Origin of the sequence: Salinivibrio sp. AR647 (genome assembly GCF_001995415.1) — a bacterium.
GTDB classification, from domain to species: Bacteria; Pseudomonadota; Gammaproteobacteria; order Enterobacterales; family Vibrionaceae; genus Salinivibrio; species Salinivibrio costicola.
In genome coordinates, this window is record NZ_MUFE01000006.1 from 57672 (window position 1) to 115342 (window position 57671).

44 protein-coding genes, 1 tRNA gene and 2 pseudogenes (2 of these 47 cut by a window edge) are annotated in these 57671 nt (G+C 49.8%); 30 read left to right on the plus strand and 17 right to left on the minus strand.

Going from position 1 to position 57671, the window contains the following annotated elements:
• From BZG76_RS08965 to BZG76_RS08985, 5 genes and pseudogenes are all read left to right on the plus strand, one after another.
• Positions 1-791 (plus strand): annotated as a pseudogene (locus BZG76_RS08965) (multidrug transporter) (it extends 586 nt beyond the left edge of the window).
• Positions 792-989: 198 nt separating this feature from the next.
• Positions 990-1076: transfer RNA gene (locus tag BZG76_RS08970), tRNA-Leu, on the plus strand.
• 311 nt (positions 1077-1387) lie between these two features.
• Positions 1388-3337 carry a methyl-accepting chemotaxis protein gene (locus BZG76_RS08975; protein ID WP_198532326.1) on the plus strand — a complete coding sequence of 650 codons (1950 nt, stop codon included), beginning with the start codon at positions 1388-1390 and terminating at the stop codon, positions 3335-3337.
• 86 nt (positions 3338-3423) lie between these two features.
• Complete coding sequence (locus BZG76_RS08980; RefSeq protein WP_021023944.1) at positions 3424-4302, plus strand: LysR family transcriptional regulator; 879 nt, start codon at positions 3424-3426, stop codon at positions 4300-4302.
• A gap of 213 nt (positions 4303-4515) precedes the next feature.
• Positions 4516-5442 carry a YeiH family protein gene (locus tag BZG76_RS08985; RefSeq protein WP_077461055.1) on the plus strand — a complete coding sequence of 309 codons (927 nt, stop codon included), beginning with the start codon at positions 4516-4518 and terminating at the stop codon, positions 5440-5442.
• A 21-nt stretch (positions 5443-5463) separates the two neighbouring features.
• Here BZG76_RS08985 and BZG76_RS15365 read toward each other — a convergent pair whose 3' ends face one another.
• Positions 5464-5610 carry a hypothetical protein gene (locus tag BZG76_RS15365; protein WP_021023946.1) on the minus strand — a complete coding sequence of 49 codons (147 nt, stop codon included), beginning with the start codon at positions 5608-5610 and terminating at the stop codon, positions 5464-5466.
• Positions 5611-5880: 270 nt separating this feature from the next.
• Between BZG76_RS15365 and BZG76_RS08990 the strand changes: the two are divergent.
• Both BZG76_RS08990 and BZG76_RS08995 read left to right on the plus strand, forming a co-directional pair.
• Positions 5881-6513: pseudogene (locus tag BZG76_RS08990) on the plus strand (cation transporter); the annotation flags it as partial.
• A gap of 130 nt (positions 6514-6643) precedes the next feature.
• Positions 6644-7663: a S66 family peptidase gene (locus BZG76_RS08995; protein ID WP_077461057.1), complete on the plus strand. Its 1020-nt coding sequence runs from the start codon at positions 6644-6646 to the stop codon at positions 7661-7663.
• Positions 7664-7682: 19 nt separating this feature from the next.
• Here the strand turns inward: BZG76_RS08995 and ubiT are convergent, their stop codons facing one another.
• The gene (gene ubiT / locus BZG76_RS09000; RefSeq protein WP_158009969.1) at positions 7683-8189 is read right to left on the minus strand and encodes a ubiquinone anaerobic biosynthesis accessory factor UbiT; all 507 of its coding nucleotides are present in this window, start codon (positions 8187-8189) and stop codon (positions 7683-7685) included.
• A 219-nt stretch (positions 8190-8408) separates the two neighbouring features.
• On the opposite strand from ubiT, the gene ubiU reads away from it, so the two are divergent.
• From ubiU to yqfB, 7 genes are all read left to right on the plus strand, one after another.
• Complete coding sequence (ubiU, locus tag BZG76_RS09005; protein ID WP_069362581.1) at positions 8409-9404, plus strand: ubiquinone anaerobic biosynthesis protein UbiU; 996 nt, start codon at positions 8409-8411, stop codon at positions 9402-9404.
• Between the two features lie 9 nt (positions 9405-9413).
• Complete coding sequence (locus BZG76_RS09010) at positions 9414-10289, plus strand: U32 family peptidase (protein ID WP_077461059.1); 876 nt, start codon at positions 9414-9416, stop codon at positions 10287-10289.
• A gap of 47 nt (positions 10290-10336) precedes the next feature.
• The gene (locus BZG76_RS09015; protein WP_077461060.1) at positions 10337-11665 is read left to right on the plus strand and encodes an anaerobic C4-dicarboxylate transporter; all 1329 of its coding nucleotides are present in this window, start codon (positions 10337-10339) and stop codon (positions 11663-11665) included.
• A 174-nt stretch (positions 11666-11839) separates the two neighbouring features.
• Positions 11840-12238 carry a VOC family protein gene (locus BZG76_RS09020; RefSeq protein ID WP_021023952.1) on the plus strand — a complete coding sequence of 133 codons (399 nt, stop codon included), beginning with the start codon at positions 11840-11842 and terminating at the stop codon, positions 12236-12238.
• A gap of 194 nt (positions 12239-12432) precedes the next feature.
• Positions 12433-14616, plus strand: a complete 2184-nt coding sequence (katG, locus tag BZG76_RS09025) for a catalase/peroxidase HPI (protein ID WP_077461061.1) — start codon at positions 12433-12435, stop codon at positions 14614-14616.
• 174 nt (positions 14617-14790) lie between these two features.
• Complete coding sequence (gene dcuC, locus BZG76_RS09030) at positions 14791-16158, plus strand: anaerobic C4-dicarboxylate transporter DcuC (RefSeq protein WP_077461062.1); 1368 nt, start codon at positions 14791-14793, stop codon at positions 16156-16158.
• Between the two features lie 93 nt (positions 16159-16251).
• Positions 16252-16566, plus strand: coding sequence for a N(4)-acetylcytidine aminohydrolase (gene yqfB / locus BZG76_RS09035; protein ID WP_077461063.1), 315 nt, complete (start codon positions 16252-16254; stop codon positions 16564-16566).
• 79 nt (positions 16567-16645) lie between these two features.
• Here the strand turns inward: yqfB and BZG76_RS09040 are convergent, their stop codons facing one another.
• The 3 genes from BZG76_RS09040 to budA are packed head-to-tail and all read right to left on the minus strand — an operon-like array spanning position 16646 to position 19931.
• Positions 16646-17404 carry an SDR family NAD(P)-dependent oxidoreductase gene (locus BZG76_RS09040; RefSeq protein WP_077461064.1) on the minus strand — a complete coding sequence of 253 codons (759 nt, stop codon included), beginning with the start codon at positions 17402-17404 and terminating at the stop codon, positions 16646-16648.
• Between the two features lie 26 nt (positions 17405-17430).
• Positions 17431-19113, minus strand: a complete 1683-nt coding sequence (gene alsS, locus BZG76_RS09045; protein WP_077461065.1) for an acetolactate synthase AlsS — start codon at positions 19111-19113, stop codon at positions 17431-17433.
• A 41-nt stretch (positions 19114-19154) separates the two neighbouring features.
• Positions 19155-19931, minus strand: a complete 777-nt coding sequence (budA, locus tag BZG76_RS09050) for an acetolactate decarboxylase (protein ID WP_077461066.1) — start codon at positions 19929-19931, stop codon at positions 19155-19157.
• A 181-nt stretch (positions 19932-20112) separates the two neighbouring features.
• Here budA and BZG76_RS09055 point away from each other — a divergent pair, with 181 nt between their 5' ends.
• Positions 20113-21006, plus strand: coding sequence for a LysR family transcriptional regulator (locus BZG76_RS09055; RefSeq protein ID WP_077461067.1), 894 nt, complete (start codon positions 20113-20115; stop codon positions 21004-21006).
• A gap of 28 nt (positions 21007-21034) precedes the next feature.
• Here the strand turns inward: BZG76_RS09055 and BZG76_RS09060 are convergent, their stop codons facing one another.
• Together BZG76_RS09060 and BZG76_RS09065 are read right to left on the minus strand one after the other, a co-directional pair.
• Positions 21035-22090, minus strand: a complete 1056-nt coding sequence (locus tag BZG76_RS09060) for a hypothetical protein (protein WP_077461068.1) — start codon at positions 22088-22090, stop codon at positions 21035-21037.
• 122 nt (positions 22091-22212) lie between these two features.
• Entirely contained in the window at positions 22213-23262 is a 1050-nt protein-coding gene (locus tag BZG76_RS09065) for a hypothetical protein (RefSeq protein WP_077461069.1), read from the minus strand.
• 332 nt (positions 23263-23594) lie between these two features.
• Between BZG76_RS09065 and BZG76_RS09070 the strand changes: the two genes are divergently transcribed.
• On the plus strand, positions 23595-24377 hold the full coding sequence (locus tag BZG76_RS09070; protein WP_077461070.1) for a transcriptional regulator: 783 nt from the start codon (positions 23595-23597) through the stop codon (positions 24375-24377).
• A 339-nt stretch (positions 24378-24716) separates the two neighbouring features.
• Positions 24717-26207 carry an aerolysin family beta-barrel pore-forming toxin gene (locus BZG76_RS09075; RefSeq protein ID WP_077461071.1) on the plus strand — a complete coding sequence of 497 codons (1491 nt, stop codon included), beginning with the start codon at positions 24717-24719 and terminating at the stop codon, positions 26205-26207.
• Positions 26208-26282: 75 nt separating this feature from the next.
• Here the strand turns inward: BZG76_RS09075 and BZG76_RS09080 are convergent, their stop codons facing one another.
• From BZG76_RS09080 to BZG76_RS09095, 4 genes are all read right to left on the minus strand, one after another.
• A complete protein-coding gene (locus tag BZG76_RS09080) occupies positions 26283-26840 on the minus strand; it encodes a sugar O-acetyltransferase (protein ID WP_077461072.1) in 558 nt (185 codons plus the stop codon).
• A 105-nt stretch (positions 26841-26945) separates the two neighbouring features.
• Entirely contained in the window at positions 26946-29381 is a 2436-nt protein-coding gene (locus BZG76_RS09085; protein ID WP_077461073.1) for a M9 family metallopeptidase, read from the minus strand.
• 124 nt (positions 29382-29505) lie between these two features.
• Positions 29506-31305, minus strand: a complete 1800-nt coding sequence (locus BZG76_RS09090; protein ID WP_241824072.1) for a Na/Pi cotransporter family protein — start codon at positions 31303-31305, stop codon at positions 29506-29508.
• 198 nt (positions 31306-31503) lie between these two features.
• Entirely contained in the window at positions 31504-33510 is a 2007-nt protein-coding gene (locus tag BZG76_RS09095; protein ID WP_077461074.1) for a M4 family metallopeptidase, read from the minus strand.
• A 184-nt stretch (positions 33511-33694) separates the two neighbouring features.
• Between BZG76_RS09095 and BZG76_RS09100 the strand changes: the two genes are divergently transcribed.
• The 5 genes from BZG76_RS09100 to udp all read left to right on the plus strand — a co-directional run bounded on the left by BZG76_RS09100 (position 33695) and on the right by udp (position 40063).
• Positions 33695-34477 carry a DUF2927 domain-containing protein gene (locus BZG76_RS09100; protein WP_077461075.1) on the plus strand — a complete coding sequence of 261 codons (783 nt, stop codon included), beginning with the start codon at positions 33695-33697 and terminating at the stop codon, positions 34475-34477.
• Between the two features lie 137 nt (positions 34478-34614).
• A complete protein-coding gene (locus tag BZG76_RS09105; protein ID WP_025744667.1) occupies positions 34615-35031 on the plus strand; it encodes a CBS domain-containing protein in 417 nt (138 codons plus the stop codon).
• A 400-nt stretch (positions 35032-35431) separates the two neighbouring features.
• Positions 35432-36658, plus strand: coding sequence for a sodium/glutamate symporter (gene gltS, locus BZG76_RS09110; RefSeq protein ID WP_077461076.1), 1227 nt, complete (start codon positions 35432-35434; stop codon positions 36656-36658).
• Between the two features lie 156 nt (positions 36659-36814).
• A complete protein-coding gene (locus BZG76_RS09115) occupies positions 36815-39073 on the plus strand; it encodes a zinc/cadmium/mercury/lead-transporting ATPase (protein ID WP_077461077.1) in 2259 nt (752 codons plus the stop codon).
• A 228-nt stretch (positions 39074-39301) separates the two neighbouring features.
• Positions 39302-40063 (plus strand): uridine phosphorylase, encoded by a 762-nt coding sequence (gene udp / locus BZG76_RS09120; RefSeq protein ID WP_077461078.1) that lies wholly within the window; start codon positions 39302-39304, stop codon positions 40061-40063.
• A 118-nt stretch (positions 40064-40181) separates the two neighbouring features.
• On the opposite strand, the gene BZG76_RS09125 is transcribed toward udp, so the two are convergent.
• Positions 40182-41351, minus strand: a complete 1170-nt coding sequence (locus BZG76_RS09125) for a Card1-like endonuclease domain-containing protein (RefSeq protein ID WP_077461079.1) — start codon at positions 41349-41351, stop codon at positions 40182-40184.
• 236 nt (positions 41352-41587) lie between these two features.
• On the minus strand, positions 41588-43849 hold the full coding sequence (yccS, locus tag BZG76_RS09130) for a YccS family putative transporter (RefSeq protein WP_077461080.1): 2262 nt from the start codon (positions 43847-43849) through the stop codon (positions 41588-41590).
• Positions 43850-44092: 243 nt separating this feature from the next.
• Here yccS and helD point away from each other — a divergent pair, with 243 nt between their 5' ends.
• Positions 44093-46168 carry a DNA helicase IV gene (helD, locus tag BZG76_RS09135; RefSeq protein WP_077461081.1) on the plus strand — a complete coding sequence of 692 codons (2076 nt, stop codon included), beginning with the start codon at positions 44093-44095 and terminating at the stop codon, positions 46166-46168.
• A gap of 65 nt (positions 46169-46233) precedes the next feature.
• On the opposite strand, the gene BZG76_RS09140 is transcribed toward helD, so the two are convergent.
• Positions 46234-46689, minus strand: coding sequence for a methylglyoxal synthase (locus BZG76_RS09140; protein ID WP_025744664.1), 456 nt, complete (start codon positions 46687-46689; stop codon positions 46234-46236).
• Positions 46690-47003: 314 nt separating this feature from the next.
• Between BZG76_RS09140 and BZG76_RS09145 the strand changes: the two genes are divergently transcribed.
• Together BZG76_RS09145 and BZG76_RS09150 are read left to right on the plus strand one after the other, a co-directional pair.
• Entirely contained in the window at positions 47004-47489 is a 486-nt protein-coding gene (locus BZG76_RS09145) for a hypothetical protein (RefSeq protein ID WP_025744663.1), read from the plus strand.
• Between the two features lie 29 nt (positions 47490-47518).
• Positions 47519-48634 (plus strand): endonuclease/exonuclease/phosphatase family protein, encoded by a 1116-nt coding sequence (locus BZG76_RS09150; RefSeq protein WP_108743666.1) that lies wholly within the window; start codon positions 47519-47521, stop codon positions 48632-48634.
• Here BZG76_RS09150 and BZG76_RS09155 read toward each other — a convergent pair.
• Together BZG76_RS09155 and BZG76_RS09160 are read right to left on the minus strand one after the other, a co-directional pair.
• Positions 48631-49503 (minus strand): (2Fe-2S)-binding protein, encoded by an 873-nt coding sequence (locus BZG76_RS09155; RefSeq protein ID WP_077461082.1) that lies wholly within the window; start codon positions 49501-49503, stop codon positions 48631-48633. The two genes, BZG76_RS09150 and BZG76_RS09155, sit on opposite strands and share 4 nt — an antisense overlap.
• A 175-nt stretch (positions 49504-49678) precedes the next feature.
• The gene (locus BZG76_RS09160; protein ID WP_077461083.1) at positions 49679-50281 is read right to left on the minus strand and encodes a YitT family protein; all 603 of its coding nucleotides are present in this window, start codon (positions 50279-50281) and stop codon (positions 49679-49681) included.
• Between the two features lie 229 nt (positions 50282-50510).
• Here BZG76_RS09160 and BZG76_RS09165 point away from each other — a divergent pair, with 229 nt between their 5' ends.
• The 5 genes from BZG76_RS09165 (at position 50511) to BZG76_RS09185 (ending at position 56875) form a co-directional block, all read left to right on the plus strand.
• Positions 50511-51224, plus strand: coding sequence for a GntR family transcriptional regulator (locus tag BZG76_RS09165; protein WP_077461084.1), 714 nt, complete (start codon positions 50511-50513; stop codon positions 51222-51224).
• Positions 51225-51295: 71 nt separating this feature from the next.
• On the plus strand, positions 51296-52165 hold the full coding sequence (gene prpB, locus BZG76_RS09170; RefSeq protein WP_077461085.1) for a methylisocitrate lyase: 870 nt from the start codon (positions 51296-51298) through the stop codon (positions 52163-52165).
• A gap of 114 nt (positions 52166-52279) precedes the next feature.
• Positions 52280-53431 (plus strand): bifunctional 2-methylcitrate synthase/citrate synthase, encoded by a 1152-nt coding sequence (gene prpC / locus BZG76_RS09175; protein WP_077461086.1) that lies wholly within the window; start codon positions 52280-52282, stop codon positions 53429-53431.
• 43 nt (positions 53432-53474) lie between these two features.
• Positions 53475-54926 carry a bifunctional 2-methylcitrate dehydratase/aconitate hydratase gene (locus tag BZG76_RS09180; protein ID WP_077461087.1) on the plus strand — a complete coding sequence of 484 codons (1452 nt, stop codon included), beginning with the start codon at positions 53475-53477 and terminating at the stop codon, positions 54924-54926.
• A gap of 65 nt (positions 54927-54991) precedes the next feature.
• Positions 54992-56875: a propionyl-CoA synthetase gene (locus BZG76_RS09185; protein ID WP_077461088.1), complete on the plus strand. Its 1884-nt coding sequence runs from the start codon at positions 54992-54994 to the stop codon at positions 56873-56875.
• A gap of 156 nt (positions 56876-57031) precedes the next feature.
• On the opposite strand, the gene BZG76_RS09190 is transcribed toward BZG76_RS09185, so the two are convergent.
• Positions 57032-57671: the 3' portion of a class I SAM-dependent methyltransferase gene (locus BZG76_RS09190; protein WP_077461089.1), read on the minus strand. Its footprint extends 548 nt past the window's final position; only the last 640 of its 1188 coding nucleotides appear in the window; the start codon falls outside the window, past its right edge; its stop codon occupies positions 57032-57034.

Sequence of the window (57671 nt, forward strand, 5' to 3'; positions counted from 1 at the left end):
AGCTTAATGTGGGTCTTGTGGTGTCAGAGCGTTATAAAGCGCCTTGGTTTAAAGAAACCTATGAATTTCAAACGACCAATGGTTAAGATGCCGGCACAGCGTATTCGCTAGGTGCGCGTTATGAGCTCGATAACGGTATTTCACTCGATACGGCCTACGGCGCGTTAAGTGATGGTGATCGTTGGAATGCACACCTTAAAGTGAAAGGTACCACAGAGGGTGGCGTGTATTGGTCGCCGCAACTCTATGTGGTTGATGACGATGAACAATATGATAGCACGGCATTCCAGCTAGCTATGCTTACCAGTATGTCATCAGGTCAATACTCTTATCGTGCAGAGGCCACTTATACCGAAGCCGACTCTGGAGATCCTGCTGTTGTGCAAAATCTAGCGTATCGTCTGACAAGTCAATACGGTGGTTCGAACGGTACTTATGACATTTGGTGGAATAATCGTTCCGATTTTAACCATGACGAAGAATTAGCAGTATTTGGTTCATTGTCCCGTGATTTCTCTGATATCGGCGCGACTGGCTTTAGCGCAGGATTGAGCGGTGCTTATGGGTTTGGGTCATCGGCTCAAGGGTATGAGGATTTAACTGAGTACTCGTACAGCTTGTTTGCTGATTATGCGATTCAAGCCGGTGCCCTTAAAGACGCAAAAGTTAGCTTTTACTTCACGCAGTACTTCAATGATACGGATGTCGGTAACTGGGCACCTTACACCAATCTCTTCCAAGATGAAGATGACTTTAAGCTAACATTAGCGATTCCTTTTTCAATTAAATAACGTCTTTTTTAATACTGCCTTTTAGCTGAGCCCTGTGCTCAGCTTTTTTCATTGGCGCACAAAACCACCGCATAGGACATTCGATTTGGTGGCTGTTTGAACAGTTTGCTGCTTTTGTCTTCGCCTGATATCGATTTAGCAAAAAAAAGATTGATTTATATTGGCAAATCATTAAATTAAACCGCGTCTATGAGGTGCGCCCCGGTGGTGGAATTGGTAGACACAAGGGATTTAAAATCCCTCGACGTTCGCGTTGTGCCGGTTCAAGTCCGGCCCGGGGCACCATAGCACTCATAGCCTGTGACATCATCATGTCACATCCCTTCCAAGTTCCATTTCTGTTTTATCGAAGCACTCATTCATATTAAGCAACAAATCAGCTGTATTGCCATGATGTTGTTAGGCCATTAATTGTGCTTCTTATTCGCTTTTATCGTTCCTTATTACTCCATTTTCTCCCGTAAACTAGTTAAAAAGAAGCCTCATACGCTCATTAAGCGATATATTCTATTTTTTTATCATAATCGGCACCGCTGTCTAGATTGCTGACTAATATTGATATGTTGGTTAGTAGTGATAATAAAAAGGAACAGTGTATGCGTTGGCAAACTCTTTCAATCAGAAAGCGGATTTATATCGTTCTCTCCACCATTTTAGTGCTCAGCACGCTGATTGCGATGGTGCAACAAGCGATGTTATCAGCAAACAAACAGCTTGATGATTTAAAAAATATCATTCTGCCTAGTCAGTTACGTGGGTTGGCATTTGAGATCAGTAATGAACTGCAGCCAGCAATTACGGGCTCTAACTTTCTTGCTCACCATTCGGGGCTAATCGATTGGGTGGATAATGGCGGAGACTTATCTAATCTCGCGCCAATCCATCAGGCACTTTCCAACGCGAAAACGCGTCTTGGTGCAGATAATGCGTTTGCGACGATAGACACAGAGCAAGGCAAGTATATTTTTACCTATGATGGTGAGCATCGGAGCAGCTCGATGCAGACCTACCCTTATCGTGATTTCTACCCCAATTTTTTGAATAAAAATCAACCTTATGAGCTGAATATGAATCGCGATGTGAATAACAGCGAGTATGTGATTTTTATTAATTATCGGAGTGTCCCTGTCAACGCGGCTACCGGTCAGCCTTATGTGGTGGCGGGTGTCGGCTTTAATGTCAGCAGTTTGGTTAATCTTGTGCAGGGTTTTCGTATTGGAGATCAAGGGCGTGCGATGTTAGCCGCGCGCGACGGCAGCGTAGAGGTGGCACCAACGGACTCCGCACTGAATGCAGACAACGCCAATCGCTTTCAGCAAGCGGTGACGAAAGGAACCAATAAACCGGTTATTAGCGAAGTAACTATTGATGATAAAGCATTTTTTGTTGGATCTTACTGGCTAGCAGACTTAGATCGCTTTGTGGTGGTTGAAATCCCTAAAGCACAAATAACGGAACCCATCTTGAATCAGTTTATCCAGTCTTTGTTAGTAACCTTGGTGTTTATTGCCATTGCGTTGCTTGTCACGCACTGGGTGATCAGTAATTTGACCCAACCGATCAAGCAACTCTCAGCTGAAGTCGATGAAATTGCCAATAAACTCGATTTGGGTCATCAGATATCAGTAAAAGATCAGGCCGAAGTCGGACGTCTTGCCAATAAAATTAACGGTCTATTAGCGCGTATTCGTGACGCATTGCAGGCAGTGAACCATACCGTTGACGAGTCGCAATCCGCATTTGGGGTACTAAAACAGCAAGCCCACGAAGTGAATCAGGCAGGGATGGTGCAGCAACAATCGCTGCAAACTATCTCTGCGGCCAGCCAAGATATTACTGAAATTACCACTGAGGTGACGGATTCGGCAAATCACGCCGGCGAGCTGTCTCAGGCTGGGAATGCGGCGCTTAAAGAGGCCTTAAGTGGTATGCATACCAGTTTGCGGCATATTGAGCAACTGGGTGAAAACATGACCTCGAGCCAAACTAGCTTGGATGAGCTCAACCACCATATTGAGAATATTCTTCGAGTGCTTGAAGTAATTAGTGCCATTTCCGAACAAACCAATTTACTGGCACTTAACGCGGCGATAGAAGCCGCACGCGCGGGGGAGCATGGCCGCGGCTTTGCGGTGGTTGCTGATGAAGTGCGCTCGCTATCACAACGTACCGGTGAGTCGACCAGTGAGATCCAAGAAATCATCAATCAGCTTCGTGCCGCATCCGACAATGTAACCGGACAAATTAATCAGGTGAGCCAAGATAGTCAGAATAGTCTTGATACTCACCAAAAAGCGGTTGCGAATATGGACACCTTGGATAGCAACCTACAAACATTATTTGAGCACAATGCGCGGATCGCTGATGGTGCTAATCGACAAAGCAGCGCCGTGAATGAGATTAATCAAAGTATTGAAGAGTTAGCGCAGCAGGGAAGTCGCACCCAAGAGGTATTTGAACAAAGTGAACAAGCAGTGACCAGTTTTGATCAACGCATGAAGGAGTTAACCAAAAAAGTCAGTGCTTTTAATGGGTTGAGCAAGTAACTATACGAGGTGTCGCACACAAATGCTAACGCCTTTATTGCTTGTGTCTTTGCCGTGCTCCGGTAGGATAGCGCGAGGAGGGCGGCATGAATCTAACCCAAATTGATGCGTTTTGTGCAGTGGCAGACACCGGATCAGTGTCTGAAGCAGCACGTCAGCTGGATGTGAATCGTTCACGATTGAGTATGGCGATTAAAGCGCTAGAACAATCACTTAACGCCGAATTGTTTTATCGCACCGGTAACCGTCTAACCCTGTCGGAAATCGGCAAAGCTGTGTACAAAGATTTCGAGAGTATATCGGTCACGGCGGCACGTATTCGTCGTACGTGCGAGCAAGCGAATGCGGGCTTTAATGCCGAAGTGTGGATTGCGCGTGATGATGCCATTCCCGATCAACTTTGGCAGGATTGGGCCCATCAGCTTAACAAGCGCTTTACCGCGACCTCCTTTAACCTTGTGCTGGCCTCGAGCGGTGATTTGGCCAACTTGGTTGAAACCCAACAAGTCGACTTTGCGTTTGGGGTCGATTACGAGCGTATTGACGACCCACGTATCAACTACCAACCGCTGGGTAAAATTCGCATGATGTCTGTATGTAACAGTGAGCATCCGTTGAGTCGACTACGTCGGGTCAGTGATGATCAACTACGTAACGCCATGCAAGCGGTAATGGTCTACCTCAATGAAAAAGACAATCCCGAGCTTCAACCCTTCTCACGCCGCTATATTGGCTTTTCTAGCTTTGAATATATGCTCAATACCATTTTGCAAGAAGAGGCATGGGGCGTGCTACCTGAGCCGCTGATCCGCAAACACCTCCGCGAGCAGCGCTTGGCTGTGATCAAGCATACTTACGGCCTCACGCAAGAAGACTATTGCCTGTTTACGGCGTCTGGTATGGCCGAACACCCTGGGATCCAATGGCTGAACGATAGCATTACTAACTATTTGTTTGATTTCTAGATCTTGTTTAATTTCTAAATCGTCTATTAAAAGTGATTTATATCATTGTCTTAGGCTGCTTTTTCGGGCCTTTTTAACTGACTTAAAGAAGTTTAAGATTTTCTGAGCGCACACATAGCGCTAGAATGCTTGCACTTGATTTCATCAACCCGGCTGATTGTCATCGAGCCTACTTATTTTCATCTAGCCCACTTATTGTCATCGAGCCTAATTATGACTGCCTATCTTCGTTATCTGCCTTTTTCTCTCGCGGTCCTCGCGTGCTTAACCCCCTGGGTCACTTCGCCCATCGCTTTAGTACTCGGTTTTTTACTTACGTCTTTGGGCGGGGTACCCAGCGGATTACCGCTCACTAAGATCACTAAAAAGCTCCTCGCGTACTCTATCGTTGGACTGGGGTTTGGTATTCCTTTGCAAGAGGCGTTGGCGGTTACCGGCGACGGGATAGGGCTGATTATTGCCACCATTACGGGCACTCTGGTGTTTGGCACGATACTGGCCAAGCTGATCGGGTTGGATCGAAAAACGGGTCATTTAATTGCCTCGGGAACAGCTATTTGTGGCGGCAGTGCCATCGCGGCCGTCTCGCCCGCCATCAATGCCGATGATGAACAAATTGGCCTCGCGCTGGGCACCGTGTTTGTACTGAACTCGCTAGCGCTGTTTGTATTTCCGATGATTGGGCATGCGTTAGGGCTTGATCAGCATACCTTTGGGACTTGGGCGGCGATCGCGATTCACGATACATCATCGGTGGTGGGGGCGGCGTCTGCCTATGGTGAGCAAGCATTAACCACCGCCACGACACTCAAGCTTGCACGTGCATTATGGATTGTGCCTGTCGCCTTTGTCAGTGCACTGATGTTTCGTAGTCACGCCAAAAAAATCACTATTCCATTTTTTATTGTCTTTTATTGCTTAGCTATCGGCATCAGTGATGTGTTTGTGCAAGCACAACCGATTTACGATGTGATTTTCGCGGTGGCTAAGCAAGTGTTGGTGGTGTGCTTGTTCTTGATAGGCTGCAGTATCTCTATCGCCCAGCTACGTGCCGCAGGCCCCAAGCCCCTGTTTTTTGGCATTGCGCTATGGGTGATTATCTCTTGCTCGTCGCTTGCTTGGCTGCTCTTTGCTGCTTAGTTGTCCGGTTTTGCTTCAGGATCACTCGTGCGGTGTGTCCTGAGGCAAACGGAGTACCGCGACCAATAAAAAAGCACTGAGTGCCGCAGCAAACTGCCACCATCCCGTGCTGGTCACTGCGAGAAAAAGCTGCAAGGTAATGGCAGCAAGCAAAATACCTTTCCTCATCTTCTTAGTCCATAAAGAATATAAATGTGCGTTTAGTATGCGCAATAGTTATATAAGAGCAAAATGCGATTTTGCGCTATCTCATAACTAAAATGTGTTTAGGACACTGAGTGTCAAAAATACTGACAGTTGATTTTTTTTATAAATTATTGAAATTAAATGCCTTTCATTTTCCACTTAACGGGGTGATGAAAACGCCAGCAAGTTCGCATTTGTAAAGCGGCGCAGTAGCACCAAGAATGTGTGCGTGTTTTCTACTTTTGGTGTTTTATGTCTCCTCAAAACGTGATCAATGAAAAGTCAGTCTTAGTGTTTTCGGCCCTTCTCGCATTGGGGTTTGCCATCACCGGCCTGGCCGTAGGGTGGTTTGCTGGCTCTTTAGTGATTATGTTCGACGGTATCTACTCGTTGATTAGCCTAGTGTTAACTTTGTTGTCACTGGGCGCGTCATGGTATATACACTCGCGCTATGCAAGGCCGATCACACGTGCGCTGCTCACTCCGCTTGTTGTCGCCATTAAAGGTGCCGTGATTATGCTGTTGGTGAGTTATTCCCTTTACGAAGCGGTATCATCCTTGGTCGAGGGCGGACGTGCGGTTAATCCGTCATTGGCGGTGTTATTTGGTATCGTCAACGTGGTGGGTTGCGGTTACGGATGGTGGATGATTGCGCGTAAAAATCAAGCAGGGCAAAGCCAGTTGGTGGAGGCGGAATCGCGCCAGTGGCAAATGGACACCTTATTAAGTCTCGCAGTCACCTTAGGCTTTTTAGGTGCTTGGTTAGTGGCGCATTCACCTTGGTCGGATTATGCGGTTTATGCGGACCCTATGATGATGGTATTGATGTCGTTCTACTTTATCAAAGTGCCGTTCATCATGGTGCGTAACGCGTTAAAAGAGCTCGCACCTGTCACGGTAAAGTGGTATCGCACCCGAACGATGACAGTTTAACTGCTGCGGTTTTATCGAAGGATTGTGATTGTCTCTACTGTTTGATTTAATCGTAGATGTATTAAATATCAAGGATGACAATATGTTACTGCCACCACCTCTTAAAAAAGGCGAGACAATGGGCTTTTTCTCGCCATCATCACCTGCCACCGTATTTGCTCCGCAAAGGTTTGAACGCGCGATGGGCTATGCCAAAGCACAAGGCTTTGACCTTAAGGCGGGGGCATTGACAGGGCAATCGGATCACTATCGCTCAGCCTCGATCAAGGCGCGTGCGGAAGAGCTCAACCAGTTGATCCGTGATCCGAATGTGCGCTGCATCATGTCCACGATTGGTGGAATGAACAGCAATGCTTTGCTTCCCTATATCGATTATGCCGCTTTGGTTGATGATCCTAAGATTATCGTGGGTTATTCGGACCTCACTGCTTTACTGCTCGGTATCTATGCCAAAACGGGATTAATCACCTTTTATGGACCAGCCTTAGTGGCGTCTTTAGGGGAGTTCCCGCCATTGGTCGATGAAACCTTTGACGCGTTTCGAGCCGTAACAACTGAGAATGTAACGCTGCCGATGACCTATAAGATGCCTGCCCAATGGACGGATGTCATGATTGATTGGGGTGAACAGACAGAGGCAAAACTGACCTATGAGAATGCATGGCAATTTATGGGTAAAGGTCAGGTAAATGGGCGCATTATCGGTGGCAACCTCAATACGCTGAGTGGGATCTGGGGAACGCCTTATATGCCAGCGATTGAAACAGGCGATATTCTGCTGATTGAGGACTCTTTGTTGGATATTGCCACGGTTGAGCGCTCACTCGCACACCTAAAACTGGCTGGGGTGTTTGATATGGTAGGCGCGGTGTTACTTGGTAAACACGAGCTGTTTGATGACAAAGGAACGGGACGTTCAACCTATAACGTTCTTGAAGAAATACTCGATGGGAAGCCGCTCGCTGTGGTTGATGGTTTTGACAGTTGCCATACGCATCCGATGTTAACCATACCTTTGGGGGCTCAAGCCTGTATTGATTTTGATGCCCAGACGGTCTCACTCACGCAACCTTGGTTGGCGGGTGAGCACGCTGGGCAATGAGCTTGGATCAGCTTGTGCACTACAACGCGAGTTTAGTGAGGTAGTGATGGCTTAACGTCAGTGAGCGTGCCAGCGGCTTGGGTAGGGTGTCGATTTCGAGGCTATCAAGCAGGTTTTTCACATGCAGCCCAAGTTCGGTATCACCACTGATACTGAGTTGACGCTGGAAAAACAGCGTATCCGGATCGCAATAGTGAGTCGCCATTTTCAAAAACGCTAACCAATCTCCCTCGATACTGGCGTCTTCCTCCCCAGACAAGCGCACCAATAATTGGTTGTCTTCGTTCAGCGACACGAACCAATTGGCGTTGAGATCGCGCAAACCAATGCGAATGGTACGGCCAGCAAGAAAGTCGAACTCTTCCTCCGCCAGCGGCACGGCAAAAGCGGTATTCATCAATTTAGTCAACACCTGGGCCTGTAGCCCTTGTGGTAACTGAGTGATCGCTTTTAGGCCTGGTGTAATCAGATTGGGCTGAGGCAGTGGCAGAGCAAGGGGTTGTTGTGTGATTGGGTTAACGAGCATTTGGCTTTCCTTTGGTGCCAATGGTTGAGTACCACTAGAGTAGCGAGGTTGGAGGCGCTGCCATTGGATCCGAGTCAAAAATGAGGAGGGTTTTTGTGGCAACAGCGTCATTTATCGCGATTTTTATCCTCATGGGGAAGTGAGCTTGATACATATCAACCCCCCACACTGGCAACGCCCTTATCTTAGCCGGACAATCATAAAATGGAATGCAATGTTATGGAGCTCCTTTGTCCGGCGGGCAATATTCCGGCGGTTAAAAAAGCGATCGAGCATGGCGCCGATGCGGTGTATGTCGGTTTAAAAGATGATACCAATGCGCGCCATTTTGCTGGGCTGAACTTCACCGACAGCAAATTGCAGCGTGCCAGTCAGTATGTGCATGACCACGGCAAAGACTTGCACGTTGCTATTAACACCTTTGCTCACCCCGATGGTTGGCGCCGCTGGCAATATGCGATTGATAGCGCCGCCGGAAATGGCGCTGATGCACTGATCCTTGCTGATATGGCCTGTTTAGATTACGCCGCCAACACCTATCCCGATTTGGATATACACCTTTCTGTTCAAGCATCCGCCACTAACGCTGGGGCGATCCGTTTCTATCAGCAGCAATATGGCGTTAAGCGAGTGGTATTGCCGCGGGTGCTGTCTATTCATCAGGTTAAACAACTGGCACGCGATACCGATGTCGATTTAGAGGTATTTGCCTTCGGCAGCCTGTGCATTATGGCTGAAGGGCGCTGTTATTTATCGTCTTATCTTACCGGCCAATCGCCCAATACCGTGGGCGCTTGCTCACCGGCAGCATTCGTGCGCTGGCAAGATACTGAGCATGGGTTGGAGTCGCGCTTAAACGGCGTCTTGATTGATCGGTACCAAGCCGATGAAAAAGCGGGATATCCCACCCTATGCAAAGGTCGTTTCTGTGTCGATGGCAACCGCTATCACGCACTGGAAGAGCCCACCAGTTTGAACACTTTAAGTGTCCTGCCTGAGCTTTATCGCGCCGGGATCAAATCGGTCAAAATCGAAGGTCGTCAGCGCAGCCCTGCGTATGTGGAGCAAGTTGCACGGGTATGGCGTCAAGCGATTGATCGCTGTGTCGCAAACCCTGATGCGTTTGATATTGCGCCGGATTGGGCGCACTCGCTCGATAGCCTTTCTGAAGGGGTGCAAACCAGTTTGGGTGCTTACCATCGCAAGTGGCAATAAGGAATTATGATGCAATTTTCTCTCGGGCCAATCCTGTATTACTGGCCCAAGGCTGAGGTTGAAGCCTTTTATCAAGCGGCGACAGACAGCCAAGCCGATGTGATTTATCTCGGCGAAACCGTCTGTGCTAAGCGGCGAGAGCTGAAAACCAAAGACTGGATCGGGCTCGCGCGTGAGCTGGCTGAGTCTGGTAAACAAGTGGTGCTCTCGACCATGGCGCTGATTGAAGCGCCCTCAGAGCTGACCATGCTAAAACGCTACTGTGATAATGATGATATTCGCATTGAAGCGAATGACGTGAGCGCGGTGCAATTTTTAAGCGAGCGTCGGCAGCCCTTTGTGGTGGGGGCGGCCATCAATTGCTATAACCCGCAAACATTAAAGCAATTTGTTGACCTTGGCATGACACGCTGGGTGATGCCGGTGGAGCTTTCGCGCGATTGGTTGGTGAATATGTTGAACGGCTGCGATGCACTGGGCATTCGCGATCAGTTTGAGGTGGAGGTGACTGGCTATGGTTACTTACCACTGGCTTATTCGGCACGCTGTTTTACCGCGCGCTCAGAAAACCGTGCCAAAGATGACTGCGAGCTGTGCTGCCTCAACTACCCCAATGGGCGGTTAACCGAGTCACAAGAGGGTCAAGCGGTATTTGTGCTGAACGGCATTCAAACCCAGTCCGGGCAATGCGCCAATCTCGTTAACGATTTACCGTCGATGCAAGGGCTGGTGGACGTGGTGCGGTTAAGCCCACTGTCGCTTGACACCTTGCACTGGATAGACAAATTCCGTGCTAACCAAGCAGGCACCCAGCCGCAACCGCTCAACCACGATTGCAATGGCTATTGGCACCATTTGGCGGGCATGGCACAAGTTTTAGATTAAACGCGATAACAAAAACAGCCTGCGTAATCGGGTAGAGAGGTGAAGGTATGTTGTATTTAGAGTTCTTGTTCTTACTGCTAATGCTGTATATCGGCTCCCGATACGGGGGCATTGGGCTGGGCGTGGTCTCGGGAATCGGCTTGGTCATAGAAGTGTTTATCTTCCAGATGCCGCCAACGTCACCGCCCGTAACCGTGATGCTGATTATTCTTGCGGTCGTCACCTGTGCCTCTATCTTGGAAGCGGCAGGTGGCCTTAAGTATATGCTGCAAGTGGCCGAGCGATTATTGCGTAAAAATCCAAAACGCGTCACTTTGATTGCGCCGTTTGTCACCTATGCCATGACCTTTATGCTTGGTACCGGTCACGCGGTGTATTCCATTATGCCGATTATCGGTGATGTCGCGCTGAAAAATGGTATTCGTCCGGAGCGCCCCATGGCCGCAGCGTCGGTTGCTTCTCAAATCGCGATTACGGCGTCACCTATCTCCGCTGCGGTGGTGTATTACCTTGCCCAGCTTGCCGATATTCAACATGACATTACGTTAGTCTCGATTTTGTTGGTCACCGTACCCGCCACCTTGTTTGGTACCTTGCTGATGTCTCTGTACAGCTTGCGCCGCGGCAAAGAGCTGGATGACGATCCGGATTACCAAGCGCGCTTACAAGACCCGAAATGGCGTGATCGTATCGAAAATACCACCGCGACCTCGTTAGATGAGGTATTACCCCGTTCCGCGCGCAATGCGGTGTTATTGTTCATTAGTGCCATCGTTACCATTGTGATTATCGCTATGTGGCCAGAAATTCGCACAGTGGCAGGGGAGAGTAAGGCCATCAGCATGTCAGTCGTCATTCAAATGATGATGCTCTGCTTTGGCGGCATCATCCTACTGGCGACACAAACCGATCCGCGCAATGTGCCCAATGGCGTGGTGTTTAAATCTGGGATGGTAGCGGCCATTGCCATTTTTGGGATTGCCTGGATGTCAGATACTTACTTCCAATACGCGATGCCGCAGTTTAAGTCTGGAATTGTGGATATGGTCACTCAGTATCCATGGTCTTTTGCTCTGGCCTTGTTTATCGTGTCAGTAGTTGTTAATTCACAAGCTGCCACCGCACGGATGATGTTGCCGGTAGGTCTTGGGTTAGGGCTCGACCCTGCACTGCTTATCGGTATTATGCCGGCGGTGTATGGGTACTTCTTTATCCCCAACTATCCTTCTGATATTGCGACCGTGAATTTCGATGCATCTGGCACCACCAAAATCGGTAAATGGTACTTCAACCATTCATTCATGGCGGTTGGTTTAATTGGTGTGGTGAGCGCCTGTGCGTTCGGTTACGTGTTGGGGCAGATTTTTATCGCCTAATACGCAAAAGGATACGAAGAACAAGGATGCAGGTGGGGCGTACCTCGGTTGAGGGCTTGGATGTAAATTTTGCCTGAATGTACAAATTGGTGACATGCATCATCAACATGCGCCGCATCTGTTTGCAACGCCTGGCCAAGTAGTCGGGCGTTTTAAGCCAAAGGAGCCAACATAATGATTGATAAACATACCGTGATGCGGGTTGCGCGGCCAACTGATAACTTAGCCGATATTACGAATATGTATTGTGAAGGATTAGGTTTTGAGTTGCTCGGGACCTTCTCTGGCCACAATGACTTTGATGGTGCCATTATCGGTCATCCGCATCACAATTATCACCTTGAGTTTACCCACCACCGCGGCACCCATGTTGGACCAGCCCCCTCACAAGAGAATTTATTGGTTTTTTATTTGCCGGATCACTCGGCATGGCAAGCGGCGTGCAAAAAAATCGAAGCGGCCGGATTTACACCGGTTTCGAGTTATAACAGTTATTGGGATAAAGACGGCTGCACCTTTGAAGATCTGGATGGTTATCGTGTGGTGCTTCAAAATCGCGAATGGGCATGGTGAATGTGAGTTAGCGCGTCTCTCATCAGCTCATAAGTTATTGGCTATTAACATTATTGGCATAACAGATTAGCGCTTTGTGTGATTGTCTATTAACGTTACTCATGTTTAGTTAGCAATAACTAATGATAGCGTCAGTGCGGCCTAGTCAGGTGTTTTAGCGTTCGCACTGATGGATAAAACATAAGGAGAAAGCAATGTCTCAGCAACGCTCAACGTCGGGCGGTCAATGCCCCGTGATGCATGGTGGCGCAACATCGGAAGAGATGGCACACAAAACCTGGTGGCCCAAWGCACTTAACCTCGACATTCTTCATCAGCACGACACAAAATCAACGCCGTTTGATAACGATTTTGATTACCCGTCAGCCCTAAAAACCCTCGATATTGACGCACTTAAAAATGACGTTAAGTCGCTACTTACCGACAGTCAGTCTTGGTGGCCTGCAGATTGGGGACATTACGGCGGATTGATGATCCGCATGGCATGGCACTCGGCAGGGAGCTATCGCATTGCTGACGGTCGCGGTGGCGGTGCAACAGGTAACCAGCGTTTTGCACCTTTGAACTCATGGCCGGATAACGCCAACCTCGATAAGGCCCGTCGCCTYCTATGGCCGATTAAGAAAAAATACGGCAACAAAATTAGTTGGGCAGATTTGATCTTGCTCGCGGGCACGCTGGCGTATGAATCGATGGGGCTAAAAACCTATGGGTTTGCGTTTGGGCGTGAAGACATTTGGCATCCAGAGAAGGATACTTATTGGGGCGCAGAAAAAGAATGGTTGGCCCCAAGTGATGCAGAGAACAGCCGTTACTCTGGCGCACGCGATCTCGAAAATCCACTTGCCGCAGTGATGATGGGGCTGATTTATGTTAACCCTGAAGGGGTAGATGGCAACCCAGATCCGCTCAAAACTGCCCATGATATGCGTGTCACGTTTGAGCGCATGGCGATGAACGATGAAGAAACCGTCGCGCTAACTGCCGGTGGCCATACCGTGGGTAAATGTCACGGCAATGGCGATGCGAGCGTATTAGGACCTGAGCCTGAAGCGGCCGACGTTGATGAGCAAGGCTTAGGCTGGAACAACCACCAAGCGCGTGGCATTGGTCGCGATACGGTCACCAGTGGCATTGAAGGGGCTTGGACTACCCATCCCACGCAATGGGATAACGGCTACTTTTATCTCCTGTTTAACTATGAGTGGGAATTGAAGAAAAGCCCTGCGGGTGCCTGGCAGTGGGAGCCTATCGAYATCAAAGAAGAAGATAAACCTGTTGATGTTGAAGACCCCTCGATTCGTCGTAACCCCATCATGACCGATGCCGATATGGCACTCAAAATGGACCCGGCCTATCGCAAAATCTCTGAACGCTTTTATCAAGACCCTGACTACCTGGCAGACGTCTTTGCCAAAGCCTGGTTTAAATTAACGCACCGTGATATGGGGCCCAAGTCACGTTACATCGGCCCAGATGTGCCGAGTGAGGATTTGATTTGGCAAGATCCCGTGCCTGCAGGACGTACCGATTATGACGTGGCAGCGGTAAAAGCAGATATTGCCAATAGTGACCTGACGTTGGCAGAGAAAGTGACCACCGCATGGGATAGCGCACGGACTTATCGCCAATCCGATAAGCGGGGTGGGGCGAACGGCGCGCGGATTCGCCTAGCACCGCAAAAAGACTGGCAGGGGAACGAGCCTGAGCGTCTGGCGAAGGTAGTCAACGTGCTGAGTAATATTGCTCAGAAACACCAGATTAGTCTCGCTGACACCATCGTGCTGGCAGGAAACCAAGGCATTGAAGAAGCAGCAAAAGCGGCTGGTGTGGTCGTCGACGTACCGTTTGCGCCGGGCCGTGGTGATGCCACGCTTGAGCACACTGATGTGGATTCATTTGAAGTACTAGAGCCGGTCGCAGATGGGTTCCGTAATTGGCTGAAAAAAGATTACAACGTTCAGCCCGAAGAGCTCTTGCTTGATCGCGCCCAATTGATGGGACTCACCGCACCTGAAATGACAGTACTACTGGGCGGTATGCGTGTGCTTGGCACCAACTATGGTAGTGCCCCGGAAGGCGTATTTACCGATCGGGTCGGTGAGCTGAGTCATGACTTTTTCGTCAACCTGACGGACATGGCGTATCAGTGGAAACCTGTCGGCCGTAACCGCTATGAGATCATTGAGCGTAATTCGGGGGCAGTGAAGTGGACGGCGAGCCGCGTCGACTTAGTGTTTGGCTCTAACGCCATTTTACGCGCCTATGCAGAGTTCTACGCGCAAGATGATAACCAAACCAAGTTTGTGCACGATTTTGTTGCAGCGTGGGTGAAGGTGATGAACGCTGATCGTTTTGATCTGGTCGCTAAGCAATGATTTAATCGTTACAAATTGTGATCACCAAGCCGCCTTTCATTGATAGGCGGCTTTTTATTTGTCTTAAATCAAGTCAGGGCTTGGTTGTTGTCGTGCTACAGGCAGGGTTTTAGTACAGTGAGCTGAGTAAATTCCATCCAATTCTTTTATCTTTACCATCTGGCGGAGTGAATTATGCTAGAACTTCTCGTTGGGCTAGTTGTAACCGTGGCTGTGGGTTATTTCATTGTCAAAGGTTATCGTCCTGCAAGCACTTTGCTGACCGCAGGGATTATATTACTGATCATCACAGGGATATTAGGGCACAGTGTTCTGCCGGCTAAATTAACGTCGACGGGCAATCTTTTTACTGATTCGCTGGAATATGTGAAATACATGCTGCAATACCGTGGTGGCGGCCTCGGGATGCAAATCATGTTGCTGTGTGGTTTTGCGGCCTATATGTCGCATATTGGTGCCAACAACGTGGTGGTGAAGCAGTTCTCTAAGCCGTTGTCGGTGATCAAGTCGCCTTATGTGTTGTTGGTTGCAGCCTACATTGTCGCTTGTTTGATGTCACTGGCGGTCAGCTCTGCAACTGGCTTAGGTGTGCTTTTAATGGCTACCTTATTCCCGATGATGACTGCGATGGGCATTTCTCGTCCCGCCGCGACTGCAGTGTGCGCGTCTCCTGCAGCGATTATACTTTCACCCACCTCGGGAGATGTGGTGATTGCAGCGGAAAAAGCAGGCTTACCGCTCCACGTGTTTGCGGTCGAAACCGTAWTGCCGGTCTCTATTTGTGCGATTATTGTGATGGCCGCCGCGGCGTACTTTTGGAATAAATACCTGGATAACAAAGAAAACACGCCGATGGAGCGTGTGGACGTCTCCGAGATAGAAACTCACGCGCCAGGTTATTACGCCGCCTTACCTTTTCTGCCTATCATTGGGGTGTTTTTATTTAACGGTGAAACCATTCCGGGCCTCTATCTAGATATCTACACCATTGTGGTGCTCTCTATCTTTTTAGGTGCGCTCGTCGACTTCGCCACCAAACGTTTTAATGGTCGCAAAACGTTAGAAGATCTGGATGCGTGTTATGAAGGGATGGCGGATGCCTTTAAAGGCGTGGTGATGCTGTTAGTCGCTGCAGGGGTATTTGCACAAGGCCTTATGTCAATTGGTGCGATTGACAACTTACTCGGCTTAGCAGAAAGCGCTGGGGCAGGCGGTATTGCATTGATGATGCTGCTTACTTTACTCACCGTCGCAGCCGCTGTTGCCACTGGCTCTGGAAATGCACCTTTCTATGCGTTTGTTGAATTAGCACCGTCTTTGGCAGCGAAAATGGGCCTCAATCCGGCATTTTTGATTATCCCTATGCTGCAAGCCTCTAACTTAGGCCGAACCATATCGCCGGTGTCTGGAGTGATTGTGGCGACATCTGGGATGGCAAAACTCAGCCCGTTTGAGGTGGTTAAGCGCACCTCGGTGCCGGTCCTCTGCGGGTTAATTACCGTGATTATTGGCACCCTTGTATTGGTGCCGATGATGGCGTAACGTCGCAAGGCATGAAACGCTCGCGTGCAAGTGCTCGCGGGCGTTTTTAATCGTATCACGCCATAGACCAATACAGTTTTGGAAGAAAGCAACATGACTGCCCCGACCAAAATCACCTTTTTCTCCACCTTAACGCCCATGGTGGCCGCCGGTGTTAAAACCATCACCATTCGCGATGAATCTGAAAGTCACTATCAACCCGGTTCGCGCGTCGCGGTACATCAGCTAGAAACTGATCATTATGTATGTGACATTGTGATCGACAGCGTTGCTCCGCTAGCGTTCGAGGACATTAATGCCCGTCATGCTGAACAAGAGGGGATGTCACTTACCGAGCTGAAGGCGCTGATTTTGCAAATCTACCCAGCGCGTCCCCCGTTGTTTGTGATTGATTTCCACCTTGCTTAAACACCCGCTATTTTACTGAGCGGCTCGCCTATAAAAAAACGCCCGATAATACGGGCGTTTGACTACTATGAGTGGTTGATTAAACAATTTTGGGTTGGCCGTCTGATGCTGTTGCACCACCGTCTACGGGCAAATTGACACCAGAGATAAACGACGCATCGTCACTGACTAGAAATGCCACGGCAGAGGCAACTTCCTCTGGTTCTGCTGGGCGTCCCAGAGCGATACGCTCATTAAACTTTTCTCGAACTGAGTCAGGCCAGCCATTGGTCATGTTGGTTTTAACCAAGCTTGGACAGACCGCATTGACACGTACTCCTTGTAAACCGTGGTCCAGTGCCATGGCACGCGTTAGATTCGCGACAGCGCCTTTTGCAGCACAGTAAAAAGCAGCGCCCCAATCACCGCCTAAACCCGATACGGAGGCCGTGTTTACCATAGAGCCTTTTGTTTTAATCAATTCAGGCATTGCATATTTTGCGCAAAAGACTACGCCATCAATATCAACACCAGACACTTTTTCCCAATCGGCTAGAGTGCCGTCAATAACAGAGCCAGGAGTATGCACGCCTGCGTTATTTATCAGTATATCAAGTTGCCCGAAGTGGTTAACAACGTCTTGTATCATTGCTTCTACTGCTTTTGGATCTGACACATCGACAGAGAGTTTCAAGACGCGATCAGCATCGTATTTTGCTGCTGTGTCATCTAGAGCTGTCTTGTTCCAGTCTGCAATCGCAACCTTTGCACCTTCTTGATAGAGGCGGTCGGTAATCGCTGCACCAATACCGTTGGCTGCGCCAGTAATTAACGCCACTTTTTGGTTAATACCTTTCATTGTGTTCTCCGTTTTTGTCTATTGAATTAAGCAAATACCGGATCCATGCTGCCGGCTTCTCGGGGGGCCATCAGCTTAAAGTTGTCGCTGTAGTCCACGGGAATGGCGATAACAGCTGGGCCTTGGGTATCTATGGCTTGTTTAAGTTGGGTGACTAAATCTTCTTGTCGTGTGACCGCATAGCCCTTGGCGCCAAAGGATTCGGCATAGGCTTTAAAATCAATCGGACCAAATTTCACCCCTGAATAACGCTGGTACTTTTTAACTGCCTGCATTTCCACCATGTTATAGGCGTTATCGACCCAGATGATGTGCAGCAAGTTACACTTGAGACGCACTGCCGTTTCTAGCTCCATACTTGATTGCATAAATCCACCGTCTCCGGACACGGACACCACTTTACGGTCGGGGTTGAGTAAGCTCGCGCCAATTCCCCACGGCAAGGCGACGCCCATGGTTTGTTGACCGTTTGAGACCAATAATTGCCGAGAGCGGAAGCAATTAAGATAGCGCGCAATCCAAATATGGAAGCTGCCCATGTCTAAGCACAAGGTGGTGTCTGGCGTGATCACATCCTGCATGGCTTTAATCAAATGCAGTGGATGCATGGCAAAATCTTGGTGTGAACGACTGTATGCTCGAATAGCTTGGCGCTGGTGGGCCACTTCTTCAAGTAAATCAACTGTTGATGCGGGCATCAGCCATTGATGGTCGAGTTGTTCGGTGAGCGCATTAAGAGTGGGCTCAATCTGGCCAACGAGCTCCACGCTAGGGCGGTAATAGTGCTCAATTTCTGCTGGTGCCACATCGATATGGATAATATCGGTGTGTTGCGTGTTCCAAAGCTCTGGATCATATTCAATTGGGCCAAAACCAATAGTGACGATCAGATCAGCGTTCGCTAACAAGAGATCACCGGGTTGATTATTAAATAAGCCGACCCGACCCGCAAAGCGCTGATAGTAGGTGATGTCGACGGTACCAGCGGCTTGGTAGGTCCCGATGACGGGAAGCTGGGTACGATTGAGTAGGGCGCGAATGGCTGCGGCATTTTCAGGACGGCTGGCTTGTAACCCCAGTAAGAATACCGGATTATGCGCCGCTTTGATTTTGTTGGCCGCTTCGCGGATAGCGCGCGTATCAGCCATCCCTAATGGTGCCGGGAATGAAGGCGCGAGCACGCCACTGTCGACCGGTTGGTTAAGAATATCCATAGGTAAACTGACAAACGCGGCACCCGGGCGACCGCTTTCCGCTGCACGAAAAGCGTTGGCAAGGATTTCAGAGGTCGCTGAACCGGCTTGGACTTCGGCACTGTATTTGGTAACCGAATTGAAAATGCTGACGGTATCTAGGCTTTGGTGGGTTTGTTTTTGTTGATCGGCACGTTTCACCGCCCCACCTAAAGCAACCACAGGATCGCCTTCAGAATTAGCAGTCGCCAGTCCAGTCACCAGGTTCGTGCAGCCCGGGCCGGACGTTGCCATGGTGACGCCCGCTTTACCGGTTAAGCGGCCAATAACACCGGCCATAAAGGCGCCATTCGCCTCATGGCGGACCGGGATCATTTTGATATTGGTATCTTCAATCGCATCAAAGAGGCGATCAATTTTTGCGCCAGGTATACCAAAAATATACTCGACGCCTTGGCGTTCTAAGTGGGTTGCGACCAGTTGTGCGCCTGTGTCCCAATGCGTTGTTGTTGTCATGTTGGGCTCCTCGTGAGGTTAGCTCCCTATGGGAGGTGATATTATTTTTCTGCTTGTTCGATAGCGGCGTGAATATTGTCTGGTGTTAAGTTCGCGCCCAAAAATTCCGCATTGGTGGGGAGGTCAATCACCAACTTGGAGACGCGGCCGATTTGCAAGGTGCCGCATGCCAACTCGTAGTCTTGGACATGGCCGCCGCCTGCGCGAGTGTCAGTGATAAAGTGCTCGTGATAGCCTGCGACATTGATGCCCTGGGTATATTGCGGGCTACGGAAACCAGCAATCACGCCATTCACATGATCAAAACGAAATTCTGGTTGGGCATCGATGGCCTCGAGCATGGGCTTGTATGGCGGTGTTTGCTTGGGCACGGTGCGCGTACGCACATGCTCGAAGGCACCATCAATTCGAACGGCACAGAATAGATTGTCACTTGGTACCAGTGTGTCGATTACGTCGTGCAGCTCTTGGCGCGACATGGGATGATCAAACCGTTGTGTAATGTCTGGTTTGAAAAAGGTCATAACGGCGAATGGTGTTTTTTGCTCAGGATCCGCGCGCCTTGCCGAACCATCGCCGCGTAGTTGAAAAATCGTCTGATCAAAGGCGATGAGTTCACCGTCCAATTGGTTAAAGGTCCCTAGGCCAAAGTCGCCATGCTCGAGCAGGTCGGCCATGGTGGTCTCGCCCTCATACACGCCATCAATCAAGGCACTCATCAATGAGGTTTGATAAATCTCACCTTCTCCTGTTTGTTGGTGATGCTTGAGATAGGCGGCGGCGACATGTTCTGCACAGTGGCAGGTTTGGGTGCTCATAAAGCGTCCTTATAAACCGAAGTCAGTTAGGTTAAAACCGAATCTTGATGATGCGAGGTTGAAGAAGGAGACACCAATACAAATAACGTTGGTTTTGATATCTAAAAGATATGGCACATGGAAAACGTGGTAAGATATTGAATCCAACAAAGTTGATAATGCGCAGCATTAAGGCATGACGATGGAGTTTAGGTATTTACGGTATTTCGTCACAGTGGCCGAGTGTCAGCACTTTACGCGCGCGGCTGAGAAACTGGGTATTGCTCAGCCGCCACTGAGCCAGCAAATTAAAAAGCTAGAACAAGAGATAGGTGTGCCCTTATTAGAGCGCCTACCGCGAGGTGTGTCGTTGACACCAGCAGGAGCGGTGCTTTATCAAGATGCGGTAAAAATTCTCAGTCAGTTAGATCAAGCCGTGCAGCGCACAAAGCAGGTTGCCCGCGGGGAACGTAATCAAATACGCCTCGGTTTTGCCAGCTCGACGGTCGTCAGCCAACAAGTGTTAGCGCTGGTGCGAGGGTTACAAGAACATCATCCCGATATTGATTTTCAGCCGGTCGAGCAGCCCATGCCATCATTAGTGGAGACACTTCGTCAACAAGAGGTGGATTTAGCTTTCTTACGTTTGCCTTGTTATGCCAGTGAACATGTGGCGCATACCGCCTTATTTGATGATCCCTTTAAACTGGTTGTCGCGGCTGACCATCCTCTCGCGACATGTCACAGCGTGACGTTGTCACAGCTCGGCAATGATCCGATCATTCTCTTCCCTCGTGATATCGGGCCTGGGCTCCATGATGCGTTATCTGATGCATTAAAAAGCGCAGGATTGACACCATCTTCTGCATCGCTTGCGCCACAACTCCATTCCGCAACCGCAATGGTATCCGCGGGTTTTGGCGTGGCCTTGGTTCCCGCTTCGCTAACCACCCAGTTGAGCGGCCACGTGTCTGTGCTGTCGCTGGTACAGATGCCTTTGAGTAGCCAAGTGGTGCTGGCTTGGCAACGCACGAATACTGCCCAAGTGGTGCGTCGCTGTATTGCAACGGCACGCGAATGGGCGAATGCTCAGTAAGCCACCCAGATCGTCATCGCGTTCAACGCTAACGTGCGGCGTGTTGTAAAAATTCGAGTTGCATACGCTCTTGCTCGGACATTTGATAGGGTGTGTCCGACAATTGGTCAATGTCAAAGACGCCCAATGAATAGGTGTCTTTCGGAGTGATACCAAATTGTGCTCGCTCGCCGGGGGAGCCTGACATACGTTCAATCACGATATTTTTTAGCTGCCACTGCTTATCGAAGCCGAGTAACGTTTGCTTAAACGCTTTTAATTCAACAGTGTGATCGCCTTCCTGAAGCCGTTTTTTGGTGGTGAGAAACGCAACGGGTTCGTCGTTTTGGGTGAACAGATTGGCGCGAAAACGATAGATTCCGCCCTTATCGACATTAAGTTGTAAAGGGATAATCATATCGGCATCACGACCAAAGACGGGTTTTACTTGCGCTAACTGGGCAATCGGCTGATATAGCCTAAAATCGGCAGTGAGCACATCGTGCCCAGAATCAAAGTCTAGGATCGCCTTGAGACGTAACTCCATCGGCCAGCTTTCGTCTGGCTCAATCTGCCATGTGTCTCCCGACACGGTCTTTGTCTCAATCACCTGGTTGGTCCTGACATCAATAATCTCTAAGACGGTTTGATTAACAGGTAAAGAGGCAACCAATGACGCTTGTATCGGATTGGGATAAAAATAGCGGTATTGACTTAATTTGAGCGCGGCTTTCTCGGTGCCATCAAGTATAGGAACGGGTGTACTGATATGCCGATTCCAGTGCAAATAAGGGCTTTGCGGCGAGGCGATGGGCATTGAATAAGGCGGATGTTGGATTTTTTCTGCATAATCCGATGCAATGTAGCTAAGCGAGTTTCGCATGCTAACCGGTACAATATCTGGCTCAGTGGGTTGGGTTTGTTGTGCGAACGTTGTGACCTCTTCGTCTGTTGTTTGGCTCAATGATGACGCACTCTGTTCGTTGGTACGCACTATCGTGTTGGTCGCCAGCGCCATAGACGCTGGTTCTGGTGTATCAAGCCACAAATAGCCGGTAATGCCGATAGCACTTATCAGAGTGACTGCCAGGATCAGTCTTGTCATTGTAACCCCTAATTAACGTGTAACGAACAAACTATCATGAGTGAGAAAATTGAAGAAATCCGACAAGCTGCTTCCTCACCATAAAAAAGCAGCTTTGCCGATTTTGTCACAGTGTGTTGTGCTTATTGCGGTAGGGCGTACACGATCTCTGACAATGTGTCACGGTCCGAATCACGGACATATCGATATTTTTTGCCAAACCAACCATCCTTATCAAAGGTTTCAACTGAGATGCGTGATTGATCGCCAAGCTTGAGCTCTGGATCGGTGGCGGTAACTTTACCTCGATGCGCTGACTTAAAGATCGTGAGGTGGCTGTATTTATTCCCCATTAGCAACGGGTAGTGCATGGGGATAAAGCGTCTCACTCCTTTATGGACATAATCTAACTTGCCATCGAACTCAATCGCGGTCGAACAGCTATCAAATGCATCGACATCGGCAGCGCCACATGCAGAATGCGCGGCAACCACACCGTCATCACTGCCTGGAATAAAGGGAGATGTCGCCCCCAAGAAGTCAGAGCCATTGCCAACAAAGCGAATACGAGGGACACGGTTGTCAGGCCAGTTCGATAATTGGCGTGCGTTGGCGACTTTTAAATCGTTCAGAACGCCAATATTGTCTTTGTTCGGTAACTGACCCATCCAAAGCGATACCGCTTTTTTCATTGTGTGATTAAGCCAACCGCCTCCCTGTGCCAAATTGACAGCAATGTCTGCCATTTCGACACCACCACCAGCACCGGCAAAATCGAAAGTCCCTACAATATTGAGCGGCTCAAGACCTGCGTTAATCAACCAATTTTCTTGGTTATCTAACAGATAGCGTGCAACCAAATCGCCGGTAGAGTGGGTGACTAAAAGGCAGCCGGACAAACAGGTTTCTTGCTCTGAAAGGGTTTTTAGCGCAGGCCAAAGGTAATCTGAGGCGATTTTTCCTTCAATACGCTCATTGGCCGGCCAATCTATACGTGCATCGGCGTACTGCAGCCAGTAATCTTGCCAATAGTTAGCGCCATCTTGCACGACTTGATCGTGATCGGGGCGGCTTTGTAGTTGATCAGGCTGAAAACCGTGAATCAGTACCACCTTATAGGGGCCGATCGCCGCGAAGGCAGAAGCGGAAAATATGGCCGCCAGCATGAGTAATGCGCGATATATATTTTTCATTGTTGTAGCCAACTTGTTTTGAGTAAACACTCAGTATTATATAGCGGATTGTACAATAAGTGCCACAATGATAATTTTCTCATTAATCAGTAATTTGACATTATTGAAAAATATTTGTCTGATTTATTTGTCTGTTTTGTATGGAAAATATACGATTTTTGGTTGTTTATTATCGTTTTTATTCATTCAATGGCTTATTCTTAATGTGGTTATTATTTTTTTATATTAATAGAGTGGATCTCACTTTTATGTAAAGTGTGATCTTGTTTCTAATTAAAACGTTTACTATCGCAATGAATTATTGAGTTTTTTATAATCAAAAGAAAAAGCCTATGATTTACTTCGATGCCGTTGCTAGGAAACTCCATCAAGACCACAAATCTACTCGACTTGGCTTCCGAGAAGCCTTGGTACTGGAATGCCTGTTGTTGCATGCGCCTGAGACCGTGTGTAAGCAAACCTTGATTTGTTATGCGTGGGGAAATGAATACATTGGTCAAACATCGTTAGCCAAATCGATCAGTGCGCTAAGACGAAGCTTAATGACGATTAGCGCAGACCCGACCTTAGTGATCACCGTGCCGAAGCAAGGCTATCGCATGGTCGCTGGCATGGTAGAAACCAAGACTGTCGGCGAGTCACTAACAACCGTAGAGCAAACTAAGGTAGCCCCCGTCACGACGAATGCGGTAACGGGTCTCTTTGCTGCTGAATCGAGGCATGATGCTGACAATAAGGCAGTATCGAGTAAACCGATACGCCAGTGTGTCATGATGGCGTTGATGTTATTTGCCTGTGTGGCGAGCAGCGTGTTTGTGGTAGGAAAAATCAATGGCTGGCGTTGGAGTGATGTGGTTCAGCGAGGCGGGCTGACACAGAAACGTGTCGGTAGCCTTTATGTTTTTTACCCTCAAGAAACACGGCTTGACTTTCCGATTGAGCAGTTTTTGAGCCACAGTCAATGTGATTGCCTTGTATATGTAGAAAACAGGCACAAGATAGCAACGATGGTTTTTGTATCAAGAAAGACCAACCGTAGTGTGTTTATCCGCTATTCGCCTTTCAATATCAAGCATGCCACTAGTAAACTTGAGCAATTTCTTGCTGAGGAATAAAAATAGAGTGTTTGCTTTATTTTTATGAGCCTTTTCGAGTGTGTTTTGCGACATCTTATTATTTAGACTCCCTCTCATAGATGTTCTTACTTAAATAATAGAGCCTTAACTCTAATATATATTTTTTTGCTATGTTTTGCGTGATTTTTAGTTCTGAATAAATATCACGTTTTACTTTATGAGAATAAATATGAATTTAACCTAAAGTAATGAACTATAAGGGGAATTTAAATCATCGTTTTTCATTTTGTTTTTATTGTTGGCTGTGGAAAAGTCAAAAAGGTCAGCTTTCGAATAGCTGGCAGACTCTAATAACACCTAACAAAAGGAAGACGTCAAATGGCGACAATCTCACGTACAACAACCTTGACTCTCTCCACCATCGCAGTGCTCGTCAGTGCGGGAGTTGCACAGGCGAGAGTCTATCCTGACCAAATTGTGCTTGATACCTTAGGCGATGACCAATGCCGGGCCAACTATCGGCCCTTAACGGCAGACGAGGCGAGTACCCACCGCCACTTTTTGAACGATCGCATGGGGAAATGGCAAATCGCTGGGCTCGAAGGCGATTGGGCGATCATGGGTAGCGGCTATAACGGTGAAATCAAACACTACGGTCAAACGAAAGATACATGGTGTTATCCCATCAATGATAAGGGCGATATTCCGGATTACGCCGCTCAAAGCGTACCAGAAGGGACTGAGCTCGATGTCCAATATTCACTGGTCAATAATCGCAGTGAATTTGTCAAACCGCTGAGCTATCTCGCGCATTACCTGGGTTACGCATGGGTAGGTGGTAATCACAGTGATTACGTCGGTGAAGATATGAACGTTTGGCGTTCCGGTGATCAATGGTTGATTCGGGGCAATAATGATGGCGGGTGTGATGGCTACCGCTGTGGTGATAAAACCACCATCAAAGTGGATAACTTTGCTTATACCTTAAATGACAGTGATTTCTGGCATGGTGATGTGGTTGAGTCCGATAAACAGTTAGTCAAAACGATTTCTGCTGTCGCCCGCAACAACCTCGACGAGCCTCAACAAGTGGTCGTTGATCTCAAAGTCGATGWGGCCACTAATTGGTCGAAAACCAACACTTATGGATTTGCGCAAACAGTACAAACAGAAAACGAATTTAAGTGGCCATTGGTAGGCAAAACAAAGCTCTCTATCTCATTTGAGGCGAATCAAAGCTTTGCTAACAGTAATGGTGGCTCGAGCAGTGAGCAGGTGACGTTACAAGCGCGTCCATTTGTTCCGGCGAACTCCGAGATCCCTATTCGCGTCGAGCTTTATCGGTCGAGCATTTCTTACCCGTACCGCTTTGGCGCCAATATTAGTTATGACGTGACTTTTGACGGCTTCTTGGGTTGGAGCGGAAACGCGTGGTACTCGCACCCTGAAGATCGTCCTACTTTACGACATATATTTACGATGGGACGTAGCAGCAAGCCTGAGCACGATATTGCTTATCAGTGGCATCACCGCTACATTCCTGGCGAAGTGAAATGGTGGGACTGGAGCTGGGCGGTTGAAAAATATGGCCTAGAAAGTATGCAGTGGGCAACAGGAAAGAGCTTACGTCCTTTCTATTCCTACGTGTCGGGTGATTTTTATGCGGAATCCCAGTATGCAGGGACCATTGAGCTTGGCCATGCAAAGCCGATTGGCCAAACGGCTTCCTCTCGCGTCAAGCGATCTATTTCGCCAATGACCACGACGGGCGAAGCGAATGGGGTAGAATTGATTTCTAACTTTGACTCCGATGAACTTGCGAGCCTCGGTTTCGACAATGCCGAATTGACCATCAAACCTGTGAAGTAAGCAGGAAGACCAAGCTGTCAGTAAAGAGGTCGCTCCCAAAGGTGCGGCCTTAATTGATTAGCCAGATTCATTTTTCTATCTATTGCCATTAAGTGCCTTTAGGAAACGTGCAGGGGTGCCGCCGTAAAGACTGTCAGGTGGCACGTCGTGTTTAACCACCGCATTGGCGGCGATGACGCTGCGTGCCCCGATAGTGACTCCTTGACAGATCACCACATTACCGCCAATCCACACATCGTCTTCTACCACAATGGGTTGGCACCATGTCTCCCATGCGCGGCGGCTTTGATAGTCGAGGGAGTGGGTAGGGGTGTAGAACTGCGTATTGGGGCCAATCAGCACATGGTTGCCAATCGTGATCGGTGCACCATCCAGCATAGTGACATTCATGTTGATTAAGGTGTTGCTGCCAACCTCAATGGTCTCGCCAAACTCACAATGGAACGGAGGTTGAATGACCGAACCTTCGCCGATGGTACGTAATAACGTGGTAAGCAGTTGCTTTCTTGTCGTCGTATCTAGGCTTTGATTGAATGCTAATAAGGTTCGTGTGGCATGGTCTCGCCTGATATCAATGGATCCATCGCTGTCATCAAACACAAGTCCTTGGCACATCTTTTCCCATTCGGTCATTATTTATCTCCTTATCAACCCCAAAACGACGGATGTTGCAGTTCTAGGTGACTTAAAAAAGCGCCACCTAGGGTAGCGCTTGATAATATTGACGTTGCTTAGTTGCTATTGAAAGTAAACACGAACATCGGTTTGGCTCCGGCTGCCGTCGCCAGCGAGTAGCAAGTAAAAATGTTGCTGGTTGCGTAAGTCAACCTCAATGTATTGATTGCTGCCGGGTCTTTCAGAGGCTGCCTGATTTTGCGCTTGCGTTGGCCAATACTCTTCAGCCGCAAACACGTTCAAATCACCTGCATCACCGTCTGCCATGACCCACACTTGCGCTTTGGTCGCACCTTCAGGCACATCGGCATACAGGTAACGGCGTTGATAGACGCTGATGCTATTGGGACTTGCGACGTTAAGCTGAGCCGGGCGCAAGTCATCGGTGCCAGCCGGTGTTTCAGGCTGTGGCTCTGGCGTTGGCTCGGGATCGACTTGGCCTTCCGCATTTACCGCGACAGTGACATCGGTAAAGTCTCCGCGTCCGGTGACACTTAAGGTATACCGGCCTGGCTCCACATCGTTCAGGGTCACGGTTTCATTACTGGTTTGGTTCCACTCGGTGGTGTCAAAGTCATAATAGTGCGCCTGGCGGTCTTTAGCGACGTAGAGATCAGCATTGCCTTGGCCCGCGATGCTAAAGGTAAGCGCAGTGGCGGCACGGTTCAGGTCGATCTGATAGAGATGTTCACTGTATGCCTGCCCGCTAATGGTGACGGTTTGTCCCAGGGACAGGGTTGTAACGTCTGGGTGCTCAGGCTCAGGCTCAGGATCTGGACGAGGAGGCTCGCCGCCATCTGAACTATCCAGCGTCGTCAGCCATTGCGAAAATGCGGGGCCATATTGTTCACCATACTCTTTGGCTAAGCTTGCCCATTGTTCAAATTGTCCAGTTCGTCCGGCTGCGAGCAACGCATCTACCGCTTCTGGGTGCTTTTCAAACAAGAAGCGTACGGCCAAATACCCCCAACGATACACACGATTAACATCATGTTGGTAGGTGGTAGCAAACACGTCACTGAGTGAATAACCGCCTTCTTTGCCCAAGTGAATTGCTTCGGCATAGTCATCGCCATGAGCCATGTATTCAGCAAAGCCTTCCAGCCACCACACGGTATGACCATGACGCAGCACGTCGTTGAAGTCGCCGTACATGTTAAAACGGCCATCAAGATAATGAACGTACTCGTGTTCGAGGTTCCAAATGGAGAGCGATTTCCCCTCGTCATTGCGGTAGGCAATAAAGCGAGCTTGGTTGTCAGGGCTTGCTGGGTCGCCCTCTAAGTACTGGCCGCCGTTATCGGTCGAGTTACCAAACAAGAACGATGAATAGGTTTTGTAGTCCGACGGGTTATCAAATACCACCACTTCAACACTGTCGTTTAGATCATCAGCCACCGCTTGATAACCGGAGCGAACGGTTTGATGAAATGCGTTTTCTTTTTGATGCAGGCTTTCACAGGCTTGTTGAGACTGCGCTTGTGTCATGCTTTGTGAGCGGATCACGGCAGGACCATCACATTGATAACGATAGGGAACGATTTTGGTGGCTAACGTCGATTTGGCATCGATGAGGCCTAACTCCTTCATTTTATCTGGGGCAAACGCATCGACCATTTCAACCAGTCCGACCCAAACGGCATCGTTGGCGCCACCCAGAGGAAAACGAGGCAGAAGATCACGGTAGTGGGTCAGAACCCGTGCACGGATACTTGGCTGAGGTGCCATGAGTAATCGGCCCATCTCGCGGACCGTATTCGACACCAATAAAGCACCGTTTTCAGTTTGTGATAACTGAGGATTATCAATGACAAACTGGTAGAGACGATCGATCAAAGACAAGTCAGCTGCAAGCACATCGTAGAAGGCTTGACGCGATTGATGACCTGCCATGGCGACAAATAGATTGTTCAGCGCGTTGACATAGCCACGCTCTTGTAAGCGCGCTTGATTCAGGTTTTCCAGCAGTCGCAGTTGTAGGTTAAAGGTTTGTGGTAATTGCTTAATGCTATCGGCCATCAACGTCAGGCCATGTAATGCATCGGTTTGCGCACGGCCATCTTCGGTTGCAAAAGGGGATTGTAGAAACTGGACGATGGTATGCGCCAATGCTTCGTCAAGCTTATCAGAATAATCAGCTTGGTCTGTGTCACCATAAAAGCGGACGTAATAAGCTGCGCGAATATATTCAGTGAGGTTGGCGATTTGGCGTGCTTGCGTTGCTTGACCTTGATATTGCGTGACGGTTTGCTCTAGTCGCTGAGCGACTTTGCGGACAAAGGCTTCTTGGTAAACGGAATCATAACGGCTTGATTGGGTATCGTACCAGCTTGTAAAGCAGCTGCGATCTGCATTCGCAATCACTTGGATAGGGCTAGCACTGGCTGCTAAATCGGCGACCTCGCATGACTCGCTTGCCCATGCACTGGTGCTACTTAGCGCGGCAAGCGCGATAAGTGCCGAAAGAGGCTTGGGACGGGAAGGAAATTCATAAGACATTTCAAGCTCCTAGTTTAATTTGGGCGGAGCTTTTATAACGATTTTCTCGATATTTTTGGCGAATTAAGCCCAAATATTAGGGCTTAGTTCCACTTTGTTTGTCTTATCAGCTACTTATTCATCATTACGTTTCTTTTTCACGCAGGTGCAACTTGGCAATACGTTTGGTCACGGTATAGACGCGCTTGAGCGATTCGGTCCACTCCATTTCAATACTAAACAGTTGAAGACGATTGGGGTTATGCTCGACCAAACGCTCTGCTTGATGAGCCAGTACTTTATCCAATAGCGCGTTAAGGGTACGTTTGGTGTTTAGTACCCGCTTAGCCCGTTGCGTATCCCCACGTCGAATCGCATTCACGCTATCAAGTAACGCATGCGTCACCTTATCTTGGATTTCATCAAGCGTCGATTGCATTTCAGGGCTGATGCTAATCTCCGCATGAAGTGATTTATCCATGATGGGAACTAAGGTGTCTTCAATCAGATCCGCAATGCTTTCGAGTTGGTCGGTCACACTGATCAGCATGATTTGACGATCACTTTGTACCTGTGAAAGTGGCTCTTTACGCAGTCGTCCTAAGTAAAACAAAATATGCCCGTGTAGAATATCTACTTGTTGTTCTAGAGTCTCTATTTTCCCCAGCGCCTCCACGGCAGCGCTTTGTTCTTGCTGCGTGGCCAGTTTTGAGGTTAGAGGCGGTAGGGCATTCATCATGTTACAAACTCTACGCCCAATGCGACCTATCTCAAGCTGCGCCTGGTCCATAGCAATGTCTGGCGTCATCAATAGTTCTTTCGACAAGTATTTCGGTGCGACAATCGGCCGTTCGCTGATCGTTGGTTTAGGCGTTTTTGGTATGATTTTTTTTGCGAGCCAAACAAATCCTCCCACGAATGGCAGCATAATAAGCGTATTCACGACGTTAAATAACGTATTCGCATTCGCGATTTGACGCGGGAGCTCAGCTCCTAATCGTTCAACGCCGGTTAAATCAGGGTGAATCGGCGAAAGCGCGACACTCCAATCACTGAGCGTGCTGATCATTGGCAACCAAATGAATACGCCAATAATGTTAAAGAGAATATGAACACTGGCGGTTTGCTTGGCTTCGCGAGATTTGCCGATGGCGGCCAATAATGCGGTGACGCACGTCCCGACGTTAGCCCCCATGGCAAGTGCGATCCCACTTTCCAACGAAATAAAGCCTTGTCCCGCTAATACGATCACAATCCCGGTGGTGGCCGACGAGGATTGTACTAATGCAGTAAACAAGGCTGCAAGCAAGATAGCGAGGAAGGGGTTTCGCATTTGGGCCATGGCATCAATAAATGGCTGATAGCCGCGCAGGGGTGACATCGCCTCACTCATCATATTCATGCCCGTAAAGATAAGACCTAAGCCAAACAGCATCTTGCCGTATTGCTTGGTTTTATCGGCCTTGGCGGTAAATTGAATAAAAAAGCCAATAGCGACCATCAGATACGCGGCTTGGGTGATTTTAAAGGCCACAATCTGGGCCGTTACCGTGGTGCCAATATTGGCCCCCATGATCACGCCTGTTGCTTGTGTCAGCGACATCAAACCTGCAGAAATAAAGCCAATTAATAGCACTGTGGTGACAGAGGAAGACTGGATGGTTGCGGTCACACCGGCTCCTGTGAATACACCAGCCACCCGGTTAGTCGTTAGTCGCGCTAACAAGGATTTGAGCCGACTCCCTGCGGCATTTTTAAGCGCATTGGACATCTTATCCATGCCGTATAAAAACAGAGCAAGACCTCCGAGCAGCCCCATGAGCATGGTCGGGTAATGAATCGACGATGTGTTGGCCTCAGCGGCCCAGACAGCGGTAGGGATGAGGAGAAGGAGCAGCGCGAGGTGATGCCAGCGTCCGATTGTGGGAAATACCTTTTTTTGCATCCAATCCATCCATAACTTAATTGTTACCAATAATCATTAACATAGATGTAATAAATCAGTAATGCGAGAGATAGGTACCATTATCGGCGAGAATCGCGCGGGGATCACAATACGTCATCGCTTCACTGGCAAGGGATAGGGCGCATGATCAGTAACAGACAAATGAAGCGGCTGGCATGATGCCAGCCGCCATGGAAACTAGCCTTGGCAACGACCTTGGTAGCGCCAAACCCATTGGTTGGACATAGGATCAATGCCCCAATTGTTTTGTGAGGCTTGGAAAAAGTGTCCTTGATACTGAACCTGTACGCCGGCCGAGTAATAATTGTATTGACTCCAGCTAGGCATATTGGCGCAGCGATTTTTTTCTACACCGCGGTCATCAACCCGGGCTAAGACATTCGTGGTGTAGTTACCATTACTGGTTACCGTGACATAAATGTCTTGGCCTTGAACTTGGCTAAAGCCACAATACTCATCGTTGCCCGAATTGGTTGAACGACAGTCATGATCATTCGCGCTTGCCGGGCGACCGACAGCGGCATATAAATCGACATCGCCTTGGCCGCGATAGGGTTGTAGCCAAACCGTACCGCGTGGTGCGGATTGAACCACAAACTGCTGTGTGCTTCCCGCTGTACCTTGAATTTGCACGGGCTGCTCTAAGGTGAGCGGTCTTAGCTGCGGCTCGGGTTGTGGTTCAGGCTCTGGTGTCGGTGTGCCACCGCCACCTTGGCAGTTTTGCATCTCGATACCGACTTCTGCAAAGGCCTGACTCACTGCCCCCGCAGGGTAGTTAAGGTCTTTAGCTGCTTCGCAAACCCCATTCGCGCCTTGTTGGAAGCTCGCGTTAGGACGCCAGTAAAGTTGGTTAGCAGTTGCAAATGCGCGGAAGGCCTTTTTGATATTCCACTGTTCGCTGGTGGCCAAATGATAAAAGGCTTTGTTATAAATCCCCGAGCTTAAGTGGACATCAATGCCTTGATAGTAACGATCAACGTGACCAATAGAGCGACCGTCTTTACTGGGGTTAATGAAATAACGCATGGCTTCGCTATGCTTCATCACATCTTCACCCATTTTCCAGTTAAAGTCGCCGAATACATACTGGCCTAGCGCTGCGGCAGCGATATCTGAAAAGGCTTCATTCATGCCACCAGACATTCCGCGATACTCTAAGCCAGAGTTTTGCTCGGTAAAACCATGACTGACTTCGTGTGCAATCACATCCCAAGTGGTAAGCGGGTACATGCTGCGATTTCCGTCACCAAATGTCATCTGGCGACCATCCCAAAACGCATTACCGTAGCCTTGACCATAGTGAACACGCATTGTGAGCTGCTGGCGAATAGGGCGAACACCTAACCAATCTTGATACATGTTGAAAACTTGCTGACCAAAGTACTGCGCATCATTCATCGGGGCATAGGCGCCGTTGACTTGGCGATAGGTATTTTGAGGGCAATTAAATTGATGAACTTGTCCGCCCCATTCACGGTTGTTCATATTAATGGTTTTCACGTCGGGGCTGTCCATTTGGCAGCGACTATTCACCTGGAATCCACCGAGCTGCGTGTTCGGACCAAAGTTAAACCGACCACTTTTTTGGTTCCCTCCTGGGCCACTCGCTTCTAGGTGAGCGATGCCTTCCCAGCTATCTAAAACAGTGCCGGATTTCGCATCGATAATTTTAATCGGGCGTGACGGATGGCCATTATCGCTGGCTAAATAGTCGACTTTATACACCAGGCGCGCAGTTTGCTGCTCATCAAGCCAAATCAACAACTGTGTGTTCGCATCTGGTTGCTTAAATTGCCGCGCATTTGGGGTAGATTCGCCCTGTGCAATGGCAATAGCCTGTTGCTGATTCAACATCGGCAGCGTGCTGCCAATATCAGACTCAATACCGGTGACGACCTCGCCTTTTACATCCGGCGCAAAATTGCGCGCCGATGTGTTCTCAACCACCGAGTAACCATAAACAGGAATACCGTAATGAAGTTGTTGTTTGCGAACCAGAGATTGGCCACCAATGTTAAGGCGAGATTGCTCTTGGTAACTTAATGGAGAGCCATTCACCATGGCACTGCGAGATTGCTCAGGTGCGAGTGCTTCGCTCAAATCAATACTGGTCGCATCGACAATATTGGCGGCATAAGCGGGCAACGCAAGTGGAATAAATAAGGCAAGTAACGTTTTACGCATAATATCCTCGTTAGATAGGAAAGATCCTGGTTACTATCCACAGCCATTGCTAGAGTAAAATGTGATTGGAGTCATAGTGTCGATCCGGTTCAAAATCTGTCTAGAAAAATGGTACATGGCTTCCATTTTTCTGTTGTTTTTGCAGCGACGCTGGATAACGTAATGAAAACAAAGGAGTGATGCTGTGTATCGCCGAGGATGGCTGGCTTTGATATTGATAGGATGTTTATGGACCGTTCCGGCCGAGGCGAGTGATCAGGCGTGGCAATCGCCTGGTTATATCCTTGACGCTTTTTACCGAATAGCAATGAAAAGCGAATATATTGAAGGGGAGCAGGGCATCCGAAAGTGGCAAGCGCCGATTCGGTATCATATTGCCCATCCAATCAATAACAGTGAGCTACATGATAATTTAGTGGCGTACCATCTTAGTCATTTGCAATCAATCACTGGGGTAGCCTTTACCCCAACCGAAAGGCCTGAACGCGCCAATCTATCGATCGTATTTACTAATCATGCCCGTTTTTTAGACGATGCACGCAAACAGTTTGCGACGGACGATGTCTCGCCATTAGAGAACGCGATATGTGCTGCCAACATTAAAGTGGATAGACACGGGGTAATTCAGTATGCGGCGGTGGTGATCCCCGTCGATCTCGCCCGATCAAAAGGTAAGCTGGTGGCGTGCGTGGTGGAAGAGTTGACGCAAGTCATGGGGTTACCCAATGACGATAACCGAGTCTATCCGTCTATTTTTAACGATCAGAGCTCGCAGCAGTTACTGACTGGACTCGATAGCCTACTGTTGCAGCTGTTATATCTCGATGCCGTAAAACCAGGGCAAAACTGGGAAACCACCCAGGCAATTATTCGGCCCGTGATCACAAAGTGGGCGCAAGATGGCACCATTAATAACGCCCATCGAGCAGTAAAAACCGGAAAACTCTATCCGTTACTCGGATGGTAGCCTGGCCGAAGATGCCAACGTGTTGATGATTGGTCTGCCCGATAACAAAAATTGTTGAAAGTGATTTAGACATTTCGCCAACTTAGACGACACTTAAAGGGTGGACTAATAATGTCATAACGATTTGGGGAGGCGACATGGAGTCGATTACAGTCAAAGATTATATGAACAAACGACCGGTTACATTCTCGCAGGACATGCCGTTGTCTAGTGCGCTCGAAAAGTTACTTCGTAGCCAGCAAACGGGAGGACCAGTCATTGATGCTAATAAGCGTTTGGTGGGCTTTATATCCGAGCAAGATATGTTGCAGCAGTTGTTACGAGACAGCTACCACTGTCAAGACTCACACACCGTCTCAGATTGCATGACGCCCAACGCGTTAGCGGTGGAATCAGAAGACAGTATCATTAAACTGGCCGAAATGATGGCACCGACCAAACCTAAACTGTATCCGGTCGTCGATGAAGGTAAATTAGTTGGGATCATCACGCGTCGTGACATCCTGCGCGCCATTGGGATGCAGATGGGCGAATGTTTAACCCACCCTGTGTGACCACAGTACGATACGCACGCACCCTACTGAGCCGTCAGTAGGGTGGTTGGATTGAGCACCCTCTCTCGTTTTTCGTCTATTTTTTAATCAGCATACTCTGCTGTTATCCTGCCTTTTAATATTGATATTTCAATAACTAAAGCGATGATCGTGATAGATCGTGCGATTTTTGATGCCAGATTTAAGGTTTTCTGCTATTGTGCTGCCCATTGGCAAGCTGGTGGCCTGCCGTGCGGATACAGAGGTTAGCCCCTGTCATGCAGTGAATACGATAAGCAGGATGCGGGAATATCGTGGGTGTGGAGGCCAGCATTGACTTTACGACAATATCAAATGAGGTAGAAAAAAAGGTTAAATTGGACGATCAGGGAGGACGAGGTGAGAGAAACAAAGAGGTTATATGTATCAACTCAATTCAATTGGTGCACTAGAATCATTCTTGATTGCTATTGGTGTACTTTTTCTAGGCCATTTCGTTAATTCAAAAATTCCCGCATTACGTAAGTTTAATATTCCCGAACCTATTGTTGGGGGGTTAATCATTGCTTGTGTGATTTCAGTTTTACATTATAACGGTATAAACTTTAAATTTGATCTACCGTTAAAAAACACCTTTATGCTAATGTTTTTTGCCACCGTTGGCTTGGCAGCCAATTATAAACAGTTAGTCAAAGGTGGGCTAAAGGTTTTCTGGTTTTTAGCGATCGCGTCTGTCTATATTATCATTCAAAATGCGATTGGCGTTAGTTTTGCCTCGCTGCTAGGCCTTGATCCGTTAATGGGCTTAGTCGCCGGTTCAATTACGCTATCAGGTGGCCATGGTACTGGCGCAGCCTGGGCACAGATATTAACCGATGAATATGGGATTCAAAGCACGCTTGAGATCGCAATGGCCTCAGCCACACTCGGCCTCGTTATTGGCGGGATTATTGGTAGCCCTGTTGCTCAGCGTTTGATTAATAAACACCAACTCGAATCTGAGTATGGACGTGGGACAACAACGCACGAAAAATATCCTGAATTAGTCACATATAATGAAAATGAAGAAGATAAAGTCACTGCTAAAAAAGTGATTGAAGTCTTGTTTATTTTGTTATTGTGTATTACAGGTGCAAGTCATTTATCTGAATGGGTTAGTCAGTTCAACATTCAGTGGCTCATGATCCCTGACTTTGTTTATGCGTTATTCTTGGGTGTGATCATCACCAATACGTTAGAGCTGTTTAATTTACGCAAGCTTGAATCAGAAACGGTTGATATGGTGGGGACGGTCTCTCTGTCTCTATTCTTGGCGATGGCTTTAATGACGCTGAAGTTATGGAATATTCTCGACTTAGCCGTGCCCTTTCTGATTATTCTGGCGATTCAATCGGTAGTGATTGGGTTGTTTAGCTATTATGTCACCTTTAAGCTAATGGGAAGCGATTATACCAGTGCGGTCATTGCTGGTGGGCACTGTGGTTTTGGCTTGGGGGCGACACCGACGGCAGTCATGAACATGGGCTCGATCGTTAACCGCTTTGGGCCAGCGCCTCAAGCCTTTATGGTCGTTCCTATTGTCGGTGCGTTCTTTATCGACATCGTGAATCTCATTATTCTGCAAGGATATATTTTTGTGATTCAGTAACCCATTGCGGGTACGTCGCGGTAATTAAAATTAACGCCCAGCCATTCAACGGCTGGGTGTTTTTATAGTGATACATCCGTCCTTGACTCTGGAGTGGGCTCCAACCCTTATACTGTCCGTAAATGATAAACACAACGACCAACAAAGGAGTCGATTATGTGTAAACACTGCGGACACCACCATTGTCACCAACCCCATCACCAAACCGTTTCTCAGTCCACAGAGGCGGTGACAAACACATGTCAAGAAACAAGTTGCTGTTCGAGTCATCAAGATGGCGAGGGCAATGCGGGTGACGACGATCCTGACAGGCATCGCTTTTCCTCTTCTGTGACTCATGAATGGGCGGTGACGGGAATGGACTGCCCAAGCTGTGCTGCCAAACTAGAGAAGGCGATTCACGCCACACCGGGTGTTGAAAGTGCGACAGTACTGTTTGCGACTGAAAAGTTACGGGTGTCTCTCTCCCACAATGCACCCGCTGATACGCTTGCGGCGATTCAGTACGCGGCCAAAAAAGTGGGCTTTCCACTGCTGGCATTAAATCAACCCGCTATAGAGCCTTCTGGCTGGCAAAAGTGGCGCGATGATGCACTACTGTTTGGATTGATTGGCAGCATGCTCATCGCCTGGGGCCTGCATTATTGGTCTCCCTCACTATCAGACTGGTTATTTACCGGCGCCACCGTGGTCGGATTAACGCCTATCTTACTCAAAGCGGGCAGGCTGGCACGTCAGGGATCCCCGTTTTCCATTGAAACACTGATGAGTATTGCCGCACTCGGTGCCCTCTACCTAGGAGAAACGACGGAAGCGGCCATGGTGTTGGTACTGTTTCTCATTGGCGAGCGGCTGGAAGGCTATGCCTCGACGCGTGCCCGTGACGGTATTCAATCATTAATGGCGTTAGTGCCAGAAACCGTGACGCGAGTGGGCAAAAACGGTGAACGTGAAGCCGTTGCGGCGAGCACATTAACGCCCGGTGATGTGATTGAGATTAGCGCCGGTGAGCGTTTGCCGGCGGATGGCAAGTTGATGGAAATGGTGGCGAGTTTTGATCAAAGCGCCCTGACGGGAGAGTCGATTCCGGTCGATATTGAAGCAGGCGACACCGTGATGGCAGGCAGTTTAGCCACCGATAAAACGGTGACACTGACGGTGACCTCTGCCCAAGGTGAAAACGCCATTGACCGAATCCTGCATTTGATTGAGCAAGCCGAGTCAAAAAAAGCACCGATTGAACGCTTTATCGATAGATTCAGTCGTTGGTATACCCCGACGATGATTGGCGTAGCCGTGTTAGTGGTTGTCGTTCCCCCCCTCTTTTTTGCTGCCAGTTGGCAAGAGTGGTTATACCGTGGCCTAGCACTATTATTGATTGCATGCCCCTGTGCGCTAGTGATTTCCACACCAGCGGCTATCACCTCGGGCTTGGCCACGGCAGCACGTCGAGGCGCGTTAATTAAAGGGGGAGCGGCGCTAGAAAGCTTGGCAAGTATCAACGCAGTATCCTTTGATAAAACGGGCACACTGACAGAAGGTAAGCCCATGGTCACGGATGTTTGCGTGTGGCAAGGCGATGAAACCACGCTGTTGCAACTGGCGACAGCGATCGAACGCGGTAGTCATCATCCATTGGCTAAATCACTCGTGCTCTACAGCACGGAACGCGGTCTTTCTATCCCCGATGCGACAGGGCTTCAAGCCAATGCAGGCCGAGGCGTAGAAGGGACAGTCGACGGCCAGCTTGTTCGGATGGTTGCGCTCGACAAACTCTCGGACGCCACGCTCGAGCATGCGCAGTATCAACAGGCCAGTCAGATCGCGGCACGCGGAGTCACCGTTGCGGTAGTGATGGTCGATGAGCGCCCTTATGGCATGATTGGCTGGCGCGATAAATTGCGCGAGGACGCACGTGAGGCGATTGAGCAGATCCGCGCGATGGGGATCCATCCTGTGATGCTGACAGGGGATAACCCGACAGCCGCTGCTGAAATTGCCGACGAGTTAGGGGTTGATTATCGTGCTGGACTATTACCTGAAGACAAGGTTGCGGCGGTTGAAGCGTTCGCGAGTCAGTATCGGATCGCCATGATTGGCGATGGCATTAATGACGCTCCTGCAATGAAAGCCGCTCAGTTGGGGGTCGCGATGGGCAGTGGGACGGATGTTGCGCTTGAAACTGCCGAGGCAGCATTGAGCCATAATCGTTTAATTGAGCTGCCTCGCGTTCTTCAGCTCGCGCGCGCGACGCAAGCCAATGTGCGGCAAAACATCACGATTGCGCTAGGACTAAAAGGGGTGTTTTTGGTCACCAGTGTGTTAGGGATCACCGGTTTATGGGTGGCTGTACTGGCAGACAGTGGGGCGACAGCGTTGGTGACACTGAATGCATTACGCCTGTTGCGTGATTAGGACCAAAAATGAGGACACCCTATGTCTGCTTTTACCTTTATAAAGTGATGTCGATCTCTAAATCCTGAAATCTGTAAGAGATGATAGTGCAATATGTCGATTATGGTCACATAAAAAGGAGCAGATTTGGGTATCCTAAACACATAATCAATAACGAGTTCAGGCCTACCTCGGTAGGCCTTACATTATTTTAAATGCTGATGATAGCATCCAGCGAGGAGACTGATTATGTCTGATACCCCTGTATTCCACCTTGGCGTCACAAAAGCCGATCTACAAGGCGCAACCACTGCCATCATTCCTGGTGATCCTGCTCGCGTTGAAAAAATCGCGAACTTGATGGAAAACCCAACGTTTCTCGCCTCACAGCGTGAATATACCTTGTACCTCGGTTGGCTAGATGGCAAATCCGTGGTGGTTTGCTCAACCGGCATTGGTGGACCGTCAACGTCTATTGCGGTAGAAGAATTGGCGCAATTAGGCGTGAATACCTTCTTGCGTGTTGGTACTACAGGCGCTATCCAGCCTGACATTAACGTCGGTGATATGATCGTGACCACCGGCTCTGTACGTCTTGACGGTGCCAGTACTCACTTTGCACCGATGGAATTCCCAGCGGTGCCTGACTTTGATGTTGCGACCGCGATGAAAGCCGCCGTTGATGAAGATGGTGCTACCGTACATACAGGGGTGACCGCATCAAGTGATACCTTCTACCCTGGCCAAGAGCGTTATGACACCTTTAGCGGTCGCGTTGTGCGTCGTTTCCAAGGCTCAATGCAAGAATGGCAAGAGATGGGTGTGTTGAACTTTGAGATGGAATCGGCCACTTTGCTGACCATGTGTGCCAGCTCAGGCTTACGTGCTGGTTGTGTCGCGGGTGTGATTATCAACCGTACGCAAAAAGAAATCCCAGATCACGCGACCTTAAAAGAAACGGAAGCACGTTCGATCAAAGTGGTGGTGGAAGCGGCCCGTAAGCTACTATAAGCTAGCGCGATATCAGCTAGCGCGATATCGTTATCCTTGAACGCGGTGCCCTGATGAGCACCGCGTTTTTTATTGCCGACAAGGTTGTCGAACGTGTCGTATCGCCTTGCGTAAGCGATTAACTTGTTCTTACTTCGATAGTACCGCCAGCGGCAATAAACCAATCGTAAAGATGGGTGCGTAAGTTGGCCAGCTGGTCAGGGCCGATCAAAGCTAAACCCAGATCTGTACCCCGTGTAATATCGTGATGACGTAATGGTCTAAAGCTGACCAGCATCGCACGTGCTTGCAAGCCACCCAGTAAATCGCGCAAAGACTCTAATTTATACAGGGTGTCATCACCGTCGCTAGACATGCCTTTTGTCTTGCACTCAATGATATGAAGCTTATTGTTAACCACCATGGCGACATCTAACTCATTGCGGACTTCTCGCTCGCCAATTTGGCGATAAACCTGCATAGAAAGCGCACTGTCTTGAATGGTCGGTAACTCTTTTTGGATAGAAGTGACCGTGTGGTGCACGTAGCTTTCCAGCCATTCTCCGTTGGCAAAACGTCGGGCTTCCTCACAGCTAAAAGTGAGCACACCATTTTCGTAGCGCGCTAATCCCGCATCCGATAAATCGTCGAGCAGCATCCCAAGTTCGCGATAGCCTTGCTGTTTTTCACTCAATGCAACATCCAGGCACTGTTCTTTTCGGCAAGTGGTCGCTAAGTAATTTAAAGTGGCTAAGCCTGGGCCTAATTCATACGCATTGCTCGCCCATTTTTCTCCTAACCGATAAATATCATTGGTGAGGCAGCCGGTTTCCTCTTCATCGTGATCTGCGCAACGGGCACCAAAAATCGTCATGTACTCGGTCAAACTAATATGATCTTCAACCTGTTGCTGTGGAAGACCGTCGGGATAGAGCCAGCACAATTCGTCGCTGTAGGGCTCAATCACATAACAGGGCCATTGATAGGTTCTAAACACTTCGTAAGCAGACAATAATTGGTGGCGTAGGCCACAGCTCGCATTAAAAAGAATGTCTTCAGAAGATTGGGTGAGCTGTTCGGCAAGACGCTTTACTTGGCTTTTGACTTCTCGGATATTGATATCATCCGAGATTTCAAAAAACTCCGTTTCAATGCCTTTCGGGGCTAACACACGAGTGAGTCGCTCAAACTCGAGATCTTGTTCAAGCGTACCAATCAATACCAACTTACTGACAGGCAATTGTTGATGTAAAACCGGGGTAACGAGTCGGACTGGATCCGAATCAATGATTCCTACATGAATAGCCATAAATGCTCCAGGCGGGCTATGCGGCGACAACAAGCCGCTAAATGATAAGTATAGTTGCCAGACTCAACAGATGACATGGATCTAATATCCGTCTTCAACGTCAGGCTTTCAACCGTAGATCGCGTAAATAAGTGTAATTTGACAGAGTGCTGACCTTGAGGCGTCAGTGTCAGTGTTTTAACCGCAAGCCCAGCCAACGACGGCTCGATAGCTGGGCACGTGCGTGTGAGGAGACGCTAAGTCCGGCTTTGTTTGAGTGCTTGCTGACGCAATGTCGCAGTGAGCATATTTAACTCAGGGATCATACGCTGAATTAATGTTAACTGTTGCAGCACCATGCTTAACGGTGTGTTATCGACCCTATCATGAGCGGCGACGTTAGGCTCTGGGGTGTCGTGATACACAACGTCTGGGTGAGTGTCTGCCAGGTCGCCGGAGAGGGTTTTATCACCGGTTGATGCCACTTGAGTGGGTTGCTCGGTCGGCAGCTCGCGCCGGAGTCGTTCGGTTAACGCATTGAGTGATTGGTGAATGTCACGATGCAGCTGCGCCACTTTCTGATGATTAACCTCATCGTCCATGCGACGGCGGTGAGCGCCAAGCGCAGAAATATAGCTCAACATCGCATTGTTCAAACACAAAAACCGGAACGTCTCTTCAATGTTGGTGCGATAGCGTCCGGGCTCGACCAACATGTTACTGATGGCGGTGGTGAGCTCGGCATCGGCATTGTGTGCATGGCGACGTGCGATTCGGTAGGCGAGATTATCGCGTTTACCGACACGATATTGTGCGATCACATGGGCAAGGTAATCACGATTGGCTTGTAACGCCTCGGTCATGATCCCACGCAACCGGTGCGCTTGCCAATCGGGGAGCACGTAACGAACGGCGGCGACAGCAATCAGGCAGCCGATCACGGTATCTCCCAGCCGTGGCAAGATAACCGCAAAGCCCTGACCAAATTGGCTAAAGCACATGAGTACCAGCAGGGTGATAAACAGGGTCGCGAGCGTATACTGCACGGTACGAAAAGCGAAAAAGAGTACCCCCGTGATCACCATTAACGCTAACTGGCTGCTCGGATCGGGGAACAAATACAAAGCGGGCACACCTAATAGCAACCCACCCACGGTCCCTAGGATCCGTTCTTTGAGTTTGTTTCGCGTCGCCGAGTAGTTCGTCTGACAAACGAATTGAATCGTCATTAAGATCCAAAACCCATGTTCAAGCGATAGCCCTTGAATCACCCCATAGCCGGCGAGTAGTGACAAAGAGAGGCGCACCGCATGGCGAAAACGTAGCGATTTGAGTGTCATCTGACGACGGATCCGATACACCATTTCGCCCAGAGAGCGCGCATCGGGGTCGGCCAGTTCGCTTTCTTGTGTGCCATCATTGGCAGCTAAATTACTAAGGCTCGCCAACTGCTCCTCAACGGTCTCTAGGTTTTTATAGAGAAAATCGAGCTGATGAAGTAAGGCCATGCGTGAGGCATCTTGGGTTTGTTCAGCCAATAAATATTGCATCGATTGCTGGATGGCCAGTAACGCTTGCTGACCCGCTTTTGGGTGCTGGTAGCGCGCCCCGATCGATAACGCTTGTGCAACATTACGACAGGCGCTGGCCTGGGCATTGAGCAAGGCCTCAAAGCGAAACAAGATATCAGAATGGAAAAACTGCGCGGCAAGATCTTGATAACGATAGTGCGAAGAGCTGACACGTTCATGGATATCTTGGGCAATAAAATAGGTTTGCAGCAACGCTTGATGCCGTTTAGTCAATCGCCCTCGTCGTGCACGGGCCAGCAAAGATGCCTTGGCTTGGTTTAGTGCGGCGACGACTTGGGCATTTCGGTTCGCGGCGGCGATGCGGGTCGGCTGGGGGACCAATTCTGTCACAGGGTGAAATAGGTTCGATTTGGTTTCCATATAGGTCGCGGTTTGGCGAAATACCGCCGCGAGCCGATGCTGTACCGGACGATGAGGCCAGATGACAATCCATATCAGCGACAAAAGGCCATACCAGACTGCCCCTGATAGCAGCATCATGGGTTGTAACCACATATCACTGCCTTGCTCCATGCCTAGCATGGTATAGACCGCCAACAGTAACGACGCAAACGCAATGGTGCCATAGCGTTCACCAATGGCCCCTAACATGATAAAACCAAAACTCGACACGGTGAGGCCGATAGCAAATAACCATGGCGTGTCATATAAGAGCTCGACGGAAAACGCCGCCACAGTAAAACAGACCAAGGTGACACCAAGTGCGCGTACTCGGCCCCAAAAATGATCGTCCACTTCTGCCAGTGCCGAGGCGATGACGCCAAGGACGAGCGGGGTGACAATATCGGTACGTCCAGCATAACTGGCATACAAGGCAACGCCCATCAGCGCAATCAGCACACGAAGGCTGTCATTAATCCGGTGATTGGCCCAATACTCACGCAACGTGAGTGGCACGGTGGGAAAACGTGGCAGAGAAAAAGACATAAATAAACGTTATCGGCCAACAATGCTGGCAAGATACCAGAAACGGCCCGAGAAACTAACCCTGAATGCGTCTTTAAGCACCGCTTTTATCGTTTGGTTGCGGTAGGTCAATTCCTTAAGAGAATCGACGCTGAGAACAAGCTTTGTGGGCGAGTGAATTGATTTCTAGGGTGGTGAGCAGTAGCATGCCAAGCATCTTTTAAAGGCCGCGCCTATCCCTCATTGGCTGACTAACGTATTGATATGAAACTCTCTGCAAATCGCTGGGCACAATGGCTTGTTTATGGCGATCATTATAGTTTACAGCTAGAAAATGATGGCTTACTGCTCGAATCTCGCCACCATCGTCAATATATTCCCTTTTCTGCCTGGGATGGACAGCTCACTATTTCGCGTGGGTTACTCTGGGGAACCATCTCGTTGACTGGCTTCACAGAGCAAGGAGATGCTTATCCATTTGATGTGTTTGGCCTGCCTTGGCGACGTGCTAAACAGGCCGGTAAAGCCATTCACGCGCGTTATCAAGCCTATGTCGCACGCTATCAAAAACAGTTAGCGCTCATTCGACCGAGCTTGCTGGCTGACTATGAGGCGCTGGTGAACGCGCCAGGATACGTTCGCATGGCGCAATTACGCACTGCCCAGCAAACGTTATTGGATACGCTAGAAAGCGAGGGGATCCCAGCTGCTTTCCTTTCCCAGTTAGATGAAGACGTCGCCACCACGTTGACGCCGGTGTTGCAAGGCGATACCCATTGGCTGAAAACCCGTAACCAGCAATGGCAAGCGGCGATGCTCAACCAGTGGCAAACCTGGTTTGATCAGATTGAATCGTCACCACTGAATCCGGCGCAGCGTGAGGCTGTGCTTACCGATGAATCTCATACCTTGGTGGTGGCGGGGCCCGGTAGCGGCAAAACCAGCGTATTGGTGGCACGCGCTGCCTACTTAATTGAAAGTGGGCAAGCCAAGCCTGAGCAGCTTTTATTGCTTGCCTTTGGCCGTGATGCCGCGACTGAGCTTAAAACTCGGATCAAGACCAAAACCGGCCATGAGGTGAATGTCACCACTTTTCATGGCTTTGCCCGCCAGCAACTTGCCGAGCACCAAGGGCAGGCCCCTATCATTTCCTCGCTGGCCAGTGATGAGACCGCCAAAGCCGCCTGGCTGACTCAAGCACTCGCCGAGCAGTGGCAGCAGCCCAACACACATAAAGCATGGGAAAAACTGCATCAGCAGCACGCACTGCCGATTGATGATCAGGCCGAGCTCAGCGCGTGTGCCCATGAAAGTCGGTTGCACAGCTGGGTTTGGTCGCGTCTCTCCCGGGTGATCCAAGCCAATACCACCAAGCGTGCGCTGACCGATAAACTGGCAAGTTTTGAGGAGCAGATCGGGTTAAAAAACGAACTGGCGGTGATTTGGCCGTTGTATCAAGCCTATAAACAAGCACTAAAAGCGGAGAGCGCCGTTGATTTTGATGGACTGATCGCAAAAGCGACCAAGTTGTTCCAACAGCGAAAATTCGCCACGCCCATCCAGTTTGTGATGGTCGATGAATACCAAGACATTTCGCCGGCACGATTGGCGATGCTCGAGGCCTTGTGTCACGGCAAAACGGACAGTGAAATCTTAACGCCACGCGCCTCGTTATATGCCGTCGGGGATGATTGGCAAGCCATTTATCGTTTTGCCGGTGCCGATGTCAGTTTAACCACGGATTTTGCTCAGCGCTTTGGAGATAGTGAAATTTGCTGGCTGACCACCTGTTATCGCTATCCAGCAGCGTTGGGGGATATTGCGCAGCAGTTTATTTGCCAAAACCCCAAACAGCTCACTAAGCAATTGGATTACGCGCGCGACAAAGCATCGGCGAAAACGCCCAAAGCGATTAAAGTAATCACTGACGATAAGTTAGAAAAGACACTGGCAAGCCTTGCCAAAAAGCACGCCAAAACGACGCAACCCGTGACTGTGATGCTGATTGGTCGCACCCACTCTCGATGCCCTAACGATCTAGAAACTTGGCAGAAAGCTTATCCATCACTGGCGCTTCGTTATACCACCGCGCACGCCAGCAAGGGGCAAGAAGCCCACTATGTGTTTATTCTCGGCATGGATGAGGGAGTGTTTCCGGCCAAGCAACGCTCGCTGTCACTCGATGAGGCCTTATTAGGGAAAAATGAAGAGCCAATTGAACACGCGGAAGAACGGCGATTATTTTATGTCGCCCTGACGCGAGCCCAAAAACAAGTGTGGCTGGTGCACCAAAAAGGTCATGCCTCATCGTTTGTGGAGGAACTGAAAGGAAACCTTTGAGGCGGTCTCCCACACTATTAGCCATAGACGGCGTTAGTTATCGACAGACAGTGTGGGAAAAAAGATCACAAACGCTCGTCTAAGTACGCTTGATAATCAGGAATTTGGATATCGACATCCTGCCCGAATAGCGGCGACGTGATCATAAAGCGGGCGGTTGAGCGGTTGGTGGCAATCGGAATATTCCATACAGAGCCGACGCGCAGTAGCGCTTTAACATCTGGATCGTGTGGGACCGCATTGAGGGGATCCCAGAAGAAAATCATCACATCGATTTTTTGTTCAGAAATCATCGCCCCGAGTTGCTGATCCCCGCCCATTGGGCCGCTCATCAAAGGTGTTATTTTTAGCCCCGTTTCTCTTGCAAGGATGTGGCCCGTGGTGCCGGTGGCATAAAGCGCGTGCTGGCTCAGTATTTCTTTATTTTCTTTTACCCAGTCGCTCAGGGCATCTTTATAGTGATCATGCGCCACTAACGCGACGTGTTTGCGTGCAAGCATGGTGCGAGACGTTTGTTTCATAATCGATTCCATCTAAAACAAGGCGATTAACGCCAAACTGCGAATGAACAGTGTATTGAAGCCTACGCCAATCTTGCATCGAATTATAGCGTACACCTGACAAACGCCGAACATAGGCTGTTAGAGTTATCACATTATCAATAAAAACTCTCCAAGCACATGAAATGAAGTCTGTTTTTACAGCCAGTTGTTAATCAAGCACGCAAAAGTGGCGCGACAGTCCATCGAAGTGACAACAAAAAGGCTACAGTTAACTAACTAGGCAAGGGAAGCGCCTCGTTATACAGGAGAGTTTATGAGCAAGGAGTACGCGTATGTGGGTGACACTGGATTTTGAAGCATCCGGTTTGTCGTTAATGTCTTACCCGATTGAGGTAGGATACGTATTGCCAAATGGCGATAGTCAAAGTTTTTTAATTGATCCCTCCACCGCCAGTGGCCATTGGCATCACTGGGACCACGAAGCTGAATCCCGTATTCATGGTATCTCGCAAAAGACATTAGCCACAGAAGGCACCAGTGTATTGGCAGTATGTCAGCACCTTAACCAAACGCTCGCACCGTTTGAGCATGTATTGTGCGACAGCCAGTGGGACCTATTTTGGATGGGGCGGCTTTATAAAGCCTGCTATATGCGTCCTTCATTTACGTTAATGGAGGTAAACCAGTGGCTAAAAAAGCACAGTGATCTCGACCGACGTGATTTTAGTCGCGAAATGAAAGCATTGGGACCCGCCCCCCATCGTGCCGTCGAAGATGCATTACAAATTCGTCGTGCCCTTGAGAGCCTGTTAAAATAGTCGGCTTTTCAGCGCACGAGTAGGCTATCATGACAGCACCATCAACCCTGAGGTTTGCGCAATTTAACCTGTCTTTGGCAGGACGCAAGGCTGGCGACATTAAATCGCAGATGCAGGCACCAACGCCGAGTCGGCAAATTAAAAACCTCGCGGCCACCTTACAGCGCGTGCGACCTGATGTGGTGGTGCTGTGTGAATTTGATCACCCAGGCGATGGTGGCGATGATGGTGCACTGGCCGCATTTTGTGAGCGCCACTTAGCTAAATCGCAAGACGGCGACCCCCCGATTGATTATCCGTATCGCTATTTACCCGCCACCAACACGGGTTTAAAACTCACGGTGCCGGTCAGCGCGCATCCACGTTTAGCGGATGCTCAGCAGTGTCATGGCTTTGGCGACTATCATGGTCAGTTTGGCTTTGTGATCATATCGCGTTACCCCATTGAAGACACCGCGATTCGCACTTGGCAACACTTTGCGTGGCATCAGCTGCCTCACCATCAAATTCCGTCTGACTACTACACCGAAGCGGCGAAAAAAAAGCTACGTCTAGCTTCGAAAAACCTGGTCTCTGTGCCGATCAGTATCGGCGATCAGCAGATACGCTTGGTAGCGTGTCACCCCACACCGCCGGTGTTTGATGGGCCTGAAAAGCGTAATTGGCGACGCAACAGTGATGAGCTCCACCAGCTCGTTGGGCTATTGGATAATGCCGACTGGCTGGAGGACGACAAGGGCGTTTGTGGCGGGCTTTCTTCCGAGATACCTTTTGTGGTGATTGGCGATTTAAATGCGGACCCGAGCTACGGCGATGGGGATAAACAAGCCATTGGTGCCTTGCTTAACCATCCGCGTGTGCACCCTGATGTCGCCACTGGTGCGCAGGTGCCAAAAAGTGAGGCGGCCCAGTCTCACGCGTTTCGCTTTATCGATGGCAAAGGGCGGGCAATCGCTACCCATAACGGCGGGCTGCGCCTCGATTATGTCTTGCCTTCGCGAGAGCTGGCGGTGTTAGTCTCCGGCGTATTTTGGCCTGCCCCTGATGATGCCGACTACCCACTGATTTGTGATAAAAACGGCCAAGAACACGCGCGTGCCCACTCAGATCACCGCCTTGTTTGGGTCGATGTGGCGCTCAATTAGCGAGGCTGCGAGTCTAGCGCTACGCCTTCACGTTGACACGCGACTTCAGCGAGCCGTTTAGCTTGTTCGTCCGGTTTTAAAAAACAGCAAGTTGAGCAATAGCTGTGATCATCGACAGTAAAGATCCGGCAACAGCCGCCGCGCAAACGGAAGCTATGGGTTTGCAGCACGGTTTGGGTGTCGTTCGGATCGTAGACGGTGACATCGTGAAAACCACTGCGCTTGCTATAAAGCGGGGTGCCGCGTTGATGGACGATCGACAGCGCGGCTTCACGCGCGGCCTGCTCACAATCGCGATGCTTCCCTACCATTAAGAAAGCAATACAGATTGAATCCGCGATCACTTTCCATAGTGGCCCCTCACGCATACCACTTTGTTCGGCAATCGCATCGACGATGGGCGAAAAGTGATGCAATAAAGCACCATGCAAAATCGCTCGCCAGTCCTGGTGATCTTGCCGTCTCCATCCCTCAAGGGCGCTGAGATAAAAATGCGGCTTGTGATAAACAAGCTCTTGGCCATTGGGTTTAGTGACACGGGTAGGTTCGTATTTCACCTGCCAATTATCCAAGTCCAGTGATGGGATCTGCCCGCCTTGTAGCCAGCTTGCCAGCACCGGCAGCAAAAACTCATAGGCATAGGCGCCGATAAAAAGGGTGCCTTGTGCGCGGTTATCCGCATCGCCATAGGTGGCGTTCACTGCAGAAAAACAATGCGCCAGCCCTTGCGCGGTGGTGAGTTGCTTACGGAGCGAAACGCCTTTCACCGCATCAGGCACCATAGATAAGCCCAGGGCTGGCGGAAAAGAGGGCAGTGTCACTGTGGCGGGTAATGGTAATGCATCAACGGTAGGGTTAGCTGCGCTCATCAACACTCCTTTGAGTTGGCGCCTAAAAAAAAGAATTTACCACGTGATATAACCAATTGTAAGAGTGATTCGTATTTGGTTTAAGAGTATGGCTTGGCGAGAAAAAAAATGTAGCTTGGCGAGAAAAAATGATCGGTGCAGCGGATCCGACTGCACCGATATAAGGGGTATGCGTCTATCCCGGCTGGACCTGATAGCGCCCAGGCTTGTGATTCATCGCCAGCACGAGGTTAGTGGTAATCGCCGCGGCGACAGATAAGGCAATTAGCCATGGTTCAACGACCATCAGTGACAACACCACAATCGAGCAATCCAGCGCCATTTGCACTTTCCCGGCGCGGATGCCAAACCGTTGCTGCAAAAACAGCGCTAAGGTGTTAAACCCGCCCAAACTGCATTGATGCCGAAACATCACCAGCATGCCCATACCAATGAGGCCACCGCCAATCAAAGCGGCATAGACGGGATGAATACTTTGAATGGTGAGCACGTGATGTAAGTGATCAGCACAGAAAGACACAATGCTGACGGCGACCAAGGTACTTAAGGTGAAGCGTTTACCCATTTGGGTGTAAGCGAGCCAATAGAAAGGTAGGTTGATCACGAAGAAAAGCTCACCAAAACTAAAGTCGGTGACACGTTGTAAAAAGAGTGCCAGCCCAGCGGTACCGCCGGTGAGTAGGCCTACTTGGTTGAAAAAGAAGATACCAAGTGACACCAGACTACTCCCAATGAGTAGCGCCAATGCGTTTTCACGCTTGGAATGATTTCTATCCATACTTGCGTTCTATCCCTATAAAAACGACCGCTACACAATACGCTGCTTTTCAATGAGGTCGAGTCAAACATCCGTTTGATAACAAGTGAATAACAAATCAATGCGTACATTATCATTTACGTTGTGGGCGAGATCACGACAAAAATACGGCGCTACAGACCAAAGTCTAATCTACATTGTCTACAATCTTATTCTATTCTGGCTGTATTAAAGTTTTTAGGCGGTATTTATGTCTTTATTGTCGACAAATGACCAGGCTCTCGATCAACACACGCAATCGACTCCGGCTGAGTCACGTGAGCCCACCAAGTCAGCCAGCCTGACCGAGCAGCTTATCGAGGCGATTGTCACCGGTACCTATCCAGCAGGCACCAAGGTATCGGAAGCGGGATTAGCCGCCGCGTTTGGCGTCAGCCGAGGTCCACTGCGCGAGGCGATGATGCGGGTCGAAGCCTTAGGACTGGTAGAGCGGGTGCCTCATGTGGGCGCGAGAGTGGTGACGCTGACACATCGCCAATTAGCCGAGATCTACGCAGTGCGAGAAGCCTTAGAGGGCATGGCGGCAAGACTGGCGTGCGCGCACATCACCGATGCCGAGATCGATCAGTTAAGTGAGGTGCTCGCCACCCACCATGCCTATATCGAGCGGGTGGAGGGGGCGGCCTACTTTCATCAACAAGGCGACTTTGATTTTCATTATTGCATCATCAAAGCCAGCCATAACCAGAAACTGATCAACCTGTTATGTGGTGAGTTATACCACTTGCTGCGTATGTACCGCTTTCAATCGCCCCGGGCGCATTCTCGCCCCCAGCAAGCGCTGCAAGAGCACATGCAAATTTTGGCGGCAATTCGCGAGCGCGATGCCGAGCTGGCGGAAATGCTGATGCGTCGTCACATTCAGCGCAGCCGCCAACTGATTGAACAGCGAATAGCAGATTGAATAGTCACTGACGAATTAAAAATAGTGCGGCGGTGATCCCCGCTAAGCCACGAATTTACAAGGAGAATACGATGAGTGCAGGTGCGCGTTTTCGCCAAGCGGTGAGCAGCAATATTCCGCTGCAAGTCGTCGGCACAATTAACCCCTATTGCGCCATGATGGCAGAGCGGGTGGGGCATCAAGCTATTTATCTATCCGGAGGCGGGATTGCTAACGCCTCTTACGGCKTACCGGATTTGGGGATCACGACTCTCAACGATGTGTTGGAAGATGTTCGCCGGATCACCGCAGCGACCGACGTGCCCTTGCTGGTAGATATTGATACCGGTTTTGGCGGCGCGCTCAATATTGCCCGTACCATTCGTGAAATGGAACGTGCCGGCGCGGGCGCGGTGCATATGGAAGATCAAGTGGCGCAAAAGCGCTGCGGTCATCGTCCCAACAAAGAAATTGTCAGCCAAGCTGAAATGGTCGATCGCATTAAAGCGGCGGTGGATGCGCGCACCGATCCTGAGTTTGTGATCATGGCGCGCACCGATGCGTTGGCGGTGGAAGGCATGGACAGTGCCGTCGCCCGCGCCAGAGCGTACGTAGAAGCGGGCGCGGACATGATTTTCCCCGAAGCCATGCAAACGCTCGAGCAGTACCAAGCCTTTGTCGAGCAAGTAAAGGTGCCGGTATTGGCCAATATCACCGAGTTTGGGCAAACCCCACTGTTTACCAGCCAAGAGCTGGCGAGCGTGGGAGTCAGCATGGTGCTGTATCCGCTCTCTGCGTTTCGCGCCATGAACCAAGCCGCCCTCAATGTGTATCAACACCTACTGGATGATGGCCACCAAAAAAACGTGGTCGACACCATGCAAACCCGTGATGCGCTCTATGACTTCTTGGGGTATCACGCCTACGAACAGCAATTGGATCGCCTATTTGGCAAAGAGTGATCACAGACGCACACCCACGGTGTGAAAACGTCGGTTACACCACTGGAATTATCATCACGTTCACGGATTCATGCAGCGGTTGAATCTGATGGCATCAAAGGAAAGGAGCCAATCATGACAAATGTCGCCGTCGCACCTAACGAGAAACCAACCTCTGGCGCAGGCCTGCGTGGCCAAAGTGCCGGCACCACCGCCTTGTGTACGGTCGGGCAAACCGGCACTGGATTAACCTACCGGGGTTATGACATTACCGATTTAGCCAATCACGCCCAATTTGAGGAGGTGGCGTACCTGCTACTCAAGGGTCAACTTCCCAATCGCCAAGCACTGGCTGACTACACCGAAACCTTGGTTGGCAAGCGGGGATTACCTGACGCCTTAAAAGCGGTGCTGGAACGGATCCCGGCCAATGCGCACCCCATGGATGTGATGCGTACTGGCTGCTCGATGCTGGGTAATTTGGATCAAGAAACCGATTTTAGTGAGCAAACGGATAAAACCGATACGCTGTTGGCGATGTTACCGGCCATTATCTGCTATTGGTATCGCTATTCGCATGATGGCGTGCGGGTCGATACCTATCAGCCAGAGGTGAAAAGCATTGGTGGTTACTTCCTCAAAATGCTGACCGATGAAACCCCGTCGCCACTGCATGAATCTGTGATGCATTGCTCGCTGGTGCTGTATGCCGAGCATGAGTTCAATGCTTCGACCTTTACCGCCCGAGTGTGCGCGTCCACCTTGTCCGATTTGCACTCTTGCATTACTGCGGCCATCGGCAGTTTGCGCGGCCCATTGCATGGCGGTGCCAATGAAGCGGCGATGGCGATGCTAGAACAATGGCGCACACCTGACGAAGCCGAAGCCGGGTTAATGCAAATGCTCGCCAATAAAGACAAGGTGATGGGTTTTGGCCATGCAATTTACCGTGAGTCAGATCCCCGCAATGCCCTTATTAAACATTGGTCGAAACAGCTGGCGCAGAACGTACCAGACGCTTGGCTTTATGATGTGTCTAAGCGGGTTGAGCAAGTGATGAAGCGCGAGAAAGGCTTGTTCCCCAATGCCGATTTCTATCACGCATCGGCCTATCACTTTATGGGCATCCCGACCAAATTGTTTACCCCGATTTTTGTGATGAGCCGAGTAACGGGCTGGGCGGCGCATGTGTTTGAGCAGCGCGCCAATAACCGCATTATTCGTCCAAGTGCCGATTACGACGGCCCTGAACACCAAGATTGGCTACCTATCGATCAGCGCCCCTAATCGGCGCGCATTCACCCGATTGAAATTACAGAAGGAATTGACCATGAGCAACAACGTAGAACTGAACCAGCGCCCCGACCCCGATGCGTTATTGGTGCAAATTGCTGACTATGTCGATAGCACGCCGATTGCCTCAGCAGAAGCCTACAACACCGCGCGTAACTGCCTGATAGATACCCTTGGCTGTGGCTTGCTGGCGTTACGTTTCCCTGAATGCACCAAACACCTGGGTCCACTGGTGCCGGGTACTACAGTGCAACATGGTGCGCGTGTGCCGGGCACCTCTCATGAGCTTGATCCGGTCACTGCCGCGTTTAACATCGGTTGTATTATTCGCTGGCTCGATTTTAACGATACTTGGCTCGCCGCCGAGTGGGGCCATCCGTCCGATAACCTAGGTGGAATTTTGGCCACCGCCGATTATTTAAGCCGTGTGGCCGTGGCCGAAGGCAAACCGCCGCTTACCATGCGCGATGTGCTGACTGCGATGATCAAAGCGCATGAGATCCAAGGCGTACTTGCACTCGAGAATAGCTTTAACCGTGTCGGGCTCGATCACGTTTTACTGGTGCGCGTGGCGTCGACGGCGGTGGTCACCAAAATGCTGGGCGGTAATCGTGACCAGATCATTGATGCCGTTTCACAAGCGTGGGTCGATGGTTGTGCACTGCGCACCTACCGCCATGCGCCGAACGCCGGTTCACGCAAATCGTGGGCGGCGGGCGATGCCACTTCTCGCGCGGTGCGTTTGGCGATGATCACCATGAAAGGTGAAATGGGAATGCCGTCGGTACTCAGCGCGCCCAAATGGGGCTATTACGATGTGCTGTTTAACGGTAATCCCTTTAGTATCAAACAAGACTTTGCCAGCTACGTGATGGAAAACGTGCTGTTTAAGATTTCCTTCCCTGCTGAGTTTCATGCTCAAACCGCGGTGGAAGCGGCCGTTACCTTGCATGCACAGGTTAAAGACCGGGCTGACGAGATTGAACGTATTGAAATCACCACCCATGAATCGGCCATTCGCATCATTTCTAAAGAAGGGGAGTTGGCCAACCCGGCCGACCGTGACCACTGCCTGCAATATATGGTGGCGGTGCCGCTGTTATACGGCAATCTGGTGGCCGAGCACTATGAAGATGCCTTCCATTACGCCGACCCGCGTATTGACGCGCTACGGCAAAAAATGGTGATCAAAGAAGACCCACGCTATAGCGCGGAATACCTAGAAGCCGACAAGCGCTCGATTGCCAATGCGATCCAAATCTTCTTTACCGATGGTAGCCACACTGAACAAGTCGCGGTGGAATATCCGATTGGTCATCGCCGTCGCCGCGAGGAAGGGATCCCTGTGCTGGAGCAAAAATTCCGCTCCAACTTGGCAACCCGGTTCCCGCAAGCACAGAGCGATAAAATTGCCGCCTTATGTAACGACCAGGCCGCGCTGGAGAAAACCCCGGTGCACGAATTTATGTCGCTGTTTGTGATTAACTAAGCACGTTCTCAACACGTTGCTTGCTAACTCATCGCTCGCTGATAGCGGGCGATAAGGAGCCGCTTATGCAAGAAGCCAGTTATCAACACCACGCGGATTGGGCTAGCCGTGATCCCGAGGGATTTTGGCAGGCACAGGCCAAACAGCTCGATTGGTTTACCTTTCCTCAAACCATGCTTAGCAAAGACGACAATGGCATTGAGCGCTGGTTTGCCGATGGCACTATGAACACCGCGTATATGGCACTCGATGCCCATGTCGAACAAGGCCGGGGCGAGCAAACCGCGCTGATTTACGACTCACCGGTTACCGATAAAAAAACCACCTACACCTATGCGGCGCTGCGTGACTATGTGGCGAAAGTGGCGGGCATGCTGGCAGGGCTAGGGGTTGAAAAAGGGGATCGCGTGGTGATTTATATGCCCATGATCCCAGAAGCAACCGTAGCGATGCTCGCTTGCGCACGGCTTGGTGCTATTCATTCGGTGGTGTTTGGTGGCTTTGCCCCGAACGAGCTGGCGGTAAGGATTGAAGATGCGGAGCCCAAAGCGGTGCTTACCGCCTCATGCGGGATTGAAGGCGAGAAAACCTTGGCCTACAAGCCGATGGTTGATCAAGCCATCATGGACAGCCGCTACAAACCCGACCATGTGGTGGTCTATCAACGTGCAATGTGCCGCGCCAATTTAGACAACCCGCGTGATGCCGACTGGGCAGCGCTATTAGCCGAAGCCACACCTGCAGCACCGGTGCCAGTCAAAGCCACCGATCCTTTGTATATCCTCTACACCTCTGGCACTACCGGCAAACCCAAAGGCGTGGTACGTGACAATGGCGGCCATGCGGTGGCGATGAAGTACAGCATGAGCGCGATTTATAACGTCAAACCCGGTGAAGTGTTTTGGGCCGCGTCGGATGTCGGCTGGGTAGTGGGGCACTCGTATATTGTGTATGCCCCTTTGCTACACGGCTGCACCACGGTGATGTTTGAAGGCAAGCCAGTCGGTACACCGGATGCGGGTGCGTTTTGGCGCGTGGTTGATACATATAACGTCAGCATCTTGTTCTCGGCGCCTACCGCCTTTCGGGCGATTAAAAAACAAGATCCAAACGGTGATCACCTTGCGCGCTATCCAATGACATCTTTACGTACGGTGTTTATGGCCGGCGAACGGCTTGATCCACCGACATTGGAATGGGTGGAAGAAAAGACTCAGCGACCCGTGGTTGATCACTGGTGGCAAACCGAAACTGGCTGGGCGATTGCAGGCAATCCATTAGGGTTAACCTGCTTTGCGACCAAGCCCGGTTCGGCAACCATGCCAAGTCCTGGCTATCAAGTGCAGATCCTTGATGAAATGGGCGAACTGGCGGCGCCAAACCAACAAGGATATATTGCGATAAAACGGCCCCTGCCGCCTAGCTGCCTGCCCACGGTGTGGCGTAACCACGATCGCTTTGAAGCCGGCTATCTCAGCCAGTTCCCCGGCTATTATGTGTCTGGTGATGGGGGTTACATGGATGAAGATGGCTACGTGTTTGTGATGGGACGGATTGACGATGTGATTAACGTCGCGGGCCACCGTTTATCGACTGGCGAAATGGAAGAGGTGTTAGGCAGCCATGAAGCGGTCGCCGAATGTGCGGTGGTGGGCATGCACGATGAGCTTAAAGGCCAATTGCCGCTCGGCTTAGTGGTGCTGAAAGACGGCTTTGTCTCAGTGAGTGGCGAGATAGAACTGGAATTGGTGCAGCGTGTGCGTGACAGAATTGGCGCAATTGCTTGCTTTAAACAAGCAGTTATCGTCGATAAGTTACCCAAAACACGCTCAGGTAAAATCTTGCGCCGTATTATTCGCCAAATGGCGGATGGCGAGTCGTATCAAGTCCCCTCGACCATTGATGACCCTAGCAGTTTGGAGGCGATTGCCTCGGCGTTGTCATCGTAAGCTTTGTTATTCAAGCTTTATTATTTAGGCCTTGTTATTCAGGGCTTGCTATTTAGAGCTTGTCATTCTGAGCGCGACAATAGGTGCGACAACGCGTGGTATCACAGCAATACCACGCGTTAAGATAAGAGCGCGCTTATTGAGTGATGCGCGGGCTTATTGAATCAAACACGCAAACCCTTTGAGGTAGAAACCTTCTGGATAAGCACTGTGAGTGGGGTGATCCGCGGCTTGTGCAAAGCGTTCGATAAACTGCACGTTTTTACCCGCATCTAATGCCGCGTCCGCCAAGATCTTTTGGAATAACCCTGAGTCCATCAGCCCTGAACATGAATAACTGAGCAGCACACCGCCTGGGTTTAGCAGCTGCATGGCGAGCATATTGATATCTTTATAACCGCGGCATGCGCCGTTCAGTTGTGATTTCGATTCGGCAAACTTGGGTGGGTCCATCACAATGACGTCAAACCGTTCGCCTTGTTCGCGATAAGTGCGCAGCAGCTTGAACACATCAGCATTCACAAACTCAGCACGGGTGAGATCAAAGCCGTTACGTTCGGCATTGGCTTTGGCTCTATCGAGCGCCGGCTGTGACACATCCACATTGATGACCTGTTTGGCATTGCCTTTTTGCGCATACAAGCCAAAGCCGCCCGTATAGCAAAAGCAGTTTAAGACGCGTTTGCCATCCATATACTTAACCGCTTGCTCGCGGCTATCACGCTGGTCGAGATAAAAACCGGTTTTATGGCCCTTGGTAATGTCGACCTCAATCGCCACCCCATTTTCTTCGATG

What these genes read in the sequence shown, in the direction of transcription:
- BZG76_RS08975 (WP_198532326.1), top strand. Translation starts at nt 1,388, where the DNA reads ATGCGTTGGCAAACTCTTTCAATCAGAAAGCGGATTTATATCGTTCTC.
- BZG76_RS08980 (WP_021023944.1), top strand. Translation starts at nt 3,424, where the DNA reads ATGAATCTAACCCAAATTGATGCGTTTTGTGCAGTGGCAGACACCGGA.
- BZG76_RS08985 (WP_077461055.1), top strand. Translation starts at nt 4,516, where the DNA reads ATGACTGCCTATCTTCGTTATCTGCCTTTTTCTCTCGCGGTCCTCGCG.
- BZG76_RS15365 (WP_021023946.1), bottom strand. Translation starts at nt 5,610, where the DNA reads ATGAGGAAAGGTATTTTGCTTGCTGCCATTACCTTGCAGCTTTTTCTC.
- BZG76_RS08995 (WP_077461057.1), top strand. Translation starts at nt 6,644, where the DNA reads ATGTTACTGCCACCACCTCTTAAAAAAGGCGAGACAATGGGCTTTTTC.
- ubiT (WP_158009969.1), bottom strand. Translation starts at nt 8,189, where the DNA reads ATGCTCGTTAACCCAATCACACAACAACCCCTTGCTCTGCCACTGCCT.
- ubiU (WP_069362581.1), top strand. Translation starts at nt 8,409, where the DNA reads ATGGAGCTCCTTTGTCCGGCGGGCAATATTCCGGCGGTTAAAAAAGCG.
- BZG76_RS09010 (WP_077461059.1), top strand. Translation starts at nt 9,414, where the DNA reads ATGCAATTTTCTCTCGGGCCAATCCTGTATTACTGGCCCAAGGCTGAG.
- BZG76_RS09015 (WP_077461060.1), top strand. Translation starts at nt 10,337, where the DNA reads ATGTTGTATTTAGAGTTCTTGTTCTTACTGCTAATGCTGTATATCGGC.
- BZG76_RS09020 (WP_021023952.1), top strand. Translation starts at nt 11,840, where the DNA reads ATGATTGATAAACATACCGTGATGCGGGTTGCGCGGCCAACTGATAAC.
- yqfB (WP_077461063.1), top strand. Translation starts at nt 16,252, where the DNA reads ATGACTGCCCCGACCAAAATCACCTTTTTCTCCACCTTAACGCCCATG.
- BZG76_RS09040 (WP_077461064.1), bottom strand. Translation starts at nt 17,404, where the DNA reads ATGAAAGGTATTAACCAAAAAGTGGCGTTAATTACTGGCGCAGCCAAC.
- alsS (WP_077461065.1), bottom strand. Translation starts at nt 19,113, where the DNA reads ATGACAACAACAACGCATTGGGACACAGGCGCACAACTGGTCGCAACC.
- budA (WP_077461066.1), bottom strand. Translation starts at nt 19,931, where the DNA reads ATGAGCACCCAAACCTGCCACTGTGCAGAACATGTCGCCGCCGCCTAT.
- BZG76_RS09055 (WP_077461067.1), top strand. Translation starts at nt 20,113, where the DNA reads ATGGAGTTTAGGTATTTACGGTATTTCGTCACAGTGGCCGAGTGTCAG.
- BZG76_RS09060 (WP_077461068.1), bottom strand. Translation starts at nt 22,090, where the DNA reads ATGACAAGACTGATCCTGGCAGTCACTCTGATAAGTGCTATCGGCATT.
- BZG76_RS09065 (WP_077461069.1), bottom strand. Translation starts at nt 23,262, where the DNA reads ATGAAAAATATATATCGCGCATTACTCATGCTGGCGGCCATATTTTCC.
- BZG76_RS09070 (WP_077461070.1), top strand. Translation starts at nt 23,595, where the DNA reads ATGATTTACTTCGATGCCGTTGCTAGGAAACTCCATCAAGACCACAAA.
- BZG76_RS09080 (WP_077461072.1), bottom strand. Translation starts at nt 26,840, where the DNA reads ATGACCGAATGGGAAAAGATGTGCCAAGGACTTGTGTTTGATGACAGC.
- BZG76_RS09085 (WP_077461073.1), bottom strand. Translation starts at nt 29,381, where the DNA reads ATGTCTTATGAATTTCCTTCCCGTCCCAAGCCTCTTTCGGCACTTATC.
- BZG76_RS09090 (WP_241824072.1), bottom strand. Translation starts at nt 31,305, where the DNA reads ATGCAAAAAAAGGTATTTCCCACAATCGGACGCTGGCATCACCTCGCG.
- BZG76_RS09095 (WP_077461074.1), bottom strand. Translation starts at nt 33,510, where the DNA reads ATGCGTAAAACGTTACTTGCCTTATTTATTCCACTTGCGTTGCCCGCT.
- BZG76_RS09105 (WP_025744667.1), top strand. Translation starts at nt 34,615, where the DNA reads ATGGAGTCGATTACAGTCAAAGATTATATGAACAAACGACCGGTTACA.
- gltS (WP_077461076.1), top strand. Translation starts at nt 35,432, where the DNA reads ATGTATCAACTCAATTCAATTGGTGCACTAGAATCATTCTTGATTGCT.
- BZG76_RS09115 (WP_077461077.1), top strand. Translation starts at nt 36,815, where the DNA reads ATGTGTAAACACTGCGGACACCACCATTGTCACCAACCCCATCACCAA.
- udp (WP_077461078.1), top strand. Translation starts at nt 39,302, where the DNA reads ATGTCTGATACCCCTGTATTCCACCTTGGCGTCACAAAAGCCGATCTA.
- BZG76_RS09125 (WP_077461079.1), bottom strand. Translation starts at nt 41,351, where the DNA reads ATGGCTATTCATGTAGGAATCATTGATTCGGATCCAGTCCGACTCGTT.
- yccS (WP_077461080.1), bottom strand. Translation starts at nt 43,849, where the DNA reads ATGTCTTTTTCTCTGCCACGTTTTCCCACCGTGCCACTCACGTTGCGT.
- helD (WP_077461081.1), top strand. Translation starts at nt 44,093, where the DNA reads ATGAAACTCTCTGCAAATCGCTGGGCACAATGGCTTGTTTATGGCGAT.
- BZG76_RS09140 (WP_025744664.1), bottom strand. Translation starts at nt 46,689, where the DNA reads ATGAAACAAACGTCTCGCACCATGCTTGCACGCAAACACGTCGCGTTA.
- BZG76_RS09145 (WP_025744663.1), top strand. Translation starts at nt 47,004, where the DNA reads ATGTGGGTGACACTGGATTTTGAAGCATCCGGTTTGTCGTTAATGTCT.
- BZG76_RS09150 (WP_108743666.1), top strand. Translation starts at nt 47,519, where the DNA reads ATGACAGCACCATCAACCCTGAGGTTTGCGCAATTTAACCTGTCTTTG.
- BZG76_RS09155 (WP_077461082.1), bottom strand. Translation starts at nt 49,503, where the DNA reads ATGAGCGCAGCTAACCCTACCGTTGATGCATTACCATTACCCGCCACA.
- BZG76_RS09160 (WP_077461083.1), bottom strand. Translation starts at nt 50,281, where the DNA reads ATGGATAGAAATCATTCCAAGCGTGAAAACGCATTGGCGCTACTCATT.
- BZG76_RS09165 (WP_077461084.1), top strand. Translation starts at nt 50,511, where the DNA reads ATGTCTTTATTGTCGACAAATGACCAGGCTCTCGATCAACACACGCAA.
- prpC (WP_077461086.1), top strand. Translation starts at nt 52,280, where the DNA reads ATGACAAATGTCGCCGTCGCACCTAACGAGAAACCAACCTCTGGCGCA.
- BZG76_RS09180 (WP_077461087.1), top strand. Translation starts at nt 53,475, where the DNA reads ATGAGCAACAACGTAGAACTGAACCAGCGCCCCGACCCCGATGCGTTA.
- BZG76_RS09185 (WP_077461088.1), top strand. Translation starts at nt 54,992, where the DNA reads ATGCAAGAAGCCAGTTATCAACACCACGCGGATTGGGCTAGCCGTGAT.